The 57,671-nt window shown below is 32.5% G+C and carries 53 protein-coding genes and 1 tRNA gene (1 of these 54 cut by a window edge); 28 read left to right on the plus strand and 26 right to left on the minus strand.

The window, feature by feature from the left end; all coding sequences use genetic code 11:
* A protein-coding gene (locus GKZ88_RS19890) for a uracil phosphoribosyltransferase (protein WP_155104065.1) crosses the window boundary here: on the plus strand, positions 1-163 show its 3' portion. The gene continues 68 nt to the left of window position 1, outside the view; 163 of the gene's 231 nt are visible here — the last part of the coding sequence; its start codon lies beyond the left edge, outside the window; the stop codon is at positions 161-163.
* Between the two features lie 39 nt (positions 164-202).
* On the opposite strand, the gene purD is transcribed toward GKZ88_RS19890, so the two are convergent.
* Positions 203-1,477, minus strand: a complete 1,275-nt coding sequence (gene purD, locus GKZ88_RS19895; protein ID WP_155104066.1) for a phosphoribosylamine--glycine ligase — start codon at positions 1,475-1,477, stop codon at positions 203-205.
* A 131-nt stretch (positions 1,478-1,608) separates the two neighbouring features.
* On the opposite strand from purD, the gene GKZ88_RS19900 reads away from it, so the two are divergent.
* The 3 genes from GKZ88_RS19900 to GKZ88_RS19910 are packed head-to-tail and all read left to right on the plus strand — an operon-like array spanning position 1,609 to position 4,361.
* The gene (locus tag GKZ88_RS19900; RefSeq protein ID WP_155104067.1) at positions 1,609-2,478 is read left to right on the plus strand and encodes a hypothetical protein; all 870 of its coding nucleotides are present in this window, start codon (positions 1,609-1,611) and stop codon (positions 2,476-2,478) included.
* Positions 2,478-3,788, plus strand: coding sequence for a phenylacetate--CoA ligase family protein (locus tag GKZ88_RS19905; RefSeq protein WP_155104068.1), 1,311 nt, complete (start codon positions 2,478-2,480; stop codon positions 3,786-3,788). Before GKZ88_RS19900 ends, GKZ88_RS19905 begins: the two co-directional genes overlap by 1 nt.
* 42 nt (positions 3,789-3,830) lie before the next feature.
* On the plus strand, positions 3,831-4,361 hold the full coding sequence (locus GKZ88_RS19910) for an ORF6N domain-containing protein (RefSeq protein ID WP_155104069.1): 531 nt from the start codon (positions 3,831-3,833) through the stop codon (positions 4,359-4,361).
* 198 nt (positions 4,362-4,559) lie between these two features.
* On the opposite strand, the gene GKZ88_RS19915 is transcribed toward GKZ88_RS19910, so the two are convergent.
* Positions 4,560-5,327 carry a glycosyltransferase family 2 protein gene (locus tag GKZ88_RS19915; protein ID WP_155104070.1) on the minus strand — a complete coding sequence of 256 codons (768 nt, stop codon included), beginning with the start codon at positions 5,325-5,327 and terminating at the stop codon, positions 4,560-4,562.
* 34 nt (positions 5,328-5,361) lie between these two features.
* Positions 5,362-6,345 (minus strand): UDP-glucuronic acid decarboxylase family protein, encoded by a 984-nt coding sequence (locus GKZ88_RS19920; RefSeq protein WP_056196753.1) that lies wholly within the window; start codon positions 6,343-6,345, stop codon positions 5,362-5,364.
* 181 nt (positions 6,346-6,526) lie between these two features.
* Between GKZ88_RS19920 and GKZ88_RS19925 the strand changes: the two genes are divergently transcribed.
* Positions 6,527-7,603, plus strand: coding sequence for a glycosyltransferase (locus tag GKZ88_RS19925; protein ID WP_155104071.1), 1,077 nt, complete (start codon positions 6,527-6,529; stop codon positions 7,601-7,603).
* On the opposite strand, the gene GKZ88_RS19930 is transcribed toward GKZ88_RS19925, so the two are convergent.
* The 9 genes from GKZ88_RS19930 to GKZ88_RS19970 all read right to left on the minus strand — a co-directional run bounded on the left by GKZ88_RS19930 (position 7,572) and on the right by GKZ88_RS19970 (position 17,450).
* Positions 7,572-8,876 carry an O-antigen ligase family protein gene (locus GKZ88_RS19930; RefSeq protein ID WP_155104072.1) on the minus strand — a complete coding sequence of 435 codons (1,305 nt, stop codon included), beginning with the start codon at positions 8,874-8,876 and terminating at the stop codon, positions 7,572-7,574. The two genes, GKZ88_RS19925 and GKZ88_RS19930, sit on opposite strands and share 32 nt — an antisense overlap.
* Positions 8,848-9,912, minus strand: a complete 1,065-nt coding sequence (locus tag GKZ88_RS19935; protein WP_155104073.1) for a hypothetical protein — start codon at positions 9,910-9,912, stop codon at positions 8,848-8,850. Before GKZ88_RS19935 ends, GKZ88_RS19930 begins: the two co-directional genes overlap by 29 nt.
* 15 nt (positions 9,913-9,927) lie before the next feature.
* Positions 9,928-10,947 carry a glycosyltransferase family A protein gene (locus GKZ88_RS19940; RefSeq protein ID WP_155104074.1) on the minus strand — a complete coding sequence of 340 codons (1,020 nt, stop codon included), beginning with the start codon at positions 10,945-10,947 and terminating at the stop codon, positions 9,928-9,930.
* Positions 10,948-10,958: 11 nt separating this feature from the next.
* Positions 10,959-12,263: an oligosaccharide flippase family protein gene (locus GKZ88_RS19945; protein WP_155104075.1), complete on the minus strand. Its 1,305-nt coding sequence runs from the start codon at positions 12,261-12,263 to the stop codon at positions 10,959-10,961.
* Between the two features lie 5 nt (positions 12,264-12,268).
* Complete coding sequence (locus GKZ88_RS19950) at positions 12,269-13,246, minus strand: hypothetical protein (protein WP_155104076.1); 978 nt, start codon at positions 13,244-13,246, stop codon at positions 12,269-12,271.
* An 8-nt stretch (positions 13,247-13,254) separates the two neighbouring features.
* A complete protein-coding gene (locus tag GKZ88_RS19955; RefSeq protein WP_155104077.1) occupies positions 13,255-14,934 on the minus strand; it encodes a hypothetical protein in 1,680 nt (559 codons plus the stop codon).
* 120 nt (positions 14,935-15,054) lie between these two features.
* Positions 15,055-15,444 carry a hypothetical protein gene (locus GKZ88_RS19960; protein ID WP_155104078.1) on the minus strand — a complete coding sequence of 130 codons (390 nt, stop codon included), beginning with the start codon at positions 15,442-15,444 and terminating at the stop codon, positions 15,055-15,057.
* Positions 15,445-15,453: 9 nt separating this feature from the next.
* Positions 15,454-16,938, minus strand: coding sequence for a GH3 auxin-responsive promoter family protein (locus GKZ88_RS19965; protein ID WP_155104079.1), 1,485 nt, complete (start codon positions 16,936-16,938; stop codon positions 15,454-15,456).
* A gap of 11 nt (positions 16,939-16,949) precedes the next feature.
* Positions 16,950-17,450: a peptidase gene (locus GKZ88_RS19970; protein WP_155104080.1), complete on the minus strand. Its 501-nt coding sequence runs from the start codon at positions 17,448-17,450 to the stop codon at positions 16,950-16,952.
* A 210-nt stretch (positions 17,451-17,660) separates the two neighbouring features.
* Here GKZ88_RS19970 and GKZ88_RS19975 point away from each other — a divergent pair, with 210 nt between their 5' ends.
* Positions 17,661-17,837: a twin-arginine translocase TatA/TatE family subunit gene (locus GKZ88_RS19975; RefSeq protein WP_035646675.1), complete on the plus strand. Its 177-nt coding sequence runs from the start codon at positions 17,661-17,663 to the stop codon at positions 17,835-17,837.
* A 78-nt stretch (positions 17,838-17,915) separates the two neighbouring features.
* On the opposite strand, the gene GKZ88_RS19980 is transcribed toward GKZ88_RS19975, so the two are convergent.
* Complete coding sequence (locus GKZ88_RS19980; protein WP_155104081.1) at positions 17,916-20,039, minus strand: Tex family protein; 2,124 nt, start codon at positions 20,037-20,039, stop codon at positions 17,916-17,918.
* A gap of 116 nt (positions 20,040-20,155) precedes the next feature.
* On the opposite strand from GKZ88_RS19980, the gene GKZ88_RS19985 reads away from it, so the two are divergent.
* Complete coding sequence (locus tag GKZ88_RS19985) at positions 20,156-20,425, plus strand: DUF1294 domain-containing protein (protein WP_155104082.1); 270 nt, start codon at positions 20,156-20,158, stop codon at positions 20,423-20,425.
* Positions 20,426-20,571: 146 nt separating this feature from the next.
* Here GKZ88_RS19985 and rpiB read toward each other — a convergent pair whose 3' ends face one another.
* Positions 20,572-21,000 carry a ribose 5-phosphate isomerase B gene (gene rpiB / locus GKZ88_RS19990; protein WP_155104083.1) on the minus strand — a complete coding sequence of 143 codons (429 nt, stop codon included), beginning with the start codon at positions 20,998-21,000 and terminating at the stop codon, positions 20,572-20,574.
* Between the two features lie 778 nt (positions 21,001-21,778).
* On the minus strand, positions 21,779-22,012 hold the full coding sequence (locus tag GKZ88_RS19995; protein WP_155104084.1) for a DUF2007 domain-containing protein: 234 nt from the start codon (positions 22,010-22,012) through the stop codon (positions 21,779-21,781).
* A gap of 110 nt (positions 22,013-22,122) precedes the next feature.
* On the opposite strand from GKZ88_RS19995, the gene rnr reads away from it, so the two are divergent.
* From rnr to GKZ88_RS20010, 3 genes are read left to right on the plus strand one after another with little or no spacing between them, the layout of a single operon-like run.
* On the plus strand, positions 22,123-24,303 hold the full coding sequence (gene rnr / locus GKZ88_RS20000; protein ID WP_155104085.1) for a ribonuclease R: 2,181 nt from the start codon (positions 22,123-22,125) through the stop codon (positions 24,301-24,303).
* A 23-nt stretch (positions 24,304-24,326) separates the two neighbouring features.
* Entirely contained in the window at positions 24,327-24,995 is a 669-nt protein-coding gene (locus GKZ88_RS20005) for a head GIN domain-containing protein (protein WP_155104086.1), read from the plus strand.
* A 13-nt stretch (positions 24,996-25,008) separates the two neighbouring features.
* Positions 25,009-25,686, plus strand: coding sequence for a LysE family transporter (locus GKZ88_RS20010; RefSeq protein WP_155104087.1), 678 nt, complete (start codon positions 25,009-25,011; stop codon positions 25,684-25,686).
* A gap of 173 nt (positions 25,687-25,859) precedes the next feature.
* On the opposite strand, the gene GKZ88_RS20015 is transcribed toward GKZ88_RS20010, so the two are convergent.
* Positions 25,860-25,930: transfer RNA gene (locus tag GKZ88_RS20015), tRNA-Cys, on the minus strand.
* Positions 25,931-26,024: 94 nt separating this feature from the next.
* On the minus strand, positions 26,025-26,384 hold the full coding sequence (folB, locus tag GKZ88_RS20020) for a dihydroneopterin aldolase (protein ID WP_155104088.1): 360 nt from the start codon (positions 26,382-26,384) through the stop codon (positions 26,025-26,027).
* A 107-nt stretch (positions 26,385-26,491) separates the two neighbouring features.
* Here folB and GKZ88_RS20025 point away from each other — a divergent pair, with 107 nt between their 5' ends.
* From GKZ88_RS20025 to GKZ88_RS20045, 5 genes are all read left to right on the plus strand, one after another.
* Positions 26,492-28,609: a glutamine--tRNA ligase/YqeY domain fusion protein gene (locus GKZ88_RS20025; protein ID WP_155104089.1), complete on the plus strand. Its 2,118-nt coding sequence runs from the start codon at positions 26,492-26,494 to the stop codon at positions 28,607-28,609.
* Between the two features lie 1,162 nt (positions 28,610-29,771).
* On the plus strand, positions 29,772-30,251 hold the full coding sequence (locus GKZ88_RS20030) for a hypothetical protein (RefSeq protein WP_155104090.1): 480 nt from the start codon (positions 29,772-29,774) through the stop codon (positions 30,249-30,251).
* An 89-nt stretch (positions 30,252-30,340) separates the two neighbouring features.
* Complete coding sequence (locus GKZ88_RS20035) at positions 30,341-30,667, plus strand: YtxH domain-containing protein (protein WP_155104091.1); 327 nt, start codon at positions 30,341-30,343, stop codon at positions 30,665-30,667.
* A gap of 73 nt (positions 30,668-30,740) precedes the next feature.
* Entirely contained in the window at positions 30,741-31,091 is a 351-nt protein-coding gene (locus GKZ88_RS20040; protein ID WP_155104092.1) for a competence protein, read from the plus strand.
* Between the two features lie 5 nt (positions 31,092-31,096).
* Positions 31,097-31,351: a DUF6327 family protein gene (locus tag GKZ88_RS20045; RefSeq protein ID WP_155104093.1), complete on the plus strand. Its 255-nt coding sequence runs from the start codon at positions 31,097-31,099 to the stop codon at positions 31,349-31,351.
* Positions 31,352-31,380: 29 nt separating this feature from the next.
* Here the strand turns inward: GKZ88_RS20045 and GKZ88_RS20050 are convergent, their stop codons facing one another.
* Both GKZ88_RS20050 and gltX read right to left on the minus strand, forming a co-directional pair.
* Positions 31,381-32,364, minus strand: a complete 984-nt coding sequence (locus tag GKZ88_RS20050) for an SPFH domain-containing protein (protein ID WP_155104094.1) — start codon at positions 32,362-32,364, stop codon at positions 31,381-31,383.
* 135 nt (positions 32,365-32,499) lie between these two features.
* Positions 32,500-34,005 (minus strand): glutamate--tRNA ligase, encoded by a 1,506-nt coding sequence (gene gltX, locus GKZ88_RS20055; RefSeq protein WP_155104095.1) that lies wholly within the window; start codon positions 34,003-34,005, stop codon positions 32,500-32,502.
* 162 nt (positions 34,006-34,167) lie between these two features.
* Between gltX and GKZ88_RS20060 the strand changes: the two genes are divergently transcribed.
* From GKZ88_RS20060 to GKZ88_RS20095, 8 genes are all read left to right on the plus strand, one after another.
* On the plus strand, positions 34,168-37,560 hold the full coding sequence (locus GKZ88_RS20060; RefSeq protein WP_155104096.1) for a DUF4175 family protein: 3,393 nt from the start codon (positions 34,168-34,170) through the stop codon (positions 37,558-37,560).
* Positions 37,557-37,976, plus strand: a complete 420-nt coding sequence (ybeY, locus tag GKZ88_RS20065) for an rRNA maturation RNase YbeY (RefSeq protein ID WP_155104097.1) — start codon at positions 37,557-37,559, stop codon at positions 37,974-37,976. Before GKZ88_RS20060 ends, ybeY begins: the two co-directional genes overlap by 4 nt.
* Positions 37,977-38,425: 449 nt before the next feature.
* Positions 38,426-40,297, plus strand: coding sequence for a tRNA uridine-5-carboxymethylaminomethyl(34) synthesis enzyme MnmG (gene mnmG, locus GKZ88_RS20070; protein WP_155104098.1), 1,872 nt, complete (start codon positions 38,426-38,428; stop codon positions 40,295-40,297).
* A 173-nt stretch (positions 40,298-40,470) separates the two neighbouring features.
* On the plus strand, positions 40,471-40,935 hold the full coding sequence (locus tag GKZ88_RS20075) for a hypothetical protein (protein ID WP_155104099.1): 465 nt from the start codon (positions 40,471-40,473) through the stop codon (positions 40,933-40,935).
* A gap of 89 nt (positions 40,936-41,024) precedes the next feature.
* Positions 41,025-41,873, plus strand: a complete 849-nt coding sequence (locus GKZ88_RS20080; protein WP_155104100.1) for a class I SAM-dependent methyltransferase — start codon at positions 41,025-41,027, stop codon at positions 41,871-41,873.
* A 682-nt stretch (positions 41,874-42,555) separates the two neighbouring features.
* A complete protein-coding gene (locus GKZ88_RS20085) occupies positions 42,556-43,137 on the plus strand; it encodes an OmpH family outer membrane protein (RefSeq protein ID WP_155104101.1) in 582 nt (193 codons plus the stop codon).
* Positions 43,138-43,242: 105 nt separating this feature from the next.
* Complete coding sequence (locus GKZ88_RS20090; RefSeq protein WP_155104102.1) at positions 43,243-45,522, plus strand: helix-turn-helix domain-containing protein; 2,280 nt, start codon at positions 43,243-43,245, stop codon at positions 45,520-45,522.
* A 76-nt stretch (positions 45,523-45,598) separates the two neighbouring features.
* Positions 45,599-46,357 (plus strand): hypothetical protein, encoded by a 759-nt coding sequence (locus tag GKZ88_RS20095; RefSeq protein WP_155104103.1) that lies wholly within the window; start codon positions 45,599-45,601, stop codon positions 46,355-46,357.
* Between the two features lie 35 nt (positions 46,358-46,392).
* Here the strand turns inward: GKZ88_RS20095 and GKZ88_RS20100 are convergent, their stop codons facing one another.
* Positions 46,393-46,860 carry a hypothetical protein gene (locus GKZ88_RS20100; protein WP_155104104.1) on the minus strand — a complete coding sequence of 156 codons (468 nt, stop codon included), beginning with the start codon at positions 46,858-46,860 and terminating at the stop codon, positions 46,393-46,395.
* Between the two features lie 129 nt (positions 46,861-46,989).
* Entirely contained in the window at positions 46,990-47,955 is a 966-nt protein-coding gene (locus tag GKZ88_RS20105) for an SPOR domain-containing protein (protein WP_155104105.1), read from the minus strand.
* A gap of 238 nt (positions 47,956-48,193) precedes the next feature.
* Between GKZ88_RS20105 and dprA the strand changes: the two genes are divergently transcribed.
* Positions 48,194-49,294 (plus strand): DNA-processing protein DprA, encoded by a 1,101-nt coding sequence (gene dprA / locus GKZ88_RS20110; RefSeq protein WP_155104106.1) that lies wholly within the window; start codon positions 48,194-48,196, stop codon positions 49,292-49,294.
* 73 nt (positions 49,295-49,367) lie between these two features.
* Positions 49,368-50,225: a hypothetical protein gene (locus GKZ88_RS20115; protein ID WP_155104107.1), complete on the plus strand. Its 858-nt coding sequence runs from the start codon at positions 49,368-49,370 to the stop codon at positions 50,223-50,225.
* Between the two features lie 68 nt (positions 50,226-50,293).
* On the opposite strand, the gene trpS is transcribed toward GKZ88_RS20115, so the two are convergent.
* Positions 50,294-51,268, minus strand: coding sequence for a tryptophan--tRNA ligase (trpS, locus tag GKZ88_RS20120; protein WP_155104108.1), 975 nt, complete (start codon positions 51,266-51,268; stop codon positions 50,294-50,296).
* 217 nt (positions 51,269-51,485) lie between these two features.
* On the opposite strand from trpS, the gene GKZ88_RS20125 reads away from it, so the two are divergent.
* Both GKZ88_RS20125 and GKZ88_RS20130 read left to right on the plus strand, forming a co-directional pair.
* On the plus strand, positions 51,486-51,914 hold the full coding sequence (locus tag GKZ88_RS20125) for a GxxExxY protein (RefSeq protein ID WP_347343901.1): 429 nt from the start codon (positions 51,486-51,488) through the stop codon (positions 51,912-51,914).
* Positions 51,915-52,116: 202 nt separating this feature from the next.
* Complete coding sequence (locus GKZ88_RS20130; RefSeq protein WP_155104109.1) at positions 52,117-52,869, plus strand: lysophospholipid acyltransferase family protein; 753 nt, start codon at positions 52,117-52,119, stop codon at positions 52,867-52,869.
* 570 nt (positions 52,870-53,439) lie between these two features.
* On the opposite strand, the gene recA is transcribed toward GKZ88_RS20130, so the two are convergent.
* The 4 genes from recA to GKZ88_RS20150 form a co-directional block, all read right to left on the minus strand.
* Positions 53,440-54,447, minus strand: a complete 1,008-nt coding sequence (recA, locus tag GKZ88_RS20135; RefSeq protein ID WP_089053501.1) for a recombinase RecA — start codon at positions 54,445-54,447, stop codon at positions 53,440-53,442.
* A gap of 152 nt (positions 54,448-54,599) precedes the next feature.
* Positions 54,600-55,109, minus strand: a complete 510-nt coding sequence (locus GKZ88_RS20140) for an acyl-CoA thioesterase (protein WP_133523739.1) — start codon at positions 55,107-55,109, stop codon at positions 54,600-54,602.
* A gap of 122 nt (positions 55,110-55,231) precedes the next feature.
* Complete coding sequence (locus GKZ88_RS20145; RefSeq protein ID WP_155104110.1) at positions 55,232-55,615, minus strand: DoxX family protein; 384 nt, start codon at positions 55,613-55,615, stop codon at positions 55,232-55,234.
* A gap of 7 nt (positions 55,616-55,622) precedes the next feature.
* Positions 55,623-56,771: a DNA polymerase III subunit delta' gene (locus GKZ88_RS20150; RefSeq protein WP_155104111.1), complete on the minus strand. Its 1,149-nt coding sequence runs from the start codon at positions 56,769-56,771 to the stop codon at positions 55,623-55,625.
* A 434-nt stretch (positions 56,772-57,205) separates the two neighbouring features.
* Between GKZ88_RS20150 and GKZ88_RS20155 the strand changes: the two genes are divergently transcribed.
* Positions 57,206-57,658 carry a hypothetical protein gene (locus GKZ88_RS20155; RefSeq protein WP_132988283.1) on the plus strand — a complete coding sequence of 151 codons (453 nt, stop codon included), beginning with the start codon at positions 57,206-57,208 and terminating at the stop codon, positions 57,656-57,658.
* The last annotated feature ends 13 nt before the right edge of the window (positions 57,659-57,671 follow it).

Below are 57,671 nucleotides of genomic sequence, written 5' to 3' on the forward strand. Positions count from 1 at the left end.
ACGTCATTTAGAACCAATTACTTGGTTTGGTGCAAACACTATTAACTGGATTTTCATGATCATCTGTGCAAGTGCAATCGTTTATTGGATTAAACAATTACGCATTTTTGATGACGCCGGAACAGAAAACCAAGATACAACGGCTCACTCTTTTTTAAAATAAAAAGTTTCTAACCCTCCGAAAAGGGTTAGAGAATTCATTTTATATTAGATCGAATCCGATATCTTTTCTAAAATACATCTTATCAAAGCTTAGTTTATCTATGTTTTGGTAAGATTTTTTTATGGCCTGCTGGAAATCGTCTCCATATGATGTTACTGTCAAAACACGTCCTCCATTACTAACGACATTTTCGTTATCTAATTTTGTTCCCGCGTGAAAAACTATAGAATCTGTAATATTTTCTAAACCTGTAATTACTTTTCCTTTTTCGAAATCTTCAGGATAACCGCCAGAAACCACCATAATTGTAGTCGCACTTCTTGGATCAATTTCCAAAGTAAATTCGTCTAATTTTTGATTCGCAACCGAAAGGAATAATTCAACCAAATCAGATTTTAATCTCGGAACCACAACTTCAGTTTCCGGATCTCCCATTCTCACGTTGTATTCAATAACGATTGGTTCGTTTTTTACATTGATTAAACCAATAAAAACAAATCCTTTATATTCGATTCCGTCTTTTTGGAAACCTTCAATTGTTGGTTTTACGATACGCGTTTCGATTTTTTCCATCAAAACAGCATCAACATAAGGAACTGGAGAAACTGCTCCCATTCCGCCTGTGTTTAAACCTGTATCGCCTTCGCCAATTCTTTTGTAATCTTTTGCTGTTGGAAGAATTTTATAGCTTTTCCCGTCTGTTAAAACGAAACAGCTTAATTCGATTCCGTCCAAAAATTCTTCGATAACAACTTTTGAACTTGCTGCTCCAAATTTTGAATGAACCAGCATATTTCTTAATTCCGTTTTTGCTTCTTCAAGATCCTGAATAATCAAAACACCTTTTCCTGCTGCTAAACCATCTGCTTTTAAAACGTAAGGTGGCTGCAATGTTTCAAGGAAATCACATCCTTTTTCAACTGTTTCGGCAGTAAAACTGTCGTACGCAGCCGTTGGAATGTTATGTTTCATCAAGAATTCTTTTGCAAATTCTTTACTTCCTTCTAATTGAGCTCCCAATTTTGATGGTCCAATTACCGGAATATGTTTTAAACTTTCGTCGTTTTTAAAATAATCATAAATACCTTTTACCAACGGATCTTCTGGTCCTACTACTACTAAACTTATATTTTCTTTAAGTACTAATGCTTTTACGGCTTCAAAATCAGTTGGAGCTATTGCAACATTTTCAGCAATTGCCGCTGTTCCTGCATTTCCTGGTGCAACAAAAAGTTTTTCGCAAAGTGGACTCTGAGTCATTTTCCAAGCAAAAGCATGCTCTCTTCCGCCCGATCCCAATAATAAAATTGTCATGGTGTTGTTGTATTTAGTTGTGGTGCAAAAATACTTGCTTTTGTACGTAAAAAATAATTAAATCTTTAAAAAGTTGTTGGTTCTTTATTGTTAGTAGCTAGTAAATATTATTTTTGACGAAAATCTAATTCATGAAACATTATATAAAAACATATATTTTTAAAACTTTAAGCATTCTTCCTGATTCTTTAGGTTCTAGAATTTATCATCAACTACAAAATGTTTCTGAAAATAAAAATATTGAAGGAAAATTAAGAAGCACAGAAAATACGCTTAACATTTTAGGTTCAATTTTTTCGAGCCTAAAAATAGATTTACAAAACAAATCTGCAATTGAAATTGGTTCGGGATGGCTTCCAATATCACCTTACATTTTAATCCATAAATATAAATTAAAAGAGGTTCATACTTTTGATATTAATGAACATTATCAAACTAAAAACCTCCTAAATTTTAATTCTCTGTTTTCAAAAACATACAATTGTACTATAGCGGTAAATAATAATAACCAATATCCCTTACCAGAAAACGTTCATTATTTTCCATCTCAAAATATAATAGATGCTGAAATTCCTAAAGCTGATGTTGTTTTTTCGAGATTTGTATTAGAACATGTAACTCCAGAAGATATAATAAAAATCCATGAAAAATTTAAGAACTCTTTATCGAAAGGTTCTTATATAGTACATTTTATTTCGCCTAGTGATCATAGAGCACATTCAGACAAATCATTATCACTTCAGGATTTTTTAAAGTATGGCTCTAAAGAATGGGACAGCATACAAACAAGATTTGATTATCATAATAGATTAAGGCTTCCTCAATATTTAGATATTTTTAATTCATTAGATTTGGAAATTGCTTATATTTCTCATGATAATCCTAAACCAAATTCTCCGCAAGAGCAAAAATTTAGAAATCTAAAATTACATGAAGATTTCAAAAAATATTCTGAAAAAGAATTAACTGCTGGAAGTATAAATATTGTTTTAAAAATATAATGATTCGTCTTTTTGATATTTCACTCCAATTAAATGGTTTTCCGATAAAGAAAGCTAAAACCGAATTGGACAAAATTGTTCATTTTTCTGAAGAAGAATATGCTTCGTTTCTTGAAAATAAAAAGAAGGAAATTGTTGATTTTCATCTAAAAAACAATTCTTTCTATGCCGAATTAGCCGGAAATACAACTGCCGAAAATTGGGGAAATTTACCCATTTTAAACAAGCAAAATCTCCAAAAACCGCTCGAAGAAAGGCTTTCAAAAGGTTATTCTAAAAAAAATATTTACCTCAACAAAACTTCCGGATCAAGCGGAACTCCTTTTGTTTTTGCCAAAGATAAATATTCGCATGCTTTAACCTGGGCATCGAATATTATGCGTTTTGGTTGGTTTGGAATAGATTTTAATCATTCGTATCAGGCGCGTTTTTATGGCATTCCGATGGATTTTATTGGCTATCAAAAAGAACGTTTCAAAGATTTTCTGACACATCGTTTTCGTTTTCCTGTTTTTGATTTATCAGATGCTGTTTTAGAAAAATTTCTGAAAAAATTCAGAACAAAAAAATTCGATTACATCAACGGTTATACAAGTTCGATTGTACTTTTTGCTAAATTTTTGGAACAGAAAAATATCATTTTAAAAGAAATCTGTCCAACACTAAAAGCTTGTTTTGTTACTTCGGAAATGCTTTTTGAATCGGATAAAAAACTTTTAGAAAAACAATTCGGAATTCCGATTATTAGTGAATACGGCGCTTCAGAACTGGATTTAATTGCTTTTGAAAATCCACAAAGCGAATGGCAGGTAAATGCAGAAACGCTTTTTATCGAAATCTTAGACGAAAACAACAATCCTGTTCCACATGGAACAGAAGGGAAAATTGTCATTACTTCTTTGTTCAATAAAGCAAATCCTTTCATCAGATATGAGATTGGCGACATTGGAATTTTAGACGAAAAAAGCACTCCTCAAAAACCAATTCTAAAAAAATTAATTGGTCGAACCAATGACGTTGCAATTCTCCCAAGCGGAAAAAAATCGCCAGGTTTGACGTTCTATTACGTAACCAAAAGCATCATTGAAGATGATGGAAACGTAAAAGAATTTATCATCAAACAAACTAAAATTGATACTTTCGAAATTGAATATGTCGCTGAAAAAGAACTGGTTTCAGAACAAATTCAAAAAATAAAAGAAGCTATTGATTTATATTTAGAACCCAATTTAAATTTCACTTTTACTCGAAAAACAGTTTTAGAAAGAACCAATCGCGGGAAACTAAAACAGTTTAAATCGTATTTATAAATATAAATAAAATCTTACATTTGTTTTTTTAATTAAAAACTTATGGAAGATCACTCTTTACTTTCTGAAGAAACAATTTCTAATAAAATATATTTTATCCGTGGTCAAAAAATAATGCTAGATAGCGATTTGGCATTGCTTTATGACGTTGAAACTAAAAGGTTAAATGAACAAGTTAAAAGAAATCTGTCTAGATTTCCTGAAGATTTTATGTTTCAACTAACTGAAAATGAATATAATTCTTCAAGGTCGCAAATTGCGACCTTGAAGAATGGAAGAGGTTCAAACTTAAAATATCTTCCTTATGCCTTTACAGAACATGGGATTTTAATGCTCTCAAGTATTTTAAAAAGTGACAAAGCTATTCAGACAAACATTCAAATTATGAGGATTTTCACAAAAGTGAGACAAATGCTTTTGGATACAACAGAAATTAAAGTCGATATTCTACAGATTCAGAAGAAGTTAGAAAATCACGATAAAAATATTGAATTGGTATTTTCCTATTTGGATGAGTTGACTGAAAAGAAAGAAAATGAATCTGAAAGAGTAAAGATTGGCTATAAAAAATAATTCTTTAAGATCACAAATTGTGATCTTAAAAACTTGAGGTCACAAATTGTGACCTCAAGTTTGTGATTAATTATAACAAAACGACTTGAAAAAATTGGAGGTCGCAGATTGCGACCTCCAATTCTATACGAAATTCTTCAAGGTCACAAATTGTGACCTTGAAACTTGAAGTCGCAATTTGCGACTTCAAGTTGAAATTTAAATTTTCTTTATATATTTTGGTTTGATTATCAACTGAGTAAACAAAAACCTCATCATCAACAAAACAGAAAAAACAAGATTATAACCATGGAATTCTCTGTAAACACCAAAGTTGTGTTTAATCAATTTGAATTTTGATGAAGAAATAGAATCCTTCCTAATTCTGTAAAAAGCTAACGGTTCCGGAATAGCTTCTGCCGTTTTTATTTGTTTTAAAATCGTGAGCCACAATCGCCAGTCTTGTCTTTTTTGTGACGATTCTAATTTAATTTTTCCAAAAAATTCCGCGTCGTAAATGGCAGTTAGATTTCCAACGTAATTACAAAAAAAAAGCTGTTTATAAGTCAGTGGTACCGGAGTTTCAACTCTTCTTTTCAAATCATTTCCATCGTCATCGATACAATCGTAAAAACTAAACGTAAAAGGAAGATTCTTTGTTTTTAAAAACTGAACTTGTTTCTCCAATTTTTCAGGAAACCATAAATCATCGGCATCTAAATAAGCGATGTATTTTCCCGATGCTTTTTCTAAAGCTATATTTCGGGCAAAACCATTTCCTGAATTTTTTTCTAATCTGAATAATTTGATTCGGTTGTCATTTTGAGCAAATTCCTCAATTATAGCAACCGTCTGATCTGTTGACGCGTCATCAACTAAAATCATTTCCCAATTAGAATAACTTTGATTTTGAACCGATTGCAAAGTTGCTCTAATGAACTTTTCAGTATTATAGGTCGGAATTAAAATAGATACTAAATCGTTCATTAGATTTATGATGCTTTCAGAAATGTATTATTTCTTATTTTATGTAACTAGAAAAATCTTTGTGTTCTTCCTTAGAAAGTTCTTCTTTTGAAAGCGATCTGAAATAATCATACGTAATTTTCATTCCTTCAGAACGGCTTACTTTTGCTTCCCAGCCAAGCAATTCTTTCGCTTTCGTAGTATCTGGCTGACGCTGTAAAGGATCATTTATTGGCAAAGGATGATAAACCACTTTCTGATTTGTTCCTGTCAGCTTAATGATTTCTTCTGCAAAATCTTTAATTGTGATTTCATCTGGATTTCCAATATTTACCGGATATACATAATCGGAATGCAGTAATCTGAAAATACCTTCAACCTGATCATCCACATAACAGAATGAACGTGTTTGCATTCCATCTCCAAAAATTGTCAAATCTTCTCCGCGTAAAGCCTGTCCAATAAAAGCAGGAATTACACGTCCGTCATTCAGTCGCATTCTTGGACCATAAGTATTAAAAATACGTACGATTCTGGTTTCTACGCCGTGAAAAGTGTGGTACGCCATAGTGATTGATTCCTGAAAACGTTTGGCTTCATCATAAACACCGCGCGGGCCAATTGTATTTACGTTTCCGTAATATTCTTCTGTTTGCGGATGAACCAGCGGATCGCCATAAACTTCAGAAGTTGAAGCAATCAAAATTCTTGCTTTTTTTACTCTTGCCAAACCTAATAAATTATGTGTACCCAGAGATCCTACTTTTAAAGTCTGAATAGGGATTTTTAAATAATCGATTGGACTTGCAGGGGATGCAAAATGCAAAATATAATCTAAATCACCAGGAATGTGAACAAACTTGGTGATGTCGTGATGGTAAAATTCGAAATTTTCTAACTTAAATAAATGCTCAATATTTTTAAGATCGCCCGTAATCAGGTTATCCATTCCAATAACAAAATAGCCTTCTTTAATGAATCTGTCACATAAATGTGATCCTAAAAACCCTGCAGCACCGGTAATAAGTATTCTTTTCATAATTGATTTATTGAACATTTTTGAGCTTTATTCAATGTTAAAACTCAAGATAGACGCACAAATGTAATAAAATATCTTTCCTTTCAAATGGCACTTCAAAGCATATATTAAAAGAAGTTTACGGATTCAGATAATTATTAAACTCATTTCTCTATTTTTACCCACAAATAAAACCACTATTTTGAAAGTTGTACATATTATTGAGGCGCTCGGTGGCGGCGTTTATACCTATTTTAGAGATTTATCGACTTTCTTTGGAGATGACGAAATAAACAAAAATATAGAAACCACTATTATTTACAGTGGCAATCGAAAAGAAATTGATGCTCAAAAAATAAAATCTGAGTTTTCAGATGGCGTTAAACTGATCCAGGTCAATATGGTTCGGGAGCTTTCTCCTTTTCAAGATTTAAAATCGGCGTACAACTTAGCTAAGGAGATTAAAAAAATCAATCCTGATATTATTCATCTCCATTCTTCTAAGGCTGGAGTTTTGGGTCGTGTGGCTTATTTTTTCTTATTCAAAAAAAAGAAACTCTTTTATACGCCTCACGGTTATTCGTTTTTAAGAACTGATATTTCAAAAACGGCCAGAAACATTTACTGGGGAATCGAAAAGAATTTTCAGCGTTTTTTTGGAGGAACAATTGTTGCCTGCGGTGATACCGAACAAGAAATTGCAAAAAAAATTGGTCCTGCAAAATTAGTCCGAAACGGAATTGATATTGACAATGTTCAAGAGCATTATGCACCTCATCAAAACGAAAAATTAACGATTGGGATTATGGCCAGAATTACTGCTGCCAGAAATCCAGAAATGTTCAATCAAATCGCTTTAAAATTTCCCGATTTTAACTTTGTATGGATTGGCGACGGCGAATTAAAACATTTAATTACAGCTCCAAATATTAGAATTACGGGCTGGATTTTAGATCGAAAAACAGTTTTAAGAGAATTGAACAATGTTGATATTTATATGCAAGTCTCGCTTTGGGAAGGCTTGCCAATTGCCGTTCTTGAAGCAATGGCACTGCAAAAACCAATTATTGCCACTAATATTATTGGAAACAAAGATGCTGTTTTGCACGGAAAAACAGGTTTTCTTTTTACTGATATCGCCGAGTTAGATCAATTCTTCGAAACTTTAAAAGACGAAGAAACAAGATTACAATTTGGTCAAAATGCTTTGGATAGATGTCGCAATTTATTCGATAAAAATCAAAATTTTAAACAGCTTCTGGCGCTTTATCAAGAATAAATTTCTGCTGCAGCCAATAACTTCCAAAAATTGAAAACCATAATCCGCTGAAGGCAATTCCGTCAAAACGGAGTAAAAAATCATCTACTAGGTTTGAGGTGAAGAAAATCAGAAAAAATGAAACTATCATCGCATTTTTTAAATCATAACCTAAATAACCAATCGTAAAAATATAAAGTACTACGACGATAGGACCAAGAATTCCGAACTTCAATAAAAAATCTAAAAACTGATTGTGCGTTGGGAATTCATATTTCGCCAAAAACTGCTGATTTGTAGCTTTGTAATATTTATTTAACTCTGGTTTTCCATCAGAAGCGCCAACGCCAAAAGGAAGATGTTGCACAGCCAATTCCCAAGCCGATTTCCAGATTGAAACCCGCGTTACCAGCGAATTAAAAACCTTAATTTCTGGATGATCAATTTCGTCCAGTTTGCCAACTTTATCCATATAAGCAAAAGTTACCGACGAATATTTTTCTTTCATATAAGGGTTCTTCTGAACGAATAAAAACAAGATGCCACCCAATAAAATAACAATTACAGAACTTGTTAAAAGAATCTTTTTTAAATTGAATTTTGATTGGATTTCGTAGAAGAAAACAACTAAAAACCCAATTAAAGTGTTTATAAGCGCCATTCTGGTATTTACCAAAAGCACAAAGAAAAATGAGAACAAGAAAACAGCGACACTTGTTATTTTAAAACCGATTTTTTTCTGATTTCTAAAGCTTTCAAAAACAAAATACAGTGCACAAACCGTTACAAAAGCCAAATGCATATTTAATGCCGGCGCATGAATTCCTATACTGTCTGCAAACTGATAACCCATTTCCCATAAATCAATCCGATTTACATATTTTGCTACCAAATCTGGATAAACAATAATAAATCTGGTCAGGAAAAAAATCATAAAAACCGTTGTAGAAATCACATAGGTCTGAATGATTTTAAAAAATTTGACACGCTGATAATTTCCAATTATAAAGAGCGGAAAAATTACCAATGATGTACTTTTTTCAATCGCTTTTAATCCTCTTGCAAAAGAATCATTGTTCCAAAAAAGCAGCAATTCTAATAAAACTGGCGATGCAATGCAAGCCATTAAAAGCAGTTGTTTTTTGGAATATTTCAGTTTTTTGATGAAAATCAAATTGAACGCTGCAAACAAAATAATCAGCAATGAACACGGTTTTCTGAAAATCATCGTAACCGCAATCAGACATAAAAAGACATGAAATATTTTATTGAAATTCTTTTCGGAAATGCTCATAATACAGTGCAAAATAGATTAAAGGAAAAATTCCGATTTTATGCCGAGTTGCCGAACCTAAATCGGGTTCAAAAACGCCTTGAAGAATAAAAAACGAAAACAAAATAAACATGATCAACAGCTCATAACGGAATTTTTTTCTGTCTTTTAAACACTTCGAAAAACGAACTAATAGAATATAAAACAATAAAAGCTGCCAAATAACAAAAATGACAATTTGAGGCGAAAGAATATATTTTAGGCCATTTATTGGCAAATTGACGGTAAAAAAACCATAAAAGATTCCAACAATTTCTCCGTACCAAGTGTCTGTTTTTACAGGCGAAGTGATCATTGAATTGGCATCGCCGGAAGCCATTCGGGCGTTATTCACCACTTCCCTGCTTATTTCAGAAAAATACTTTCCCTTTAAAATGCCATAACTCAAAGAAAGAAAAACAGCAATCAACAATCCGTAGAAAATTGTACTTACCGTTTTGTTTTTAAAATTAATAAAACTTACCAAGTACATTCCGCCGCCTACAATCGGAATTAAAGCAAAATAAGGCCGATATAAGGCTCCAAAAACAATTAAAAGCAATGCGCTAATGAAAATGGTTTTTTGGAACGAAAACCGCTCATTTCGGCACAACAAAACAATTACGGCAATAAACAAATAGGTTATAAATTCTTTTGAAGGCATTGAAATGAAAATCGCAATCATAAAAAAGCCGAGATACACTAAAATATTCTTGATATTCAGTTTTTCGAAATTATTCGGAATTCCTATTTTGTACAAAATATAGATAAGAATCGGAAATTGAATTAATGCAATTATAGGAAAAGGCAAATACCTAAAACCTATAATTTTATAGAACAAAATGGTCAACGGATAACTTCCGAAATAGCCAATTTCATTGTATTTATCATAAATTATGATGGCGGAATCGTAGAAAAATTTTGGAGGCAAAACAAAAAAAGCCAAAAATGCCACAACTAAATTAGCTGCAGCAATCAGCAAAAATGCTGCGGTGCTTTTTTTGATCAATAATTGCATATTTCTATCTGTATTTTATTTTGAAGCTCTGCGTTTTTTGTTCATGCTTCTTTTTAATCGGTAACCATTCAAAAAGAAAATCAATGTTTTAAAGGACAAAAATTTATAGAATTTCATCACTTTGTCCACTTTTACATTGCGTCCTTTTTTAAGAAGATATTTCCAGGAAATTAAATCATGCCAAATCTGTTTTTTTGTTTCAGACGACAAAACATAAAAATCTTTTAGAATTACAACATAATTGCAGGCCCAATAATTCTCTATTGCTTTGTTTATTACTTCTGATTGCGTTTTCGGCGAATTCATTCCGTCTTTTACCATTTCATAAACATCTTCAATATGTTTTGTACTCACCGTGGTTGTAATAGAACCTTGGCGCGCCTGACGATAAACATAAAATGATTTCGAATAAATACTGAAAGTCTTGAAATAATACATCAATTTTCCGCACCATTCAACATCTTCGGATTTTCTTCCGACAGGGAAAAACAATTCATTTTCGATTAAAATTGTTCTTTTAATTACTTTATCCCAAGCCGAAGCAACATATAAATCGTGATAAACCAGATTTAAAATCTCCTCTTCAAATTTCCCGCTTTTATTTTTTATAAATCGCTGATTGTATTTGCAGTGTACATCATTTTCTGCAAAAAAACGGCTTTCTTCATGAATGATTATGTCTGGATTTGTCTTGGAAATTAAATGATTCAAATCTTTCAGAACCTGTTTTCCCTGCCAATAATCATCGCTGTCTGTGAAAATAATATACTCGCCTTTTGCCTCTTTTAAACCTGTATTTCGGGCATCAGACAAACCTCCATTTTTTTTATCAATCAAGATTATCTGAGGAAATTTTTGCTTGTATTGCTGACAGATTTCCAGCGAAGAATCTGTTGATCCATCATTGACTAAAATTAATTCGAAGTCAGAAAAACTTTGGCACAAAATACTGTCTAAACATTGCGGTAAATAATCCTCAACGTTGTAAACGGGAATAATAATGCTGAAAAGTAAAGTTTCTTTCTCGATGTTCATAGCACAATTTTTTAATGCAAAAACACTTTTATTTTATCCTTTCGATAAATAACAATAGCCGAAGCAAGATTCCAGAAAAAAGAACTTGCAACAAATGCAATTGCGCCGCCTGTCATTCCGTAAATCGGAATTAAAAATCGGTTCAAAATGAAATTAATCACAACCGCAATCATTAAAATGACCTGAAAAGTATGCTGTCTTCCCGTCATATTCAAATAAACCGAAGCCGTACCAAATGCCGAGCAAATGCCTTGACCAATAATCAAAATTAAAAATGCCTGCTGTGCCACAACATATTGATGTCCGAAAATTGACAAAATAGATTTTGAAAAATAACTGATCAATAAGATAACCGGCAATGTTATTCCGAAGATTAAGCGGGCACTATTTCTTGAAACTTCTATTAATTCTGCCATTTTATGGCTCGCAAAAAACTCTGCAATTTTAGCCGAAACGGTAATATTTATACTCACAATTATTATCGAAATAATCGTCATAATCTTAACGCCAACCGAATAAAAAGCAACGGTTTCATCGTTTCTGTATTTCTTCAGAAACATAATATCAAAACACATTAATAAAAACAATGCCATTGCGCTGATGGCAATTGGATATGATTTTAAAAATATTTCTTTATGCGAAAAATTTTCAGCCGTTTTTAAAACCGAATTTTTTCGAAAATAAACCAAAACAAAGATCGAACTCAGTACCGCAAGAAAAACAAATCCTAACAAAAAAACATCAACTAAATATTCTTCTTTATGCCAATAAAATAAAATAACCGAACCAATAATCAACGGAATATATTTAATGATATTTCGGAATAATTCGGCAACATATAATTTATCTAATGCTCTGAAAACTTCTGTATTTAAAATCGATAATCCCGAGAAAAACAATGCTAGAGTTCCTTTTAGTAAAATCGAATATACCGCATGATCTGAAAAATAATTGTTAATCGTTTCTTTACTGATGACTGCAATTAAAAGCAACACAATCAATGAAGTTCCCAAAAGCATCAGAACCATTTTTATGTATATATTTTTTAATTCGTCAAGTGCGTTTTGACTTGCCAATTTCCCTTTAAAATAGATAATCGACTGATCAAAACCGAGCAAACACATACTCCCGATAGACAACAAAAAGGAACGTACAAAATCATATTGGCCAACTAATTTTGGACTATAGCTTTTTGTCAAAAAAACGGTAAATCCAAACAAAAGCAACGCACCAAAAACACGTAGAGATAAAGTGCTGAAACTCTGCCTTAAAAATCGATTCCTTGAAAATCTTTCAAAAATAGAACTGGCTTTCAATGGGTTTAAAGTTGACTTGCTTTTGAAAGTGCAAGCTGTTTACGGTAAAATTTTCCAAACATGCTAATCAAAACAAAAACAAAAATAAAGAAAAGTGGGAACCAGATTTTAAGGTTTCCGTTCACGACTTTGTTTTCATTTATATTAAGTGTCGAATTAATTTCTTTAATCGTTTTGTCCGAACTCATTAATCTGATTTTATTTTTTCCTTGTTCCAAAATCAATTTTTGTTTGGTTTTTAAGATATCGTTCAGCTGCAGATTTTCATTGTAATAAACCACTTTATCACTTTTTGCCGTACTTGAAAGTCCTTTTAAAACTTGATCTATCTGCGAAACAATAGTATCGTTTTGCGCAATTTCGCGCTCTAGATTTTTGTATCCAATTTTTTGCGCAGCATCAAAGTATTCCGAATTATTCAAGAATTTTAGTAACGGTTCAACAATTTCTTTTTCGCTTATTTCTCCACTTGACGTAAAAGTAATGGTATGAAAAGTATAGTTTTTACTCGTTACATTATCTTCCAAAACCTTTTTTACATCGCCTACCTCAGCCATTAATTTGATGAGTTCAAGATTTTGTTCTTTGTCCTCGATAAATTTATAAACGTCAGCAACTGGTTTAATTTCAATTCTTTTGATGGCATTTGGACTTGAATTTCCAAAAACTTGATGCAAAAAATCAACATCTCCAGCAACAATTTTCGACTGAATCAAATCGATTTTGGCATACAAATAATCGACACTTTCAAAGTTTGGCGTTACAACAACCTGATTTTGAAATGACTTTTTATTTGAATCCAAATAAAATCCGAGCGCAATTCCGAGTACAGCCAAAATCAGAATCGCAATCCAGTTTCGGATAAAAAACTGAATCGCTCTAAAAATAGATCTATTAATACGGTCAAAAAAACCACCAATACTTTTTGAAAGCTGAAAAATATCTATTTCCTGATCTGTATTTTGGGGTACGTTTGTACTCATGTATTGCTTTATTTTACGTTGAAAATTTGTTCCAAAATTTTAATGGTAATCAAATAAGTTGGTTTTACGCCGGTTGTTCCAAGTCCGCCCGAAGCCAATGTGCTTCCAGTTTCCAATGGATTATCAGAAGCATAATACGCGTAACGAACTTTAATATCGTGCGGCACACTTTTTCTAATTTTAGATGCCGACTGAATCGCTTTTTGATAATACGAACCTTCCATTTCAAGGCCAATTACCCCCCAAGTCGATTCGTGAAAAAATTTCAATAAATCTCTGTTTTGTAATGAAGTTCCAAGAACGGTAACCATTGCGCCTTCACAAACAGCAATATCATTTCCTTCGAACATCGCACCGGTTAATTCATTTTCGAAGAAATAATTATCCGCCGTTCCTTCGTTGATATGCGCTGTCGGAATCATAATATCGCCTTTTCCGCCTTCCAGAATTCCGGCTTTTCCCATAATCGAAACCGATTTTACATTCAGTAAAGTTTCTTTTTTATAAGGTTTTAAAAGTTCGTCGATTGTTTCGTAAGCCTGTTCTCCAAATGCATAATCCATCACGATCAACACTGGTTTTTCTTCTCCAAAATTAGCATTTGTAAAGGCTGTTTTTGACAAATCAATTTTAGCTGTATCAAAAATCTGAACGTCAATGTTTGTTCCAGAAGTATCTAGCAAAGAAATCATTCCGTTTTTCAAAGCCAATTCTTCAACCTGACCTCTAATTTCTTTTGAACCAGAACTGCTTAATTCTTCATAAATATGGAAATCACTTTTCCCTTTATATTTTGACGTTAATAATGGCGTCGCAAAAATCGAGTTCATCACACTGTGCATGTTTGCACTGATCACATGAATTGGGCGTTTTAAAAGATCATTTGCTTTTAAAACTTCCTTGATGTTTGTTGCCCAGATTTCTCCGTGAATATGATGTCCTAGACGCTCGCGCAAAACGGGACTGAAAGTAATAGTTCGTTTATTGTTTTCGACAATTTCTTCGATTGCCAATTTTCCTAACCAATAAATGACGTGCAAGAAGCGATCTGGCGCATTTTCTGAACCGAAAGCGTCATAAATATCCAAAACTTCTTCAAAAGTTCTGGCTAATATATTCGCAACGTGCGAAATTGCTTTTTCTTTTTCAATCTGCGAAAGCTTTTTTGTCTGCGTAACGGCTTGTTCTAGTTTTAGCCAATCGCGCGAAACTTCTCCTCCATCGTCAATTAAAACCCTGTTTTTGATTTTATGTGATTCGATGAAAATGAAAGTCAAATGCGTCAGGATATCATAAATGTCTGAACGTCCGCGCGTGATTTCGACATTCATTTGTTCCTCGTCGATTCGGTAACAATTTCTTCTTCTTTTTGGAGGAACAATTGGCTGAAAATGTGATTTTGAATATCCTTCGTCTGAAGTTAAATTGATGAATCGGCATTGTTCAATTCCTATTGGAAGACGTTCTATAACGTATAAAAGTCCGTTTAGTTCTACTTTTTCCTCAGCAATATTTCCATAGATTTCAGGGCGTAATGCCAATAATGATTCTCTTAAACTATCGCCGGAAACTCCCATTGGTTTATAAAAACCACGGTTGAATAAATGGCGCATTGTAATGTACATTTTTTCAATAGCCGCAGATGATTCCTGCGCTCTTGATCTTGATATATGTTTGGTTTCTTTCATGCTATTTTATTTTAAAGATCTTGCTAATAGTGAAGATCATTCTACCTTTTCGATAAACGAAAGTAGGAAATATTAATATTATTTTAGTTGAAAACTAGAAATGTGATTTAATTATAACGTTTATTTCAAATTAGGATTCACAATTTGAATGATTTCACATTCTGCAGTTTTATATCGCCCTTCCATGAAAAAAGCTTTTAATCCAATTTTAATTCTTCCTTTATGAAGTTCTATAAGGGATTCACTTAATATCCACATTTTTGCCTTTCCTGAAGTCGGAACTTGTAATGATTTATCTAAAATGATATTACCTTCGTTATCTAAAAATTCAGGCCAAATCATCCACAATTGTTTTTTATTTTCATCGCCAGAATACATAAAATCAGAGCGATATCCCTGACTTGGGTTTCCAATTGGTCTTCCACCTTCTTCGGGAGAAAAAAAACGATACTGAACTATAAAATCACAGTCTCTATTTCTATTTTGTTCATAAGGTTTATGAAAATCCAAATTCTGTTTTTATTTCAAATTATCCGCAATCTTTCTGTCATTAGACAATCTCGGAATTTTATTCTGACCGCCCAATTTTCCCTGTGATTTCATGTATTCCTGAAACCCGTTTTTAGAAACTTTGCTTATAACTACTTTTTGCAAAACATTTCCGGTAATTAAATCGTCATAATAAATGTTTTGTTTTCGCATCGAATCGTCTATTGCTTCGGCGAAAGCCTGCATATTATCTGGCTCGTTTTCAAATTCAACAAACCATTCGTGATACGGTAATCCGCTTGACGGCGTAATTTGAGGCGCAACGGTAAATTCGTTTATTACGATATTAGTTCCGGCGGTTGCTTCTTTCATTGCATTTTCGACTTCATTGGCAATAACATGCTCGCCAAAAGCCGAAATATAATGTTTGATACGCCCTGAAACTATGACACGATACGGAGCCAAAGAAGTAAACTGAATAGTATCACCAATATTATAACCCCAAAGTCCGGCATTTGTAGAAACAATTAAAGCATAATTTACACCCAATTCTACTTCACCAATTGTATATCGTTTTGGATTTTCGGTAAAGAATTCATCAGCTTTTATGAATTCGTAGAAAATTCCAGAATTCAATAACAAAAGCATTCCTTTTTCTTTTTGAGAATCTTGATATGCAAAAAATCCTTCGGAAGCTGGAAACAATTCAATACTGTCTACTTTTTTGCCAATCATTTGTTCAAATTTGGCGCGATACGGTTCGTAATTAACGCCTCCATAAATAAACAAATTAAAGTTTTTGAATATTTCGCTGATCTTTTTTCCGCCGCTTTTTTGCTGTAAACGCTCAAAATACATTTGTACCCAAGATGGAATTCCTGAAATAACCGACATATCTTCTTTGATTGTTTCGTCGACAATAGCGTTTACTTTGGTTTCCCAATCATCAATACAGTTGGTTTCCCACGAAGGCATTCTGTTTTTCTGTAAATATTTCGGAACAAAATGCGCTACAATTCCAGAAAGTCTTCCAAAATTAATTCCGTGTTTTTCAGTTAAAATCGGGCTTCCCTGCAAAAAAATCATTTTTCCGTCAACAAAATCGGCATTTCCAGTTTCGTGAATATAATGCAGAATCGCATTACGCGCCGCTTCAACATGAAATGGCATTGATTCTTTGGTCAGCGGAATATATTTTGCGCCAGAAGTTGTTCCAGAAGTTTTGGCAAAATAGATCGGTTTTCCTTTCCAAAGAATATCTGCTTCGCCAATTTTTACTTTTTCAATATACAATTTCAAGTCTTCATAATCCCGAATTGGAACATTCTTTTGAAAATCTTCAATTGTTTTTATGCTTCCAAAATGATGATCTTTTCCAAATTCAGTTTCTTTGGCATTTTGAATCAAACTTTTAAAAACTTCAAACTGCGTTGCAACCGGTTTATTTGACCAAGCTTGAGTTTGATTGTATATTTTGCGGGCAAAAATTTTTGCTGCTATCGATTTAATTGACATTTGATATGGTATTATTTTTTGTCGCTTTTCTTTTTCTTGGTTTTGTTTTCGCCCGACTCTTTCTCTATTTTGGCAACATCTTCTCTAAGTTTAATTTCTTCTTCAGAAGCTTTCATATTCACTTCAGAAGGTTCATCAACTTCTGCCAAAATGGAGTCTTTATTGAATTTTGCATAATCCAGTTCGCCTCTCAAAACTTTCTGAACACCTTGCAAATAGGCTTCATTTTTCTTTAGCGCCGTTTCCAAAGAATCTGATTTTATTGCCAATCTAGTTGCATTTCGTTTCAATTCAGTTGAAGAATAGCCCGGAATAAACTCGCGCAATGGCGTAAACGCAATAATGAAAGTGGTTACTAAAATTAAAAATATTCCGCCTAAAGTAAACGTTACAAAAACATTCATTAAAGTCAGCCGAAATGAAAAAATCTCTTCAAATGTGTTTTCATTCAAAATTACCAGTCGGTTTTTGATGAATAATTTTTTTCTGAAATCAAATCTTTTTTTAGTCATTTTGGATGATTATTATGAGCAAATATAGCAATTAATAGTATTGATGATAGTGAAGAAAAAACGTCAAATAAAGTAATTTTATTATTTTATAAAATATTTAACGCGGTAAGAAACAAATATTTTAATCCAAAAACTCTTGTTGTTCGTATATTCTATATACCTTTGCGGTGAAAACGAAAATCAATTTGCTTCGGCATTAAATATACAATCATGGGAAGATTAGGTCTTACAGAAATCCTTGTTATAGTAGGTATTGTGATATTACTTTTTGGAGGTAAAAAAATTCCAGAATTAATGAAAGGTTTAGGAAGCGGTATTAAAGAATTTAAAAACGCTGCTAAAGACGATCAGCCTGCTGCTTCTAAAAAAGAAGAAGAGACAAAATAAGAAAGTCAAAACGAATTAAAAATCCCAGATTACAAATTGTAGTCTGGGATTTTCTTGTTTTATCTCCTATTAGAATTTTTACAATACCATCGTCAATTGAATTCTTTTTCTGTCTTCATCAACTTCAGTAACTTTTACATCAACATGCTGATGTAATTTCACCACTTCGTTTACATCACTTACAAAACCGGCTTTTAATTGCGAAATGTGAACCAATCCGCTTTCTTTGATTCCGATGTCAACAAAACAGCCAAAGTTGGTGATGTTATTAACAATTCCAGGCAGAATCATTCCCGTTTTTACATCTTTAATCGATTTTACATTCGCATCAAATTCAAAAACTTTAGCCGACTTTCTTGGGTCTAATCCAGGTTTTTCAAGCTCTTTTATGATATCTTTTAATGTAAGTAAACCAATTTCAGGTGTAATATAATTTTCGGCTTTAATAAGCGCTGTTTTCTCTTTGTTTGCAATTAAGTCGTTTACTGAAAGTTTCAAATCTTTTGCCATTTTCTCCACAACCGGATAAGCTTCTGGATGTACTGCCGAATTATCCAATGGATTTTTAGCATTTGTAATTCGAATAAACGCTGCGCCTTGCTGATAGGCTTTATCTCCTAAACGAGGCACTTTTTTCAACTGCTTTCGGTCTTCAAAAGGACCATTTTCAGAACGATATTGTACGATGTTTTCAGCAAGCTTCTCTCCTATTCCACTCACATAACTTAATAAATGTTTACTTGCTGTGTTGATATTAATTCCAACCGAGTTTACGCAGCGAATTACCGTACTGTCTAATTCTTCTTTTAATTTAGTCTGGTCAACATCATGTTGATATTGTCCTACTCCAATCGCTTTTGGGTCGATTTTTACCAATTCAGCCAACGGATCTGAAAGTCGGCGGCCGATAGAAACTGAACCACGAACGGTTACATCATAATTAGGGAATTCTTCTCTGGCGATTTTTGAAGCCGAATAAACCGAAGCTCCAGCCTCAGAAACAATAAAAACCTGCACCGGTTTGTCGAACGCGATTTTTTTGATGAAAAATTCGGTTTCGCGTGAAGCCGTTCCATTCCCAATTGAAATCGCATCTATTTGATACGCATTCACCATCGAACGGATTTTCTTGATCGCCATTGCTTCCTCATTTTGAGGTGCGTGCGGATAAATCGTTTCGTTGTATAATAAATCTCCTTTTTCGTCCAGACAAACTACTTTACAGCCGCTTCTAAATCCTGGATCGATTGCCAAAATTCGCTTTTCTCCTAAAGGCGGCGCTAATAATAACTGTCCTAAATTGTTAGCAAAAACCTGAATCGAATTGGCATCGGCTTTTGCTTTTGCTTCCTGCAGCGTTTCATTTCCAATCGCTGGATTCAGTAAACGTTTATAACTGTCTTCAATTGCTAACTGTAAATGAGCTGTTGTATTATTTTGTTTTTTAATGATGATTTCGTCGATAACATCGTAAGCATCATCAATATCAACATCAATTTTCATTTTAATAAAACCTTCATTTTCTGCACGGAGCATTGCCAATAATCGGTGCGCCGGTGCTTTTGTCAACGGTTCTTCCCAGTCAAAATATTGATTGAATTTTTGTGCGCCTTCTTCTTCAGCTTTCTTTTTTACAACTTTGGTTCCAATGGTTGCTTTCCGCTGATATAATCTACGAAGCTGTTTACGAACATAAATATTTTCGTTGATCCATTCGGCCACAATATCTCGTGCGCCTTGCATCGCAGCTTCTTCGTTAATAACATTTTCATTGATGTATTGTGTCGAAATAAAATCAACATCAACATCACTTTCTGACATAATAATTTTCGCCAAAGGTTCTAAACCAAATTCGCGTGCAACGTCGGCTTTTGTTTTTTTCTTCTTTTTATACGGAAGGTAAAAATCCTCAATTTCTTGCAAATCAAAGCTTTCTTCGATTTTCTTCTTCAAATCTGGCGTAAGCGCTTTTTGTTCTTCGATCGATTTTAAAACTGCTTCCTTACGTTTTACAAGAGTATCGTAGTCTTTTTGCAATTTTGCAATCTGCTCAATTACAACTTCGTCAAGATTTCCGGTTGTATCTTTTCGGTAGCGCGAAATAAACGGAATCGTACAGTCTTCCTCAAGTAATTTTACTGTGTTTTGAATGTTAATTGCTGCAGTTTGAACAGACTTGGCAATGAATTGAATATTAGTCATACTTTTAATGAAATAAATTCTTAATTATAAATCAGTATAATTTACTTGTTAAAATATACAAGGAAAATCACTAACCGTTTGGCTAAAATAATATCTTTGTTTTTAATATTATACCAATGGAAATTTTTTTACTCTGTTTTTTATTTATAAATATCATCGTTTTTATTCTTGCCGGATATGATAAATATCAAGCTCGAAAAAATAAACGAAGAATCCCCGAAAATACGCTATTCTTTCTGCAATTAATCGGAGGAACTCCAGGTTTATTAACGGCAATGCTTTTCTTTAGACATAAAACGAGTAAAACTTCATTTATTGTCAAATTCTCGCTTATTTTTTTGCTTCAGGGTATTTTAGTTTACCTCTATTTAACTGAAAAAATATAGATATTAACAATGTTAATAACTTGAAAAAACCATTTTAATCAGATGATTTTAAATACATTAAATAAAAAACCGGATGAATTATAAAAATCCGCCCGGTGTGTTTATCCTTTATTGGTGCGAAGCACCCGATTTTTTTTGACGTTTTACTAACAAGCAATTTTATTCACTCTATTTTGGTGTCTTCCGCCTTCAAAAGCGGTTTCCAAGAAAGTTTCAACAATTTCAACTGCTTGATGAATAGAAGTAAAGCGCGCCGGAATACTTACAATATTAGCGTCGTTATGCAAACGTGTCAAATAAGCAATTTCCTTAGTCCAGCATAAACCAGCTCTCACTTTCGGGTGTTTATTAACCGTCATTGCAATTCCGTTTCCGCTTCCGCAGATCACGATTCCAAAATCAGCTTTTCCTTCAGAAACATCATTTGCAACTGGATGTCCAAAATCTGGATAATCTACAGAAGCATCAGTGTCAGTTCCATAATTTGTTACTTCATGTCCTTTTGCTTTCAGCATTTCAACAATTGCTTTTTTATATTCTGGTCCAGCGTGGTCATTTCCTATTGAAATTTTCATTTTCTATACTATTTAGTTGTGTAGTACAAATTTACTCAATTAATAAATGTTTGCCACGAATTACACCAATTTTCACAAATTATTTTCTTTATGAATATAATCTAAACATTACAATATAAATTCGTGTACATTCGTGTAATTCGTTGCAAAAACCTTTATTTTACAACTATTTCACTGTCAAAACCTTATCACTTATTAACAATTTTAATAAGTATATAAGTCTCTCATAATCAATAAATAATAAACAGTGTTTTTGTTAAAATTTTGAAATGTTGATAGCGAATCGTAATTCGTTGATATTCAATTAACTTTAAGTTAACATTATTTGTTAATAAGTTCGAAAAGAAAATTAGAAGTTTTTTTTGGTTGTGTCAAAAAAAAACCTAATCCAAAACTGGAATTAAAAATCCTAATAAAGTTTCATTAATTTTTAGAAAAGTTATCAATATCAAAAATGCCATTTTCAACAAAAATCAACATCTGAACTTATCTACAAAATGAATTCATTTTTGGTTGTCAACCGTTGTTAATTAAAATTCAAAAAACCTTAAAAATTAAACTTTTAACTCCAAATAACTATGTTAATAACTGCCAATAACTAAGAGAAACTTCATTTCAATACTTTTAAAAATAAATTTATTCGACATATTAACACACTATAATAACCAACATTTTTTATAAAATTTTAAAAATCTTTTTTTGTTGTATTTAATATATGTTGAAAACTAAAAAAGTTGAAAAGGAAAAAAAATTTTTGAATTTGGAAAAAAGAACGTTTTTAAACGATTTTGAGAGGATTGTTTAAGTTGTCCAGAATTTGCTGTACTTCTTCGAAATCGTTGGGATGAACTTTGAGTCGGATACCGCCAAGTGCTGCCGAATACATTGGAGCGACAGAAAGCGTCATTTCGTTTTCAAAATAATATGGAATTTCTTCTTGTTCTAATAAGTGTTTCAGAACAACAGTTTCGTGCTGATAATTGAATACCGCAATGGTTTTAAAGCTTTCCATATTAGGTCTTTTTATAAATGTACGAAAAGTTATATTTTTAATAATTCTAATTGTTAAAATCTATTATCTGATATCTTATTTGTAATTTTAAACCTTATAAGAAAAGATATATGAGTAAGAAAATTAGAAAGCCGATAAAAAATGAGAAAGATTTCTCTAGTAAGATAGTAAAAATTTTATCGCAAAGCCCTAATAAAGCATTCAATTATAAACAAATAGCGGCAAAGCTTGAACTTGATGATACAAAAAGCAGAAATCAGATTATAAAAGATTTAAAAATTTTGGCTTCTTCAAAAAAGATAATTGAATCTGAACCTGGGAAATATTTAGTAAAAGCCGAAAGCCAGGATTATTACGAAGGAACAATTGATATGACAAGCAGAAAAACAGCTTATTTCATTTGTCCGGATTTTGCAGAAGATGTGTTTATTCCGACCAATAATTTGAATCGCGCACTGGATAAAGACAAAGTAAAAGTTTACGTTTATAACCGCAGAAAAGGTAAAAGACCTGAAGGTGAAGTAATTTCAGTTGTAGAAAGAAATAAAACAGAGTTTGTTGGAGTAATCGATATTCAGGCGAATTTTGCCTTTGTATCGACTGCAAATCCTAAAATGTATACGGATATTTTTATTCCGAAAGATAAAATTGGAGAAGCAGAAAACGGTGATGTTGTTTTAGTTACCATAGAAGATTGGCCAAAAAGAGCGGATAGTCCGTTTGGATCTGTAATTAGAGTTTTAGGAAAACCTGGAGAACACAATACAGAAATTCATGCGATTTTAGCTGAATACGGTTTACCGGCAGATTTTCCGGTAGAAGTAGAGGTTTATGCTCAAAAAATAGATACTTCGATTCAGGAATCTGAGATTGCAAAACGTCGTGATATGCGTGATACGCTTACGTTTACGATAGATCCAAAAGATGCAAAAGATTTTGATGATGCTTTGTCTTTCAAAAAGTTAGATAATGGAAATTTCGAAATCGGAATTCATATTGCTGATGTTTCGTATTATTTAGAAGAAGGTACAATTCTGGATGATGAAGCATATCAACGTGCAACTTCAGTTTATTTGGTTGATAGAGTAGTACCGATGCTTCCGGAAGTTTTATCTAATTTTGCGTGTTCACTTCGCCCAAATGAAGAAAAATATACGTTCTCTGCTATTTTTGAAGTTTCTCCAACTTCGCAAGTTATCAACCAATGGTTTGGAAGAACAGTAATTTATTCTGATCAGCGTTTTGCTTATGAAGAAGCGCAATATATCATTGAAACAAAAGACAATACGATTCCAGTTGATATTTCAATTACCGGAGAATCTTATGTAGTTTCTGATGAAATTGTTGAAGCGACTTTAAAATTAGATGAATTAGCGAAAATTTTAAGAAAGAAAAGAATGCAGAATGGTGCTATTTCTTTTGATAAAGTAGAAGTAAAATTCAATCTTGATGCTGAAGGTGAACCAGAAGGTGTTTATTTCAAAATTTCAAAAGATGCTAATCATCTTATTGAAGAATTCATGCTTTTAGCGAATAGAAAAGTAGCGGAATACATTGGAAAACAAAAGAAAACATTTGTATACCGAATTCACGACGAACCAAACGAAGACAAATTAATTGCGATGCAAACTGTAATTGCTAAATTTGGTTATAAAATTGATTTCCGTAACAAAGGTGATATTTCGAAATCATTGAACGCTTTGATGGAAGAAGTAAACGGTAAAAAAGAGCAAAATCTTATTGATACGCTGGCGATCAGAAGTATGAGCAAAGCCAAATATTCGACTGATAATATTGGTCATTATGGTTTGGCCTTTGATTATTACAGCCATTTTACTTCGCCAATTCGTCGTTATCCAGACGTTATGGTACACAGATTGCTGCAGTATTATTTAGATGGAGGCGCTTCTGTAGATGAAGAAGTTTATGAAACCAAATGTCTGCATTGTTCAAATATGGAAAGTTTAGCGACTAATGCTGAGCGAGACAGTATCAAATACATGCAGGTTAAATACATGCAGGATCATCAGGATGAAGAATTCTTGGGCGTTATTTCTGGTGTTACTGAATGGGGAATTTATGTTGAAATCGTTTCAAACAAATGCGAGGGAATGGTAAGAATCAGAGAAATTAAAGATGATTACTATACTTTCGATGAAAAACAATATGCATTGGTTGGAGCTACTTCAAACAGCATTTTGCAATTAGGAGACGAAATTTATGTTAAAGTAAAAAATGCCGATCTAGTTAAAAAACAACTTGATTTTCATTTTTTGCGACGAGCTGAATAAGTATTAATTAAAAAAATAAAAGTATGAAAAAGCTAATTATTGGAGCAGTAATTTTATTTGCTCAAATGTCGTTTGCTCAGGTTACTAAAGAGTTAGGTGATTTTGATACTGTAAAAGTATTTGATAAGTTATGTGTAAAATTAGTTCCGTCATCTGAAAATAAAATTGTTATAAAAGGTGCCAGAGAAGCTGAAGTTGAAGCTGTAAATAAAAATGGGACATTAAAATTAAGAATGCCTTTTCCTAAGCTTTTATCTGGAAATGATTTAGATATTACGCTATATTACAAACATATAGAATTGATAGATGTTAATGAAGGAGCAGAGGTAAAAAGCAGTGAAGCGATTAAAGCTACGTCTTTTAAAGTAAGTGCACAGGAAGGCGGTATCATTAATGTTGAGCTAGATGTTGATAAACTAAAAGTAAGCTGTGTTTCAGGTGGTAAAATTACATTAACAGGTAAAGCCTCAAATCAAGATGCAAGTCTAGGAGCTGGAGGTTATTTGCTGGGAAGTAAATTAAGTACGTCTCAAACTACTGTAAGCGTTTCTGCGGGCGGAAAAGCTGATGTGAATGCGTCAACCCTTGTCGATGCAAAAGTAAGCGCAGGAGGCTCTATTTACATTTATGGAAAACCAAAACAAATAAACCAAAAAACAGTCTTTGGAGGTAAAATCGAAGAAGTAAAATAACAACAGTATTTTGATGATAAATGATATTCTGGCTGGACTGCCATGGGGACTTGTTCTGAGCTTTATGGTAGGTCCGGTATTTTTTGTTCTATTAGAAACCAGTATTACAAAAGGTTTCAGATCCGCAATTGTCTTTGATTTTGGAGTAGTATTAGGCGATATTTTTTTTATTGCTATAGCCTATTTAGGAAGTTACAGACTGATTTCGAGTTTAAAAGATAAACCAGCGCTTTTTATTTTTGGAGGTATAATCATGCTTTCGTATGGTATTATTTCTTTTGTGAAACTAAAGAAAGAAGAAAAAATTAATGATGAAGAAATTGACCGTGATATCTTAAAAAGAAACTATGGAAGTTTGTTTGTAAAAGGTTTTTTACTGAACGTTATCAACATTGGAGTCCTTGGTTTTTGGCTTGCCGTTATTATTTCTGTCGGACCAAAATTAGAAATGCAAAACTCAAGAATGATTACATTTTTTACTGCAGTAATTTTAACTTATTTATTTGTTGACTGTCTTAAAATACTATTAGCTAAACAATTAAAATCTAAAATGACACCAACTAATATATTAAAAATCAAAAAAGGAATTAGTATAGTTTTAATGGTTTTTGGATTTGTTTTGATGATTCAAGGATGGTTTCCAAAAGAAAAGGAAATGGTTAAAAATGCTTTTGAAAAGATTGATAAGTAGTTTGTTAATAACTCAAAAATATACAATTAAACCTCTGAATTTCAGAGGTTTTTTTTATGTTTATAATGTACGAATAAACTTTATCAAAGTTCAAAACTTTGACAAAGTTGAATACTAAGTTTTCGAAAGAAAAAGACATAAAAAAAACCTTCAAATTGCTTTGAAGGTTTTAGAGGCATCGTCCGGATTCGAACCGGAGTAGGAGCTTTTGCAGAGCCCAGCCTAGCCGCTCGGCCACGACGCCATTGCTTGAACGGATGGCAAAAGTAACTAAAATCTTTAAAATTCAAAAGTTTCGTATGAACTATTTTGAAAAAATACGATTTTAATTAAAATAATTACTTTCTGATTTCCGTCATTTTTATGGTAACTGTTTCAACATCACCACCAATAGGAGGGTTTATTTTAGATACCCAAACTGTTGTTTTTTCTACTGTTAAAATTTCAGCCAGTACACGAATATTGATTCTTTTGGCGACATGTTCTAATAAATGTGAACGAATTGCCATTTCTTCTTCAACAATTTTATTCAAATGAACATAATCAACAGTGTCTAAAAGATGATCTGTTTCTGCTGATTTCTCTAAATTTGTTTTAATTTTTAGATCAACAGTGTAGTCAGATCCAATTTTTCCTTCTTCAATTAAACATCCGTGGTACGAAAAAGTACGAATGTTTTTTAGTTTTATAACTCCCATTTTTATATTGTTTCACGTTTAAAGTTTCAGGTTATGCGCCACTTAAATAACTTTAAACCTGAAACCTGAAACCTTTTTTTTATCTTTGCTAAAATTACTATAAAATAATGGCATCAGAAGAGAAATCACTCAATTTTATTGAACAAATCATAGAGGAAGATTTAAAATCAGGTCTTTCACAAAACAAACTTCATTTTCGTTTTCCACCAGAACCAAACGGTTATTTACACATTGGCCACGCAAGTGCTATTGCTTTAAATTTTGGTTTAGGACTTGATTATCAGTCACCTGTAAATTTACGTTTTGACGATACAAACCCTGAAAAAGAAGAACAGGAATTTGTTGACGCCATTAAAAAAGACGTAGAATGGCTGGGTTATACCTGGGCAGAAGAACGTTATGCTTCTGATTATTTCCAACAATTATACGATTGGGCTGTTTTATTAATTAAAAAAGATAAAGCTTATATTGACAGTCAATCTTCTGAAGATATGGCGATTCAAAAAGGAACTCCGTCTACAGTTGGAACTGATAGTCCATTCAGAAATCGTTCTGTTGAAGAAAATTTAGATTTATTCGAAAGAATGAAAAACGGTGAATTTGAGGCTGGTACACATATTCTTCGTGCAAAAATAGACATGAAATCAACCAATATGTTGATGCGTGATCCTATCATGTACAGGATTTTACACAAACATCACCATAGAACGGGAGATACCTGGAAAATATATCCAATGTACGATTGGGCACACGGACAAAGTGATTATTTAGAAGAAATCTCACACTCATTTTGTACACTGGAATTTTTGCCTCACCGTGAATTATACGATTGGTTTTTAGATCAGATTTTAGACGAAAATAAACTGCGTCCAAAGCAAAGAGAATTTGCAAGACGTAACTTATCACATACGGTTGTTAGTAAAAGAAAATTACAGCAACTTGTTAAAGAAAAGCATGTTAATTCTTGGGATGATCCAAGAATGTCAACCATTTCTGGGTTAAGAAGAAGAGGTTATACGGCAACATCTTTACGTAATTTTGCCAATACAATCGGAATTGCAAAACGTGATAATTTGATTAATATCTCAGTTTTAGAATTTTGTATTCGTGAAGATTTAAACAAAATTGCACCTCGTGTAATGGCCGTTTTAGATCCGGTAAAAGTGGTAATTACCAATTATCCGGAAGGAAAAGAAGAGTGGTTAGAAGCTGAAAATAACCAGGAAGATGAAAATGCAGGTTTCAGAAAAGTACCTTTTTCGCGTGAATTATATATCGAAAGAGAAGACTTTTTAGAAGAAGCTCCAGCTAAATTTTTCCGTTTGACTTTAGGAAAAGAAGTACGTCTTAAAAATGCGTATATCATTAAAGGAGAAAGTGTTATAAAAGATGCTGAAGGAAATATTAAAGAAATTCATGTTACTTATGACACCGATTCTTTAAGCGGAAGCGGTACCGAAGCAAGCCAAAGAAAAGTATCTGGAACATTACATTGGGTTTCAATTCAGCATGCCATTGAAGCAGAAGTTCGTTTGTACGATCGTTTGTTTACAGATGAAGCTCCGGACAGTTATAAAGACAAAAATTTCTTAGATTTTGTGAATCCAAATTCATTAGAAATTGTAAAAGGATTTGTTGAACCAAGTTTGGCAACAGTTCAAAATGAAGATAAATTTCAGTTTCAGCGTTTGGGTTATTTTACTGTTGATAAAGACTCAACTGATTCAAAATTAGTGTTTAACAAGACGGTTGGATTGAAAGATGCTTGGGAAGAAAAAGGCAAAAAAGAAGAAAACAGCATCAATAATTCTTTAAAAGAAATCAACAAATATTTTAAAGTTGAAACGAAACCAGAACGTATTGCAATTGAAAGTGCAATAGGGGAGAGCATCAAAAATGTTTCTAGTTTTTCACTTTTGCAGAATTCTTTAAAGAAAAACATCAACAATAATAAAGCTTCATTGTTGTTTTCTCAGTTTATTTTGAAATATTCAAACTGGAAATCCACTGATTTTGAAGAAGATGATATTAAAAAATTATATTCAATGTCTTTAAAAAGTGAATCAACCTATGTTCGATCAAAAGCACTTTTAAATTTAAGAGATCTTGAAAATGAAAGTTTCAGAAATCAATTTGATGACGAAATTTTGAAATTATATTCAAATCCTCCTAAAAATGCATCGGAGAGAGAAATTGAAATTCTTTCCGAGATGGTAAAGAAATAAAATAATTAGAATCTATGGAAAAGCGCTTTTTAAAAGCGCTTTTTTATTATATATAAAATTTATTAAAATGTAATTTTTTATAATTTTTATAAATTAAAAACAGCTTTCATAAATTAATTTTAAAGCGTTTTTAAAATTCTTCCACCACATTAATCTTATTTTTAAATATCGTTTAACAGACGCTTTTATTTTAAGTTTTTACTTTTTTCACTCTGATTTTAGAATTTTGAGCTAGATTTTCCTCTTCAAAAATTTTAAATGAAATCTTCGGTAGTTTTTTCTGTTGTAAATTTTTTAATATAGTTAAGTATTATTTTATTTTTTACTTTAATAGTTTATATATATTATTTATAAAAACGATTATAATTTTAAAAATGATAAATTTTATTAATTAAAACTGACTTTCATAAATTAGTTTTAAGACAATTTTTAAAATCTTCCATCTCTATAATCCTATTTTTTAAAATTTTTTAAAATTGACGCTTATTTTAAGTTTTGATTTTTTGGAGTCAAATTTTCTATTTTCAGAAGCGTATTTTTTATTTTTAAGTTTAGGTTGGATTTATTTTCATTTTTTAATCAAGAAAATTATAGTTTTTATTTTATAAAGTATTTTGATTATATTTTAATATTTATAAATTTTATTAATAATTATTAAAATTGATTTAAAATTTATTTTTGATAGTTTTTATGTATTAAAAATGAATGCAATAAATGTATTTTAAAGCATGTTTTTTAATTAGTTGATAGATAACTCATTTTTTGAATTATTCTTTAAATAGAGTCTTTATTTTAGTTTTGGCTGTTATTTTTGTCAGTTTAACGGGTTGTTAACATACAATTGTTTATAAAGTTGCTATTTTTATCAAAGGGTCAAATGAGAAATTAAAATTTCTTAAAGACACTTAAAGAATAGGATCTGAGTTGATCTAAAATTTGAAATTTGAAAATTTTTGCTTTTAGCTAAATTCTAAGTCTGTTTCTAAAAATTGATTTTATGGTCAATTCGAATTGTAAAATTGTTTTGCTAATACTTGTAGCGTAAAGGTATTTTTGGAAAGCATTTTATAATTTTTAAATTTCATGAAATTGGTTTAACGGGTTATTTGAAATTTTGTCTTGTTTTGGCAGCCAAACATTTTAATCCTTAAATTTTATTATCATGAAAATTTTATATTTTACGCTAGCGATGTTATTTGCAAATATTGCAATTTCACAAACACATCAAATTACAAAACATAATGGTGAACAACTAGATGTTAATTTCATTAAAAACGAGAATGGTTTAATTTATTATTCAGTTAACGGAAGTTCAGAAGAAGTAAAAATTAGCAAATATGCAGTTTCATCTATTACCAATAAACAGACAAAGCAAACACAAAAGGTTACAGATAAGATAGTTGTAGATTCAAAAGAGGATTACAAAATGGTAACAGTTTTGCCTCAGGAAAAGACAATAGGGCTGAAGCAGGCAACTAGTTTTACTGGAGTTTCGACAAGGACAAAAGGTGAACCGCCCATTGCAAATGAGAACCAGACTGCTATGAGAATTAAAACGAAATCGGCTTCAAGCGGTTATCCATTTGTAAGTATTATTCAAAAGGCAGATGGTAAATATGAAGCTGTAGCTTACATGTATTAATTTTAGTGTTAAAATTTGTAAATAACATTTATTCAGTAATTTATATTTTAAAAAAGTTTACCTTTATTACTCATTTAAATTTTAATATTATGTCTAAGAACTTAAATACTGCAGCCGCAATTTTAGCTGCTGCTGCTGCTGGTGCAGCTATCGGAATTTTATTTGCTCCAGACAAAGGATCAAAAACTCGTGCAAAATTGAAAGAAGGTATAGATGATGCTGCACATAATTTAAAGGATTCACTTTCGGCAAGTTCTGAAGTGCTTCGTGAAAAATTTACTCATGCAAAAAAGAATCTTGATGGAACTTATGACGAATTGCTTTCGAATATGAGTTACAAGACTGAAGAGGTAATCAGTTTTTTAGAATCTAAATTGGCTGATTTAAAAGCACAAAACGCGAAACTTCAAAAATAATATCATTCTTATAAACACATTACTTGGCTATTTTTAAGATAAGTAATGTGTTTTTTTATTTAAAAACATCATTATGGCTTTTGAAGAATTAAAAGAAAATACTGAAAATATTCAAGATCAGGCTAAAGAATATATTGAAAGTCATTTAGCATATTATAAACTTTGGGGTTTTAAAGTGGCAATGAAATCGACTACTTTAATTTTTAAGTTTACTTTGATTTTATTGTGTTTTAGTATGGTTTTGCTTTTTGGATCTTTTGCAGCAGCGTATGCTTTTGGCAGTTTATTTGAAAGTAACGCGCTCGGATTTTTGACAGTAGGAGGGATCTATTTGTTTTTTACAATCTTACTTTTCTTTGTAAAAGACAAGTTTGTTGAAGGACCAATTCTAGAGAAATTTTCAGAAATCTTTTTTAATGATTAAGAATTATGGAAAAGAAAAAATACTCATCGTATGCAGAACTTGATAGAGATCTGGAAATTTTAAAATTAGAAAAGGAGATTAATTATCAGAAATTAGTTTTAAGTTTTCAGAAAACGAAAGAGAGCATAACACCGCAAAAAATTGTAAATGGTTTTGTTTCCTCTTATACAGATTACTTTAAAAAATCATATCCGAAAATTTTAGAATCTATTATACCTTTTGTTATCAATTGGTTTATAAATAAAAAAAGAGGCCATTAAGCCTCTTTTTTATTTTTGTATTACTTTTATTAAGCCGTTTCTGTTGGCTCTGAAGTATCTGATGGATTATAGTTTATATCAGAATTGTTTGTTTTTTTAACTTTTCTAGGTTGTCTTTTCATCTCTTCTCCAATTATATTTGAAGCTGAAAAACTAGTTACCATACTATTTAACATATCACTTGCCGCTTGAGGAGAGTTTGGTAATAATATCAAATTAGAGTTGGTATCAGCTCCAATAGCTTGCAGTGTATCATAATGTTGTGTAATTACGATCAATGCAGAGGCTTCCTGTGAATTGATTCCAACATTGTTTAAAACTTCAACACTTTCTACTAATCCACGTGCAATTTCTCTACGTTGATCAGCAATACCTTGACCTTGAAGTTTTTTACTTTCAGCTTCAGCTTTTGCTTTTGCTACAATTCTAATTCTTTGTGCTTCAGATTCAAACATTGCTGCTGTTTTTTCTCTTTCCGCCGCATTGATTCTGTTCATTGCATTTTTTACCTGAATATCTGGATCAATATCTGTTACAAGTGTATTGATGATGTCATAACCATAAGTTGTCATAGCTTCGTTCAATTCTCTTTTTACTGCAATTGCAATATCATCTTTACGAACAAACACATCATCCAAAATTAATTTAGGAACTTCGGCACGTACAACGTCAAAAACATAAGCAGTGATTTGATCATGTGGATATTCTAGTTTGTAAAAAGCTTCATATACATGTTCCTGTATTACTTTAAACTGAACCGAAACTTTCATTTTAATAAAGACATTGTCTTTAGTTTGTGTTTCAATAAGAACATCTAATTGTTGAATTTTTAGATTTACGCGACCTGCAATTCTATCAATTACTGGAATTTTTAATTGTAAACCCGAATTTCTAACGCTTGTAAATTTTCCAAAGCGTTCTACGATAACACTTGTTTGTTGCTTTACTGTAAAAAAAGAAGACATAAAAATAAAGAATGCCAGAACTAGTAAGATAATAAATGCTGTACTCATGGTGATAATTAATTTAGATTTTTGATCTTGGTAAATTACGAAAATTCTTCTAAAAGAAAATTTTAAAACATTAAAAAAACGCTAAGAACATTTGTTAGATGTTTCTTAGCGTTTATATTTTGAACTGTATTTTGATTACAAAGTTGCTATCGCTTTCTGAATTCTCGAAATAGTTTCTTCTTTTCCAATGATTTCAACAATGTCAAATAGGTGAGGACCTTTCAAAGCTCCAACCAAACTCAAACGGAAAGGTTGCATCACTTTACCCATTCCGATTTCGTTTTTTGTTAACCAATCTTTTACGATTGCTTCGATATTTGCAGAATCAAAACCATCAATATATTCTAGAGTTGAAATCAATTCCTGCATTAAAGCCGGAGTTTCTTCTTTCCAGTTTTTACTTGCTTTTTCATCATATGATGTTGGAGCCTGAAAAAAGAAATCGGTCAAATCCCAAAATTCTGAAACGAAATTTGCTCTTTCTTTAATGAGTGAAACGATACGAGTTGTCACTTCGAGCGGAGTCGAGAAGCCTTTTTCAACTAAAATAGGAGCGAAGCTCTTCGCTAAATCGGCATCATTTTGTTTGATTAAATATTGATGATTGAACCATTTGTTTTTCTCTGGATCAAATTTTGCTCCTGCTTTATGAACGCGGTTCAAGTCAAAAGCTTCTACTAATTCTTCTAAAGAATATAATTCTTTTTCCGTTCCGTCATTCCATCCAAGTAAAGCTAAGAAGTTTACAACAGCTTCCGGGAAAAATCCTTTCTCTCTGTAACCAGATGAAATGCCTTCTTCGGTTTTCCATTCTAATGGAAACACAGGAAATCCTAATTTGTCACCATCTCTTTTAGATAATTTTCCGTTTCCAATTGGTTTCAAAATCAAAGGTAAATGTGCAAATTCCGGAGCATCCCAACCAAAAGCTCTGTATAATAAAACGTGAAGAGGCATCGATGGCAACCATTCTTCACCACGAATTACATGTGAAGTTTCCATCAAATGATCATCAACAATATTGGCTAAATGGTACGTTGGCATTCCGTCACTTTTGAAAAGAACTTTATCATCAAGAAGATTAGTTTCAAACTTAACATCACCTCGAATGATATCTTTTAAATGCAAAGTTTCATCAACCGGAGTTTTAAAACGGATTACATAATGTTCTCCATTTGCAATTCTTTTAGCAACTTCTTCTGCAGAAATTACTAAAGATGTATCTAGTTTTTCACGATTGTGATGGTTGTAAATAAATGTTTTTCCTTCAGCTTCGTGTTGTTTTCTGTGCGCATCTAAAGCTTCCGGAGTATCAAAAGCATAATAAGCCCAACCCGAATTGATCAATTGATCTGCATAAGATTGATATAATTCCTTACGATCACTTTGTCTGTACGGACCAAATTTTTCATTTTTTCCAACGGTTTCTTCAGGAGCAATTCCTAACCATTCCAGCGCTTCCATAATATATTCTTCTGCACCTGGAACAAAACGAGTCTGATCTGTATCTTCAATTCTCAGATAAAAAACACCGTTATGTTTTTTTGCAAATAAATAATTAAATAGGGCAGTACGAACGCCGCCAATATGTAATGGTCCAGTCGGACTTGGTGCAAAACGCACACGAACTTGCTTTGACATTTGTTTAAATTTTGATGCAAAGATACAACTTTAGATAAATTCCAATTTTTTAAAATTCCAAATTCCAATGTGTATTTCAGATTGGAATTTGGAATTTATTTTTTAGAATTTGAATTGCTATAATTAGTACTTTTATGGGTTATAATTAAAAGAGATTTTATTTTGAAAACATCATCTGCAATATATCAGAAATTAGAAGGATTTATAAAGAAATATTATATGAACGAATTGATAAAAGGAGGACTTCTTTTTATTGGTTTCGGACTTTTGTATTTCCTGTTTACACTTTTTATTGAGTATTTTCTTTGGCTGAAACCAGCTGGAAGAACGCTTTTGTTTTGGATATTTATAGGAGTAGAAGTTTTTCTGTTGTTTCGATTTATCTTGTTTCCAATTTTTAAGTTGTTCAAACTTCAAAAGGGAATTGATTATAATCAGGCTTCGGCCATTATTGGAAATCATTTTACAGAAGTAAGTGATAAATTGACGAACTTTTTACAGCTTTCATCTAATGAAAATTCAGCAGAAAGTTCAGAATTAATGTTGGCTTCGATCGAACAAAAAGCAAATTCGTTGCAGCCAATTCCGTTTGGAAATGCTATTAATTTTAAATCAAATAAAAAGTATTTGCCGTTGGCTTTGATTCCGGTTTTGTTGTTTGCAGTGTTTTTTGTTTCCGGAAATAGTAATATCATTTCTCAAAGTTTTAATAGAGTAGTACATTTTAATGCTTCGTTTTTACCGCCGGCTCCTTTCAAATTTGTGGTTTTAAATGACAATCTTCAAACTGAACAAAATAAAGATTTTATTGTAAAAGTTGAAACTGAAGGAAAAATTGTTCCAGAAAACGTGATGATTCATATTGGTGATGAAAGCTATTTTATGGAATCTTCTCAAACCGGAAAGTTCGAATTCAAGATTGAAAAACCAACTTCAGATGTTCAGTTTTCTTTTGAAGGAAATACAGTTTCATCAAATGAATATGAATTGAAAGTGATCACAGTTCCATCAATTGCTAATTTCGAAATGGTTTTGAATTTTCCGTCTTATCTAAAAAAGAAATCAGAAACGATTCAGGGAACCGGAAATGCTATCGTACCAGAAGGAACAATCGTGACCTGGAAAATGAAAACACAGTCCACTCAGGAAGTGGTTTGGAAGGATGAGAACGCAATTTTAAAGTTTAATAAGGCTGAAAATGAATTTAAATTGGCTAAAAATATTAATCAAAATACAGAATATCAAATTCTTACTTCGAATAATAAGGTTAAAAATTACGAGAAATTAGACTATCAGTTGTCAGTTATCAAAGATCAGCATCCAACAATCACAGTTTCTCCAGCTCCGGATAGTTTAGAATTAGATAAGAATTATGTTTTGGGAAGATTAGGAGATGACTACGGTTTATCAAAATTGCAGATTGTGTATTATGAACATGGCAAACCGCAAACTGCAAAACGAGGAACCATTCCGGTAAAGCAAGCAGTATTCGATCAGTTCGTTTTTAACTTCCCGAGTAATCTTGCAGTTGAAGAAGGAGTATCGTATGAATACTATTTTGAGGTTTTTGATAATGATGCATTGCACGGATTTAAGAGTACAAAATCTTCTACATTTTCAGATCGCGTTGCTACAACAGATGAAGTTCATGATGCAGAATTACAACAGCAAAATGCTAACATTAATAGTTTATCTAAATCATTAAAGAATCAGGAAAAGCAATTTTCTGAAATGGATAAACTGAAAAATACCGGAAAAGAAAAAGATAATTTGGAGTTCAAAGATCAGCAGAAAGTAAATGATTTTATCAAACGTCAAAAACAACAAGACGAAATGATGAAGCAGTTTGCTGAAAAAATGAATAAGAATTTAAATAAATACAATACAGATAAGAAAGACAAAACTGCTGAAGATTTACAAAAGCGTTTAGATAATGCTGAAAAAGATTTAGAGAAAAATCAAAAATTGATGGATGAACTAAAGAACCTAAATGATAAATTAAACAGCGAAGAGTTGTTTGATAAGATGGAAAAGTTCAAACAAATCAGTAAAAACCAATCTCGTAATTTAGAACAATTAGTTGAATTAACGAAGCGTTTTTATGTAGAAAAGAAAGCAGAACAAGTTGCAGAGAAGCTAAACAAGTTGGCAGAAAAGCAAGAAGAACTTTCTAATAAAGATGCTGAAAACACAAAAGAGAAGCAAGACGATATTAATAAATCATTTGATAAAATTCAGGAAGATCTTAAAGATTTGAAAGAAGAGAATAATACTTTGAAATCTCCTTTGGATATTCCGAAAGATGCTTCAAAAGAAAAAGATGTAGAGAATGATCTGAACAAAGCTTCGGAAGAATTAAATAAAAAGAATACTTCTTCGGCTAAGCCAAAACAAAAAAGTGCTTCGAAGAAAATGAAGTCAATGGCAGAACAAATGAGTTCAAGTATGGAAGGCGGAGAACAAGAACAATTAGAAGAAGATGTTGCTATGCTTCGTCAGATTTTGGATAATCTTTTAGCTTTTTCATTATCTCAGGAAGATGTCATGAAACAATTTAAATCGATGAAATTGGGTTCTTCGGCTTATAAAAAGAACATAAAAATTCAACAAAATTTAAAACAACAGTTCAAACATGTTGATGATAGTTTGTTTGCAATGTCTCTTAGAAATCCAAAAATTGCAGAAGATGTAACTAAGGAAATAGGGAACGTACAATATAATATGGATAAAGCGATTGAAGTTTTAACCGATGTTCAAATTCCAAAAGGAGTTTCGCACCAACAATACGCAGTGTCATCTGCAAACAAATTGGCCGATTTTTTAAGTGATCTTTTGAATAGTATGCAGATGTCGATGGCTAATCCTGGAGCTGGAAAACCAAAACCGGGAGACGGACAAGGAATGCAATTACCAGATATTATTCAAAAACAAAAAAGTCTGGCTGACAAAATGAAAGAAGGTATGAAGCAAGGTGATAAATCAGGAAGTGGTCAGCAAGGAAAAACCAGTGAAGGAAAACCAAGTCAAGATGGTCAGCAAGGGAAAGAAGGAAACGGAAAAGATGGGAAGAATGGTCAAGGCAAAAACGGACAAGGAAGTAAAGAAGGAGGAAAAGGAAAGGATGGAAATGAAGGTCAAGATGGAGAAGGAGATGCTGAAAAAATCATGGAAATTTACAAAGAGCAAGTTAAACTTCGTGAGGCTTTACAAAATGAGTTAACCAAAAAAGGTTTAGATGCGCAAGGAAGAGCTGCAATTGAACAGATGAAAGCTTCAGAAAAACAGATTTTGAACAAGGGATTTAAGAATGAGAATCTGCAGAGAATTTTAAATATTCAGCAAGAACTTTTAAAATTAAACAATGCAGTTCAGGAACAAGGCCAAGATACGAAGCGTCAATCTGAAACAAATAAGGCTGAATTTTCTAATCGTGCAAATGCTTTACCAAGGTCATTAACTGATTATTTAAATAGTGTAGAAATTTTAAATAGACAATCGCTACCTTTGCGCTCGAATTTTAATCAAAAGGTTCAAGAATATTTTAATACAAAATGATAAACTTTAATTACGAAACCGAGTTTTCTTTAGACAACGAACAAGCTTTTACAGATTGGTTGAGCGCTGTTATTGTTTCTGAAAAGAAGAATGAGGGAGAAATAAATTATATTTTTTGTGATGATGAATATCTGCATAAAATAAATGTAGAGTATTTAAACCACGATACACTGACAGATATTATCAGTTTTGATTATACAGTTGGGAACGAATTAAACGGAGATATTTTTGTTTCTGTTGAAAGAGTAGAAGATAATGCAAAAGATTTTAATGTTTCTTTTGAAGAAGAATTGAAACGCGTTCTTGCTCACGGTATATTACATTACTGTGGATACAAAGATAAAAGTGATGCAGATGCAGAACTTATGCGTTCAAAAGAAGATGAGAAGATTGCGATGTTTCACGTGGAACAGTAATTGAACATCTAAAAAGAAACAAAGAAAACGTGTTCCACGTGGAACACGTTTATAAAGAAAAGTATTTTATATTCCACGTGAAACGTTTTTAAATTTTAGAATTTAGAATTTTTGTTCCACGTGAAACACAAGTAAGAGGTTTAAGCTTTATAAAATGTTTCACGTGGAACACGTGAAATCTACTCTTTAAAAGTAAGGAAATTGTAATGTTTCACGTGGAACTTTTAGATTTAGTTTTTGAATCTGAGGTTTGGTTTAGAAAATGTTTCACGTGAAACGTTGAAGATTTGGGTTTGAATTTTGAGTTTAAAAGAATAGATGTTTCACGTGGAACATCTGGTTTAGGTTTGAAACTTCAAACAAAAAAAACCGTTCCACGTGGAACAAAAGAAGAATAAAGTTAATTCTGAGAACTGCCTTAAACGGTTTCCAGAGAATAATAAAACAAAATGTTTTTAGAAGAATACGATGTTATTGTAGTTGGTGCTGGTCATGCAGGATCTGAAGCCGCAGCAGCGGCCGCAAATTTAGGATCCAAAACTTTATTGGTTACAATGAGTTTGCAGAACATAGCCCAGATGTCTTGCAATCCTGCAATGGGAGGAATTGCGAAAGGACAAATTGTTCGCGAGATCGATGCGCTTGGAGGATACTCCGGAATTGTTTCAGACCGAACTGCAATTCAGTTTAAGATGTTGAACAAATCGAAAGGACCTGCAATGTGGTCGCCGAGAGTTCAAAGTGATCGAATGCGTTTTGCAGAAGAATGGAGACTGATGTTGGAGGGAACTCCAAATCTAGATTTTTACCAAGAAATGGTAAAAGGTCTGATTATCGAGAACGGAAAGATAAAAGGAATTAGAACTTCACTTGGAGTAGAGATTCGATCTAAATCTGTTGTGTTGACAAACGGAACTTTTTTGAACGGATTAATTCATATTGGAGAAAAACAATTCGGTGGAGGAAGAGCAGGCGAAAGTGCGGCAACTGGAATTACCGAAGATTTAGTGAATGCCGGTTTCGAAGCTGGAAGAATGAAAACAGGAACACCGCCACGAGTTGATGGACGCTCTTTGGATTATTCAAAAATGAACGAAGAAAAAGGAGATGCAAAACCGGATAAGTTTTCTTATTCGGATTTAACGGTTCCGTTGACGCATCAAAGATCTTGTCATATGACATACACCTCGCTTGATGTTCATGATATTTTGAGATCTGGTTTTGATCGTTCGCCAATGTTCAATGGAAGAATAAAAAGTTTAGGTCCGAGATATTGTCCTTCAATTGAAGACAAGATAAATCGTTTTGCCGATAAAGAACGTCATCAACTTTTTGTTGAACCAGAAGGATGGAAAACTTGCGAAGTATATGTAAACGGATTTTCAACTTCTCTTCCAGAGGATATTCAGTTTAAAGCTTTGCGTACAGTTGTAGGTTTTGAAAATGTAAAATTTCTTCGTCCAGGTTATGCGATCGAATATGATTATTTTCCACCGACACAATTGAAACATACTTTGGAAACCAAGTTGGTTGAAGGATTATATTTTGCCGGACAAATTAATGGAACGACTGGATATGAAGAAGCAGCTTCGCAAGGTTTGATGGCCGGAATAAATGCGCATTTGAAAGTACATGAAAAAGCGCCGTTAATTTTAAAACGTGATGAAGCTTATATTGGAGTTTTGATCGACGACTTAATTACGAAAGGAACGGAAGAACCTTATCGTATGTTTACATCAAGAGCAGAATACAGAACATTGTTGCGACAAGATAATGCCGATTTTAGATTGACGCCAATGTCGCACGAAATTGGTCTTGCTTCTGAAGCTCGTTTGAGAAGAATGGAAAAGAAATTAAACGAGTCTGAAAAGATGGTTGCCTTCTTCAAAGAAACAAGTGTTTCGGTTGCCGAAACAAATCCAATTTTAGAAGCGAAAGAAACGGCTCCAATTACGCAAGGTGATAAAATGTTTAAAGTATTCTCTCGTCCGCAAATTGATCTGGAGGATATGATGAAATTTGAGAAAGTGAAAGCTTATATCGAAGAGAATAATTTAGATCAGGAAATTTTAGAGCAAGCCGAGATCCAAGTTAAATATTCTGGCTACATCGAAAAGGAAAGAAATAACGCCGACAAACTAACTCGTTTAGAAGAAGTGAAAATTCCAGAAAATTTCGATTACAATAAAATCAAATCCATGTCGATTGAAGCGAAACAAAAATTGAGTAAAATTCGTCCTGTGACAATTTCTCAAGCTTCAAGAATTAGTGGCGTATCACCAAGTGATATTTCCGTGCTTTTGATTTATATGGGAAGATAGAAAAGTTTGTTTCAAGTTTCAGGTTTCACGTTTTATTGGAACTTGAAACTTTGTTTTTGTTTCACGTGAAACTTAAAACTTAAAACGTGAAACTTGAAACAAAAGAAAACCTGAAACAAAAAAATAAGTTTGTTCCACGTGAAACAAAAGAGTTAAAAATTAAAATTCTATTTATGAGAATTGTCGAGAGAGAAATTTTATCCGAAGAAGAAAAAGAAGTTTTACGTGAACTTTGGAACGAAGAATATCCGGCAAGATTAAATTGTAAAAACATGCAGGATTTTGAATTGTACTTAAACGGTCTTTCAAATACGAAACATTATTTGCTTTTTGATGCTTTAGATAAAATTAAGGGTTGGGCATTTACTTTTTTACGAGAAGATGAAAATTGGTTTGCTATAATTTTAAATCATCAAATCCAGGGAAAAGGAAATGGCATGCTTTTGATGAATGAATTAAAAAATAATAATATAAGTTTGAATGGTTGGGTTGTTGATCATCAAAATGAAATAAAACAAAACGCAACACATTATAAATCTCCAATGCCATTTTATATTAAAAATGGTTTTACAATTTTGACAGAAATCAGAATTGAAAACGAAAAAATGTCGGGAGTAAAAATTAATTGGAAAAGATAAATAAAAGATAAAAAGAGGAAGCCCTAAAAGTGAAAATTTTACTTTTAGGGTTTGCTATGAAATTAAACCAAAATACCTATAATTAAAAAATGGACGTTTTAAATAAAAAACATTTTCTCACAGTAAAAGACCATTCTGTTTCAAAAGAAATTTTCGATTTGTATCATGATGAAAATTTGGATATGCTGATCACTTCGCCGCAGCCAGATTTAGAAAATTTAGGAAGATATTACGAAAGCGAAGATTATATTTCGCATACAGACAACAAACGTTCTGTTTTTGAAAAAGCATATCATTTTGTAAAAAGTATCGCTTTAAAAAATAAATTGAATTTAATTAATTCGGAACAATCTCAAAAAGGAAAGATTTTAGACATCGGTGCCGGAACTGGTGATTTTTTATTGACAGCAAAAAATGACGGCTGGAATGTAATTGGAGTTGAGCCAAGCGATCGAGCAAAAAATATTGCCAAGCAAAAAGGAATTTCATTTGTTGAAGAAATCAGCGAACTCGAAAATAATTCTTTTGACGTAATTACAATGTGGCACGTTTTAGAACACGTTCCAAATTTAGAATTTCAAATTCAAGAATTGAAGCGATTGCTTAAGCCAACTGGAACATTAATTATTGCGGTTCCAAATTTTAAATCATACGACGCAAAATATTACGGAGAGTTTTGGGCGGCTTTTGATGTGCCAATTCACTTTTGGCATTTTTCGAAAAAAGCGATAAAATCACTTTTTGAAAAAGTCGACATGAAATTAGAAAAAGTGCTTCCAATGAAATTTGATTCATTTTATGTGAGTCTTCTTTCTGAAAAATACAAAACCGGAAAAATGAATTATATCAATGCATTTTTTGTCGGTTTGCGATCCAATTTAAAAGCGTCATCAACAAAAGAGTATTCATCGCACATTTATGTCCTAAAAAACAGCTAAAACGGCAAATAAGCGCGTTTAAAGCGTTTTCTTGTTGTTAACGAGGGTTTGTGTTGTCTTTTTTAAGATAATCGCTTAGAAAAAAGCTATGAAAGTCACTTTTAATAGTGATATTTTATAGCTTTTTTTTGATCCATAAAGAAAACTAATACCTTAAAATTGCTGCTATTTTTGGGATTTTTTCTTGTTTTTTTCGATTTTTAATTTTGGACTTTTTCAAAAAAAAATTTCGCGATTTTTGTTTTTTTAAGCTTGTGGTTTTTTGTTTTTCAAAAATTGAAAATTTATAAAATGTTTCAAGAAAAAATGCTTCAATTTTTCAAAACAGCTAAATTTTAAAAAAGAACATTTTTTTGACTTCTTTTTTCATCAAATTTTAAAAAGGAAGAATCTAAAAAGTTTTAGACACACACTTATTGACAAAAAAGGGATCAAAACTTGAAATAAGCGTATTTAAGGCGTTTTCTTGGTTAAATTGAGGACTTGTATTGTCTTTTTTGAGAAATTATCGGAGACAAAAGCTATGAAAGCCACTTTTAATAATGATATTTTATCGAATACTTTTATGCCATAAAAAAAACTAATATCATAAAATTTTAGCATTTTTTAAACTTTATGTTGGTGCTATTTATTTTTTTATATTTTTGTCTTTCATACCAATAAAAAAAATAGAAATTTAGAAATGAAAAAAGCATTAGTAATTATCGGACTTTCAATTTTGGCTGTTTCTTGTAATCAAACAGCAGAAGTTAAGGAAGTAAAAACAGCTTACGTAGATACTTCAGTTTTAATGAAAGAATACACTGAAGCAAAAGACCTGGAAGCAAAATACAAAGCTCAGGCGGAGGAAAAAGGGAGACAACTACAAGCTGAAATTACTCGTTTTAAACAAGACGCTGCTAATTTTCAAAGCCAGGCGCAGGCAAATGGCCAGCAATGGGCACAACAAAGAGGAGCTGAATTGCAAAAAAGAGAGCAGCAATTGGGTTATGCTCAACAAGCTTTATCACAGCAATTACAGCAGGAAAGCGGTGTAGAAATGGATTCGTTAATCAGCGGTGTTAAAAAATTCATCAAAGATTACGGTAAAAAGAACGGTTACGCATACATTTATGGTACAGGTGATGCTGCATCAATTTTATATGCTGAAGATAAATTTGATATCACAAAAGATATCATTAAAGAATTGAATGACAAGTATAAAGCAGCTCCAAAAACCGATGGAAAACCTGCTGCAAAAGAAGGTGAAGAGGCTAAAAAATAAACTACCAAACTAACTAAATTAAATGGAGAAACCTAAATCAGCAATTGATTTAGGTTTTTTTCTTTTATAAAAATGCGATACTTTTGACGTTTAATACTTGCCAGAATGCAAAACGTTTCAGAAGCTGCTGCTTACACCTTACAATTCATAAATCAGACGCAAAAATCCATCTTTCTTACCGGTAAAGCAGGTACAGGAAAGACGACGCTTTTGCGTGAAATTATTGCGACTACGCATAAAAACACTGTAGTTGTAGCTCCTACAGGTATTGCAGCGTTAAATGCTGGTGGTGTTACGATTCATTCTATGTTTCAGCTGCCTTTTTCGGCTTTTATTCCTTCTTACGAAGAGAGTTCACAGTTTACTGAAACAGTGAAATTTGAAAATAAAGAATCGCTGCGAAGACATTTCAAAATGAATAATGTCAAGCGAAATGTGATTCGAAACATGGAATTGCTGATTATTGATGAAGTCAGTATGCTTCGCGCTGATTTACTGGATGCGATTGATTTTATGATGCAGACAGTTCGAAGAAATACGCGAGCTTTTGGTGGTGTTCAAGTACTTTTTATTGGCGATTTATTACAGCTTCCGCCGGTAATTCGCGATGAAGAATGGCGAACTTTGCGTAATTATTACAAAGGAAAATTCTTTTTTCACTCGCATGTCATTCAGCAAAACCCACCTTTGTACATTGAATTATCTAAGATTTATCGTCAGAGCGATGATGTCTTTATTTCTGTTTTGAACAATCTCCGAAATAATCAAATCACAAAAGAGGATATTCAGGTTTTAAATCAATATGTAAAACCCGATTTTGATCTGAAAATGAATCCTGGTTTTATCACGTTAACGACTCACAATGCAAAAGCCGATGCGATTAATGAACAGGCAATTAATGATTTGCCAGGAATTGAATTTTCCTATCAGCCGTTTGTAGTTCACGACTTTCCAGAGAAAATTTTTCCTGTTGAAGAAAATCTGAAGCTTAAAGTTGGCGCTCAGGTTATGTTTGTCAAAAATGATTTGTCTTTTGATAAACGTTATTTCAACGGAAAAATGGGAATAATAAAATCGCTTTCTGCAGAAGAAATTTTTGTTCATTTTCCGGAAGAAAATAAGACTATTGAGGTAGAGAAATACGAGTGGAAGAACATTCGCTACAAAGTAAACGAACTTACAAAAGAAATCGAAGAAGAGGTTTTGGGCACTTTTGCGCATTATCCGCTAAAACTGGCTTGGGCAATTACGGTTCATAAAAGTCAGGGTTTGACTTTTGAGAAAGCAGCGCTGGATGTATCGCAAGTTTTTTTGCCTGGACAGGCATATGTTGCACTTTCACGTTTAACGTCCTTAAACGGGCTTATTTTGCTTTCTTCGATACAAATGAATGGTCTTTCGAATGATCAAGACGTGATGGATTATGCTTTGAACAAAGCTTCGGAAGACGATCTGAAAAATTCGCTTCATTTTGAAACTAAAAATTTTATACATAACTATCTGATTAACAGTTTTAATTGGACAGATCTAGCGCAGGAATGGCGCAATCATCGTTTCAGTTATAACGAAAATGCAACAGGATCAGAAAAAGCAAAACATTCCGTTTGGGCGTATAAACGCCTGGATTCTATTGAAGCGCTTGTAAATCCTTCGCAGAAATTTATCAATCAGCTTAATAAAATTTTCAGCAGCGAAACTGTCGATTTGGTTTTTGTGAAAGAAAGAGTAGAGGCGGCTTATGAGTACTTTTTTAAGCCAATGGATAAGCTGGTTACAGATCTTTTAAGTAAAATAGCTGAAATTCAGAAATTTAAAAAAGTTAAGGAATACTACGAAGAATTATCAGTGCTGGACGATTTACAAACAAAAGCCGTTTTGCGTTTAATGAAAGCTAAACTGCTGGTTGAAATTGTGGTTTCCCGTGAAACAATCAGCAAAGAAAGTCTGACTTCTCCTGCAATTAAAAATTATAAAACGGATAAAATTTCAAAAATCAGAGAAGATTTTAAAATGACGAATACGGATATGTTTCAGGTTGATGAACCTGTTACGCGTTATTCTTATAAAAAAGCTGAAAAAGAGGCTGAAAAAGCTGTAAAAAAGACAACTGTAGAAGAAACGTACGATCTCTGGGTTGAGAAAAATTCTGTTGAAGATATTGCACGGATCAGAAAATTGACGGTTCAAACGGTAGAAACGCATTTGATAAAACTGATTCAAGCCAAAAAAGTTGATATTGTTGACGTTCTTTCAGATGATAAAATTCTGGCACTTCGTGATGCTTTTGAGTTTTATCAAGAAGAATCTTTGAGTCCGTTGAAGGAAAAATACGGTGATGAATTTACTTGGGATGAACTGAAGATGTTCAAGGCCAGCATAAATTGATTCTAGATTTTGTAACTTGTGTTTAGAATTCTAAATTTTAGAAGTATTGCAAAAAACATTATGTAAAATAGAAATCATGAAAAAACTAGTATATCTCTCAATTGCAATATTTTGGATGAGCAATGTAATTGGCCAAGATCTGAAACCAGAATATCAAAAATTTATTAAAAGTTTTATTGCCGATGTAAAAAAAGGAGATAAAGAAGCAGTTGCGGGATTTATTTCTTTTCCACTCAGCAGAGAATATCCAATTCCGAGCATCACCAACAAAGCCGATTTTATAAAAAAATATGATCAGATTTTTGATGCAAAATTGACAAGTGAAATTATTAAATCGAATCTTGCAAAAGATTGGTCAGAAATGGGCTGGCGTGGTATTATGCTGAACAGCGGCACTTTATGGATGGATACTGACGGTAAAATAATAGGAATTAATTATCAGTCGCAGTTTGAAAAAGATTTAAAAGCAAAACTGATTGCTTCTGAAAAAACGAAGCTTCATCCTTCAATTGCAAATTTTAAGGCACCGGAGTACATTCTTGAAACTTCAAAATTCAGAATCAGGATTGATGATTTAGGGAATGAAAATTATCGCTATGCTTCTTGGTCAATCAAGCAAAAAATGAGTGAAAAGCCTGATTTGATAATCACTAACGGAAAATGGGTTCAGCAAGGATCTGGAGGAAATCATTATATCGAATTCAAAAAAGGAAATTATATTTATACTTGTGATATTATAGTTTTAGGTACAAGTGAGTCGCCGCCAGCGCGATTAGTTATTACACAAAACGGAAAAGAAATTTTAAATCAAAACGCGACAATTGTTCCACGATAAACAAAAAGCCTCTTCAATTTGAAGGGGCTTTTTGTTTATATCGCAGACATTGCCTTTTCAAGCTCTTTTTCCTGCGTTATTTGCGTTAATTTTAATTTTTGAATACTTAGCTCGTTTTCTTTCGTTTTTAGCCTTTGTTTCGCTAGTTCTTCTTCTGATATTGAAGTTGTGGTAATTTTATTTTCTATTTTTTGGTTTTCAAGCTCAAGTTTGCTGATTTTGTCTTTTGTAGACTTCAGATTATTTTCAGATTTGCTGAGATTTTTCTTTTTAGATTCTGCTTCTTTTTTCTGCTTTTCCAGCTCCTTTTGCTGTTTGCTTAATTCCAAAATTTGATCATCAAGTCTTCTGTGATTTTCTGCCAGCGTTCTTTGAATTTCTTTTTCAGCTTTTTGAAATTCTATTTCCTGCTGTGTTTTATCTTTATTAATTTGTTGAGCAATAAAGTATTGCGAGTTTAGCAACAACACTGAAAGAGCAAACGTTTTGAATATCTTTTTCATCCTTATTTTAAGTTTTAATAAAAAACGAAATTAGGAGTGGATGAAATTTAAAAGTGAAATTTTAAGTTTTATAAATAGTAGAATAAGGCAAAAAAAAATCCGATTCAACTGAATCGGATTTTTTGAAATTTATAAGTTTTCGACTAAGATCCAGGCATCTGGATTTTCGCCTTTTTGTATTTCTTTTTGAGCTTGTGCAGCTTCAGCCATCGTGGCATAACTTCCGTATAAAACCGGGAATAAGCCATGTTTGTTTTCGCCAAGCATTCGAGCCTGATAACCATCTTTGATCAATTGATTATATGCTTTTCTAGCATTTTCTTCACTCCTGAAAGCACCAGCCATAATGTGGTAAGGCATTAGTTTTGCTTCAGGCGATTCCACTTTTGCAGAATCTACAGAAAGTGTTACTGCAGGCAAAGGATTTTGGATGAAGAAAGTAGCTTCCTGAATCTTGTTTTCTACTTTTTTCTGAACTGCGCTTTCCACCACTAATGTCTGCGAAGCAATTTGATTTTGATATAATGGATATCCGATGCTTCCAGTAATTCCAAGTCCTAAAACAAAAATAGCGGCATATTTCAAGAATGGATTTGATGATCGAGTTTCCTCATCATCGTAAAGAGCCACAGTTTCTTTCGTCGAAACTTCTTCTAAGTTGCGCTCAAGAACCTCTTTTTTGATAGCAGGAGAAATAAACGGACTTAATCCAAACGAAGTTGCTAAATAGTTCGTTTGATCATTTGGTGTGAAAATGATGTTTTTTTCAGAATTCAAGCGAATTTCGCCAATATTTTTTAAGCTTATTGTGCCATCTTCTTCAAGTGTTTTTTTCCAGCTTAAAACTTCAAAAGCAATAGCGCTTACAGCAAAACCATATGATGTTTTTTCAGCATATGCAATATGATTGGCAAGCAAACCGTCATTGTTTTTTAAATGACTGTTGAACGTGATCATTTTTTTTGGAGGAAAAAACGAATTCGTGTTTTCATTCAGCTGCGCTGACTGAATTTCCGTCAAAAAAGCACCAAAGCCTGGTACCGTTACACACTGATAACGATACAATAACTGTCCTATGTAAGTTTCGATTTTCATAGTAACAAAGTTAGGGAACGAATATAGTTATCAAAATTTTATTCACAATTTTTATTAACAATTGAGATTATTTTATAGACAATTAGTTTTCAAATATTTATATCATAAGTTATTCAGGTCGTAGGGGCGAAGATGTCATAAAAACTATTTTTTATTAAGAAATTACTTTAATTTAACCATATTTGCAGCTTAATTTTGTTTTAGTTTTTAATTCTATTTTACATAATATTTTTAAACAATGTCAGACCAGGAATTATTTTACTTGTTAGCCTTACTCAAAGTCGATGGAGTAGGAGATATTATGGCGAAAAAATTATTGGCACATTGCGGAAACGCTGAAGCCGTTTTTAAAGCAAAATCAGTTCAAATTGCTGGGATAGATGGAATTGGTTCGGTTTTACTCAAAAATTTAAAAGACAAAACTGTTTTTGAAAAAGCCAATCAGGAACTTGAATTTATAAAATCAGATGGAATAAATGTTTCCTATTTTCAAGATATAAATTACCCGGATCGCTTAAAACACTGTATCGATTCGCCGGTTTTGATCTTTACTTCTGGGAATATAGATTTAAAAAACAAAAAGCTGATCAGCATTGTGGGAACTCGGCAAGTAACATCGTATGGAATTGATTTTTGCAAAAAATTGATTGAAGATCTTGTACCGCTTGATCCTGTAATCGTTAGTGGATTTGCGTACGGTGTTGATATTGTGGCGCATCAATTAGCGATGGAAAATGGCTTGCAGACTATTGGTGTTTTGGCGCATGGTTTAAATCAGATTTATCCAAAAACACACAAAAAATATATTGCAAAAATGGAAGAAAACGGCGGATTTATTACAGAGTTTTGGAGTTCCTCAAATCCTGATAAAGAGAAATTTGTTCGCCGTAACCGAATTGTAGCCGGTATGACCGAGGCTACAATTGTAATCGAATCTGCAGATAAAGGAGGATCATTAATTACGGCCAATTTAGCTAATGATTATAACCGCGAAGTTTTTGCTGTTCCTGGCCGCGTAACAGACCGATACAGCCAAGGATGTAATGATCTGATTAAAACGCAAAAAGCAAATGTCCTGACAGGTGCTGCCGATTTGATTTATGTCTTGAACTGGGATCTTGAAAAGAAGCCGAAAACGATCCAAAAACAGCTTTTTATTGATCTTGAACCAGATGAGCAGAAGATTTATGATTTTCTGCAAAAAAACGGAAAAGAGCTTTTAGATAGTATTGCCTTAGAGTGCAATTTCCCAATTTTTAAAATATCTGGAATGCTTTTAAATATGGAACTTAAAGGTGTGATCAGGCCTTTGCCTGGTAAAATGTTTGAAGCAATTTAAGTGTTTTTTTAACACAGAAACTTGGATTAAATGATATAAAGAATATATTTGTTTAACCAAAAATCATACTTTAATGAATATAATTGAACTATTTGAAAATGCTGGAATTTACAAAGAGAACATAAGGGATTTCAGCGCCGAAGACATTGAAAAAGCAAGAAGACAGTTTGAAATTGAACGCTCAGGAAACTCAAATGTGCAGCATGATCTAGGCGATAATTTAATTTTAGCGATGCAAAATTTTGCTGGACAGCTTTTATTTATTTCTAATAATCGAATCTTATATAATTTTTTTTCAAAAAAGAATTATTCCCGAAACAGATTTAATTCGGACTATAAAGTTTCTTCTAGTAAAGAAGATGTTCAGGCATTTATTGACAAATTTTTATCTAAAGATTTAGACGCTATTTTAAATCAATTAATCGAACAAAATAGATTTGATAATATTGATGATTTCTTGGCAGTAAAGGAATATCTTCCTGAAAATTCTATGGAAAATCTTAGCAAAAAAGTATCTGAAAAACTCGATTTTGCGATAGATTCAATAAACGGAAACTTGCAATTAAGTGATATAAACAGAACGGTTGAGTTCCTTAAATACCGCAGTTTTTATGTTTTAGTTTCTCATTTTAGATCGACTGAAAAAGATGAGAAGATTAAAACAGTGTACAACAAAGTTTATAATTTGCACAGTAATTCGGCGGTTCGACATGAATTAATGAACCCAATGATTTCATCTTTAGTGAATTATAATGCGGTTAATTATGATTTGAATGCTTTGTTCCGAAAAAATAAAGACGCTCTGGATGCAGCAAACGAAAGAGTAAGTGATTCTGGAAGTTCTTCTGGTTTTTCTGGCTGGTCGATCGTTGTTGTTATAATTATTGTAATACGAGTGATTTTGCTTTTAGCACGTCTAGGTAGAGCATAAAAACGCCATTTAAAAGATATAAAAAAAGCCTGATAGAAATTGTTTTATCAGGCTTTTTATTTGGGTTTCTATTTTTCAAATCCAAGTACCGCGCGAACTTTTGCTAGCACTCCGTCAGCAACAACTGAAGCTTTTGCCGCGCCTTTTTTCAATAGCGCATCAACTTCTTCAAGGTTGTTTATGTAGTAATTGTATTTTTCTCTTTCAGTTTTAAATTTTTCTGTAATCAATTCAAACAAAGCTTGTTTGGCATGACCGTAACCGTAATTTCCGCCTAAATAATTGGCTCTCATTTCGGCAATTTGAGTTTCATTTGCTAATAAAGAATAAATTGCAAAAGCGTTGCAGGTATCCGGATTTTTAGGTGCTTCAAGCGGTGTGCTGTCCGTTTCAATACTCATAACCTGTTTGCGTAAAGTCTTATCGTCAAGAAAAATATTGATAATATTATTGGCAGATTTACTCATTTTTCCTCCGTTTGTTCCCGGAATCAACATAGTGTCTTCCTGAATTTTAGCTTCTGGAATTACAAAAGTTTCTCCCATTTGATGATTAAATCTTGTAGCAACATCACGCGTGATTTCTAAATGCTGCGACTGATCTTTTCCAACTGGAACAAACTCAGCATCATATAATAAAATATCTGCGGCCATTAACATCGGATAGGTGAAAAGTCCCGCATTTACATCGTCTAAACGATCGGCTTTATCTTTAAAAGAGGTTGCCAAACTTAAACGTTGAAACGGAAAAAAACAGCTTAAATACCAAGTCAATTCGGCAGTTTGAGTAACGTCAGACTGTCTGTAAAAAGTAACTTTATCAGGATTTAAACCACATGCCAGCCAAGCCGCAGCCGTGCTGTACGTATTTTCTCTTAATGTTTTACCGTCTTTAATTTGCGTTACCGAATGTAAATCAGCAATAAACAAATAAGATTCATTTGCCGGATCGCTCGATAATTCAATTGCAGGAATAATTGCTCCCAATAAATTGCCTAAATGCGGTGTTCCTGTACTTTGAACACCAGTAAGTATTTTTGCCATTCTCGATTTTTTCTGAATTGCAAATGTCGTGATGTTTTTTTTAACCGCAAAGTCTGTAAAGGTTTTACGCAGAGATTTGGAAGTTATTGGATGTTTTTTAACGCAAAGGGCGCAAAGGTTTTTCGCAAAGTGAAGAAGATGAAATAATCTTAAAGGTTTGCTTTGCAATAAGATCTCAAAGTTATATCCTTAAAATATCGCTTCTTTAGGTTAAATAATGGATTTAAAAAATAAGAATTTATTTATTAAATTTGATATTTTTATAATTATGACAGAAAACGAAATATCAAATATTATTATTGGAATTGCTATTGAAATTCATAAAAAACTTGGGCCAGGTTTGTTGGAAAATGTCTATAAAGAATGCTTGTTTTATAAAATTAAGAAGCGAGGACTTCTTGTAGAAAAAGAAAAAGCAATGCCATTAGTTTTTGAAGAGGTTCAACTTGATTGCGGATTTCGTATTGATTTGCTGGTTGAAAACAAATTCCTTATCGAAATTAAAAGTGTAGAATCTCTTAGTTTAAATCATTTGGCGCAAACATTAACATATTTAAAACTAGGAAACTACAAACTCGGTTTACTTATAAATTTCAATGAAACGCTGCTAAAAAATGGAATTAGAAGAGTCATAAACAACCTATAGATAAAGCTCTGAGACCTTATTGCAAAGCAAACCTCAAAGAAATATAACTTCATTTCTTTGCGAAAAACCTTTGTGAACTTTGCGTTAAAAACCTAGAAAGAAACTTCAAAGTTTTATGAAAACCCCCTCTGACTCTTTAAAATAAAAATTTGCAATAAAAAAACGCTGTAAAATTCATTAAGGTTTTATTACATTTGAAACTATGAAAGGAATAAAGATTATTTTTTGGGTTTTATGGCGCATTTGGTTTTATGTTTTAATGGCCATTCCGATATTGATTATGTTGCCGTTTTTATTGATTTCTATTATATCAGAAAGCGGATACCCCTATTTTTTTAAAATGGCCCGCATTTGGTCTAAATTCATCCTTTACGGGATGGGTTTTTATTACAAAGTAAAGCGCGAGCAGAAGCTTGTTAAAAATACAAGCTATATGATCGTCGCAAATCATACTTCGATGACGGATATTATGCTGATGCTGGCTATCATTAAAAATCCTTTTGTTTTTGTTGGAAAAAAAGAATTGGTGAAGATTCCGCTTTTTGGATTTTTCTATAAAAGAACTTGTATTTTGGTAGACAGGAATTCTTCAAAAAGCAAAAATGAAGTTTTCAAAAGAGCACAAAACAGGCTTAATCAAGGACTTAGTATTTGTATTTTTCCAGAAGGAGGCGTTCCAGATGATGAAAGTGTTTTGCTGGATGAGTTTAAAGACGGTGCCTTTCGCTTGGCGATAGATCATCATATTCCGATTGTCCCAATTGTTTTTCCAGATAACAAAGAACGTTTTTCATATACTTTCTTAAGCGGAAGCCCTGGAAAAATGCGAGCAAAGATCCTTCCATTTGTTGAAACAAGCGGATTAACAGGTGAAAATCGAAAACAACTTCGTGATCAAGTAAGACAAATAATTTATAACGGATTACTCGAATTCAAGCAAAAAGATTTGAAATAGTAGATAAAAAACAGAACCCGGCATTCCTTAAGCATCAGGAATGCCGGGCTTTTTTTTGAACTAAAATAACCCCTTATTTATATTCAAAATCTTATCTGTGAATGATTTTTTCTGAAATAAATCGCAATACTTTTTTAAATTTCAATTTGGTTTTTCTTCGGTTTTTACTGTACAACACTTCTATTTTCTCTTTCATGGTTAAAAATATTAAGGATTGATAATAAAGAGTTTATCTAAAACTCAAGCTAACATCACATTACTATAGAGAGCAAAAAATGAAAAAGGTTGCGTGAGATATGAAATTTTTTTTATCAAAAGAGAATAAAAACCCGTCAGCACCAAATAAACCAACGGATTTTTATTAAAAAACAAATCAACCAAATTCATTCTAAAAATTTTCAAAAAGGCACTTATGGCGATGCCAATTAAAATTTAATTATTAGTTACTAGATGAGATTTTTTTAAAATGGTTGCGTCAATTTTTAATTTTTTTTCAAAATAAAAAACCCGACAAGATTTAATCTTGTCAGGTTTTAAAAAAAAGTCTGCAATTTGCAGACTTTTAAAGTTTTATGCGTTAGCTAATTCTTTGATGTGAGCTTTAATTTTAACTTCTAATTCATCAGCTAATTCTGGATTATCTTTAATTAAAGCTTTAACGGCATCACGCCCTTGGCCTAATTTGGTATCTCCGTAGCTGAACCAAGATCCTGCTTTTTTAACGATTTCAAATTCAACCGCTAAATCAAGAATTTCTCCAGTTTTAGAAACACCTTCTCCGTACATAATGTCGAATTCAGCAGTTTTAAAAGGCGGAGCCACTTTGTTTTTAACAATTTTAACTTTAGTTCTGTTTCCAATTACGTTTTCTCCATCTTTAATTTGAGAAGAACGGCGAATATCTAGACGTACTGAAGCGTAGAATTTTAATGCATTACCACCCGTTGTAGTTTCAGGATTTCCAAACATTACACCAATTTTCTCTCTCAGCTGGTTGATAAAGAAAACAGTACAGTTTGTTTTACTGATTGTTCCAGTTAATTTTCTCAAAGCTTGAGACATCAAACGTGCGTGAAGACCCATTTTTGAATCTCCCATTTCGCCTTCGATTTCACTTTTTGGAGTCAAAGCCGCAACCGAGTCAATTACCACGATGTCTATAGCTCCAGAACGAATAAGGTTTTCAGCAATTTCTAAAGCCTGTTCTCCGTTGTCTGGCTGAGAAATAATCAGGTTTTCGATATCTACGCCTAATTTTTCAGCATAATTTCTATCAAAAGCATGCTCAGCATCTATAAAAGCTGCAATTCCGCCCGCTTTTTGAGCTTCAGCAATTGCATGTAATGTTAAAGTAGTCTTACCAGACGATTCTGGCCCGTATATTTCAATAATTCTTCCTTTTGGATATCCATTAACTCCAAGAGCTAAATCAACACCAAGTGAGCCAGAAGAAATCGTTTCTACCTCCACAATGGCTTTGTCGCCCATTTTCATTACGGTTCCTTTTCCGTAGGTTTTGTCAAGTTTGTCAAGTGTTAGCTGTAACGCTTTTAATTTGGCTTCTTTGTCTGAACTCATCTTTTCTTAAATTATCTAAATGGTTATTTTTAGCCGTCAAAAAAATATAGAAGAAAGTTTTCCTGCTTTTTGAACGACTTATAATTTTGTAAAATTACTTCTTTTTTTGAAGTTTGATTATGTCAAATTGTTACAAATTGCAACAATTTACACTATAAAAACAGTGCCTTTAATTCTGTTGCTTCAGACGGCTTCATCTTACCTGCAAGCACTAAACTCAACTGTTTACGACGCAAAGCAGCATCAAAACGTTGGATTTCAAGTTCGGTTTCTGGAATAATTGCCGGAACTTCAACAGGTCTTCCAGTGTCATCAACAGCAACAAAAGTGTAAATGGCTTCGTTCGCTTTGGTTCTGCTTCCAGATTCGCGGTCTTCAACCCAAACGTCAATAAAAACTTCCATCGAACTTTTAAAAGATCTTGAAACTTTTGCTTCGACTGTAACTACACTTCCAAGCGAAATTGCTCTGTTAAAAGCAACGTGATTTACAGAAGCTGTTACTACAATTCGGCGTGAATGTCTGCGGGCAGCAATACTTGCAGCGCGATCCATTCGGGCTAATAATTCACCGCCAAAAAGATTGTTTAAAGGATTTGTTTCGCTCGGTAAAACTAAATCTGTTAAAATAGTTATGGATTCTGAAGGGTGTTTTGGATTCATTTTTTTTATAATAAAATTCATTTTTTGCCACTGATTTCACTGATTAAGATGATTGAAAAATGTAAGAATCTGTGAATCCCGATAGCTATCGGGAGTGGCTTATATTTTTATATTTTAGCTGATTAATTCAGCCAGTAAACCGCCATTACTGCGGGGATAAAATAGATCACAATGGTTCTCGCGCCATCGTAATCTTTTGCCAATCTTTGTCCGAAAAGCATCATCAACAAACTGATACTAGAAAAAATCGCACCGTAAAAGCCAAATTCTCTGCCGCTGTTTAATAACAGCTGAATTGCGCCTACAACAGATAAAATCCCAGAAATAAGTTCTAAAATTAAAAGATGCAATAATGCAAGCGGCACTTGATTTTTTAGTGGCGTGTTCGCAAAATGACCTTTCAGCCATTCAACATTATCTTTCCAATAAAATATTTTTTCGTATCCTGACTGTAAGAACGTTAAGGCCAAAAAAGCCAGAATTAAGATAGAGGCAACATTACTCATATGAAAGCTATTTTTTATGAATTAAACGTGTAAGTTTGATTGATAAATCGGTTAAAATTATTTTAGCATTTCCGTTTCTTTCAATGTGATACATCGCATCTGAAAGTTCTTTGAAAATTTCATGAATATTGTTTCCGTTTACAAAAGGTGCAAAATTTTCGAGTTTGAATTTGTCAACTTTCGGCTCGATATAAACCAAGCTTGGTGCTTGATAATTGAGCATCAAAGCCTGACGGAACATTTCGATACAAAACTGAATAAATTTTTTCTGGCTTTCGCGTCCGAGTCCGGCGATTTCTTCACTCCAGGAAATTAAATCCTGAATTGCCGCAGCGTTTCCTTTTGCCCTAAAAGCGGCACGAACCCAATTGACAAACCATTGCTCAAAAGGATATTCTGAATCATCTTCTTTTAACAAATGAAGCGCTTTATTGAAATTTCCCTGTGCCTGATGTGCTATTTTTTTAGCGAAATTCTGATCGATATTTTCTCGGGAAACCAAAGCGTCGGCGATAACTTTTTCCGGCAGTCCGTTAAAGTGAATTACCTGACAGCGAGAACGAATGGTTTGAATAATATCTTCTTCATTTTCAGAAATCAGAATAAAAATGGTTTTATCTGACGGCTCTTCCAGAAGTTTCAAAAGTTTATTTGAAGCGGCAATATTCATTTTATCGGCCATCCAAATAATCATGATTTTATAACCTCCTTCGTAGGATTTCAGGGCAAGTGATTTTAAAACTTCCTGCGCATCTTCGACCCTGATTTCTCCCTGTTTGTTTTGAACGCCCAATATTTTGTACCAATCAAACAAGCCGCCGTAAGGCATTTCCTGAATAAATGTTCGCCAATCCTGAATAAAGTCTAAGCTTTTTGGTTTGGTTTTAACATCTTCTGTCGTGACTGTGGGATAAATAAAATGCAAATCGGGATGCGAGATATTTTGGAACTTTAGATTGCAGGAATCGTTTCCGTTTTCATTTTCGTCTCCAGTATTGCTGCACAAAATGTACTGCGCATAAGCTATAGCGGTTGATAATGTGCCGCTTCCTTCTGGCCCAATAAATAATTGTGCATGCGGAATTCGTCCTGAAGATGCACTTTTTATCAAGTGACTTTTGATATAATCCTGACCTAAAATTTGAGAAAATTGCATGAGACAAAGATAGAAGAAAATGATGTAGTCAAAAATTTTAGATTAAAAGATTGTGAGATGTATTTAATTTGAAAAAACCAGAATGTCTTTTTTTATAAAATTTTGCTTTATGTCAACTTTATTTTGTTAATAAATTACTTCACGCGAGTAGATATGAAGACTTTTTTGTTAATATTTTTTTGTCTAAAATGATAAACGTAAGGTTTTTTTAGCTATTTATAGATAGAAATGCGCCTTTTTTTATAGTTAATATCTTACAGTTTTTGAATTAACAATTTTAACAAAAACCTCGTTAAAACGCATATTTTCTCGACATACAACTGCTTTTTAAGTTTTTTTTAAGGATTTTTTTTGAAAAAAGAATTCAATAAAGTTGCAATTTAAGTTAAATTATATATTTTTGTTTGCATCAACTACCACTAAAAATAGAATCTATGAAAGGGAAAATTATTTTATTAAGTACACTTTTTTTCTTGACAACTGCTGCTGTTTCAGCACAGGCAAAAAATGCTCCAAGAAGTATCATTAGTACAACAGCTCTTATCAGAAAATACCATGATCAAAAAGAATTGAGTGGTATGCAAAAAGGAGAACTTTTGGAATTGTACATTGAGCGTATTAAAGTTTTAGTTAAAACTCTCCCTTACATTGCTTTGGTTACTAAACCAGGGGTTACTATGGCCGACTTAGGTATTCCAGACGATTCTGAACACAAAAAAGTTTTAGATGCTCAGGCTGTTGGTACAACAACATTCTTAGATACTACAGTAGATTTTCAGAGAAAAATGATGCCTTACTCAGACAAAGGAAATTTGATCGCTGCAATTTTATTTTACGAAAGCACATTGAAATCATTACACGAGTTCAACGATTTGAACGAAATGTAATAAACAAAAATAT

It is taken from the genome of Flavobacterium sp. LC2016-01 (genome assembly GCF_009711135.1).
Lineage (GTDB): Bacteria > Bacteroidota > Bacteroidia > Flavobacteriales > Flavobacteriaceae > Flavobacterium.

What these genes read in the sequence shown, in the direction of transcription:
- purD (WP_155104066.1), bottom strand. Translation starts at nt 1,477, where the DNA reads ATGACAATTTTATTATTGGGATCGGGCGGAAGAGAGCATGCTTTTGCT.
- GKZ88_RS19900 (WP_155104067.1), top strand. Translation starts at nt 1,609, where the DNA reads ATGAAACATTATATAAAAACATATATTTTTAAAACTTTAAGCATTCTT.
- GKZ88_RS19905 (WP_155104068.1), top strand. Translation starts at nt 2,478, where the DNA reads ATGATTCGTCTTTTTGATATTTCACTCCAATTAAATGGTTTTCCGATA.
- GKZ88_RS19910 (WP_155104069.1), top strand. Translation starts at nt 3,831, where the DNA reads ATGGAAGATCACTCTTTACTTTCTGAAGAAACAATTTCTAATAAAATA.
- GKZ88_RS19915 (WP_155104070.1), bottom strand. Translation starts at nt 5,327, where the DNA reads ATGAACGATTTAGTATCTATTTTAATTCCGACCTATAATACTGAAAAG.
- GKZ88_RS19920 (WP_056196753.1), bottom strand. Translation starts at nt 6,345, where the DNA reads ATGAAAAGAATACTTATTACCGGTGCTGCAGGGTTTTTAGGATCACAT.
- GKZ88_RS19930 (WP_155104072.1), bottom strand. Translation starts at nt 8,876, where the DNA reads ATGAGCATTTCCGAAAAGAATTTCAATAAAATATTTCATGTCTTTTTA.
- GKZ88_RS19935 (WP_155104073.1), bottom strand. Translation starts at nt 9,912, where the DNA reads ATGCAATTATTGATCAAAAAAAGCACCGCAGCATTTTTGCTGATTGCT.
- GKZ88_RS19940 (WP_155104074.1), bottom strand. Translation starts at nt 10,947, where the DNA reads ATGAACATCGAGAAAGAAACTTTACTTTTCAGCATTATTATTCCCGTT.
- GKZ88_RS19950 (WP_155104076.1), bottom strand. Translation starts at nt 13,246, where the DNA reads ATGAGTACAAACGTACCCCAAAATACAGATCAGGAAATAGATATTTTT.
- GKZ88_RS19955 (WP_155104077.1), bottom strand. Translation starts at nt 14,934, where the DNA reads ATGAAAGAAACCAAACATATATCAAGATCAAGAGCGCAGGAATCATCT.
- GKZ88_RS19965 (WP_155104079.1), bottom strand. Translation starts at nt 16,938, where the DNA reads ATGTCAATTAAATCGATAGCAGCAAAAATTTTTGCCCGCAAAATATAC.
- GKZ88_RS19970 (WP_155104080.1), bottom strand. Translation starts at nt 17,450, where the DNA reads ATGACTAAAAAAAGATTTGATTTCAGAAAAAAATTATTCATCAAAAAC.
- GKZ88_RS19975 (WP_035646675.1), top strand. Translation starts at nt 17,661, where the DNA reads ATGGGAAGATTAGGTCTTACAGAAATCCTTGTTATAGTAGGTATTGTG.
- GKZ88_RS19980 (WP_155104081.1), bottom strand. Translation starts at nt 20,039, where the DNA reads ATGACTAATATTCAATTCATTGCCAAGTCTGTTCAAACTGCAGCAATT.
- GKZ88_RS19985 (WP_155104082.1), top strand. Translation starts at nt 20,156, where the DNA reads ATGGAAATTTTTTTACTCTGTTTTTTATTTATAAATATCATCGTTTTT.
- rpiB (WP_155104083.1), bottom strand. Translation starts at nt 21,000, where the DNA reads ATGAAAATTTCAATAGGAAATGACCACGCTGGACCAGAATATAAAAAA.
- GKZ88_RS19995 (WP_155104084.1), bottom strand. Translation starts at nt 22,012, where the DNA reads ATGGAAAGCTTTAAAACCATTGCGGTATTCAATTATCAGCACGAAACT.
- rnr (WP_155104085.1), top strand. Translation starts at nt 22,123, where the DNA reads ATGAGTAAGAAAATTAGAAAGCCGATAAAAAATGAGAAAGATTTCTCT.
- GKZ88_RS20005 (WP_155104086.1), top strand. Translation starts at nt 24,327, where the DNA reads ATGAAAAAGCTAATTATTGGAGCAGTAATTTTATTTGCTCAAATGTCG.
- GKZ88_RS20010 (WP_155104087.1), top strand. Translation starts at nt 25,009, where the DNA reads ATGATAAATGATATTCTGGCTGGACTGCCATGGGGACTTGTTCTGAGC.
- folB (WP_155104088.1), bottom strand. Translation starts at nt 26,384, where the DNA reads ATGGGAGTTATAAAACTAAAAAACATTCGTACTTTTTCGTACCACGGA.
- GKZ88_RS20025 (WP_155104089.1), top strand. Translation starts at nt 26,492, where the DNA reads ATGGCATCAGAAGAGAAATCACTCAATTTTATTGAACAAATCATAGAG.
- GKZ88_RS20030 (WP_155104090.1), top strand. Translation starts at nt 29,772, where the DNA reads ATGAAAATTTTATATTTTACGCTAGCGATGTTATTTGCAAATATTGCA.
- GKZ88_RS20035 (WP_155104091.1), top strand. Translation starts at nt 30,341, where the DNA reads ATGTCTAAGAACTTAAATACTGCAGCCGCAATTTTAGCTGCTGCTGCT.
- GKZ88_RS20040 (WP_155104092.1), top strand. Translation starts at nt 30,741, where the DNA reads ATGGCTTTTGAAGAATTAAAAGAAAATACTGAAAATATTCAAGATCAG.
- GKZ88_RS20045 (WP_155104093.1), top strand. Translation starts at nt 31,097, where the DNA reads ATGGAAAAGAAAAAATACTCATCGTATGCAGAACTTGATAGAGATCTG.
- GKZ88_RS20050 (WP_155104094.1), bottom strand. Translation starts at nt 32,364, where the DNA reads ATGAGTACAGCATTTATTATCTTACTAGTTCTGGCATTCTTTATTTTT.
- gltX (WP_155104095.1), bottom strand. Translation starts at nt 34,005, where the DNA reads ATGTCAAAGCAAGTTCGTGTGCGTTTTGCACCAAGTCCGACTGGACCA.
- ybeY (WP_155104097.1), top strand. Translation starts at nt 37,557, where the DNA reads ATGATAAACTTTAATTACGAAACCGAGTTTTCTTTAGACAACGAACAA.
- mnmG (WP_155104098.1), top strand. Translation starts at nt 38,426, where the DNA reads ATGTTTTTAGAAGAATACGATGTTATTGTAGTTGGTGCTGGTCATGCA.
- GKZ88_RS20075 (WP_155104099.1), top strand. Translation starts at nt 40,471, where the DNA reads ATGAGAATTGTCGAGAGAGAAATTTTATCCGAAGAAGAAAAAGAAGTT.
- GKZ88_RS20080 (WP_155104100.1), top strand. Translation starts at nt 41,025, where the DNA reads ATGGACGTTTTAAATAAAAAACATTTTCTCACAGTAAAAGACCATTCT.
- GKZ88_RS20085 (WP_155104101.1), top strand. Translation starts at nt 42,556, where the DNA reads ATGAAAAAAGCATTAGTAATTATCGGACTTTCAATTTTGGCTGTTTCT.
- GKZ88_RS20090 (WP_155104102.1), top strand. Translation starts at nt 43,243, where the DNA reads ATGCAAAACGTTTCAGAAGCTGCTGCTTACACCTTACAATTCATAAAT.
- GKZ88_RS20095 (WP_155104103.1), top strand. Translation starts at nt 45,599, where the DNA reads ATGAAAAAACTAGTATATCTCTCAATTGCAATATTTTGGATGAGCAAT.
- GKZ88_RS20100 (WP_155104104.1), bottom strand. Translation starts at nt 46,860, where the DNA reads ATGAAAAAGATATTCAAAACGTTTGCTCTTTCAGTGTTGTTGCTAAAC.
- GKZ88_RS20105 (WP_155104105.1), bottom strand. Translation starts at nt 47,955, where the DNA reads ATGAAAATCGAAACTTACATAGGACAGTTATTGTATCGTTATCAGTGT.
- dprA (WP_155104106.1), top strand. Translation starts at nt 48,194, where the DNA reads ATGTCAGACCAGGAATTATTTTACTTGTTAGCCTTACTCAAAGTCGAT.
- GKZ88_RS20115 (WP_155104107.1), top strand. Translation starts at nt 49,368, where the DNA reads ATGAATATAATTGAACTATTTGAAAATGCTGGAATTTACAAAGAGAAC.
- trpS (WP_155104108.1), bottom strand. Translation starts at nt 51,268, where the DNA reads ATGGCAAAAATACTTACTGGTGTTCAAAGTACAGGAACACCGCATTTA.
- GKZ88_RS20125 (WP_347343901.1), top strand. Translation starts at nt 51,486, where the DNA reads ATGGATTTAAAAAATAAGAATTTATTTATTAAATTTGATATTTTTATA.
- GKZ88_RS20130 (WP_155104109.1), top strand. Translation starts at nt 52,117, where the DNA reads ATGAAAGGAATAAAGATTATTTTTTGGGTTTTATGGCGCATTTGGTTT.
- recA (WP_089053501.1), bottom strand. Translation starts at nt 54,447, where the DNA reads ATGAGTTCAGACAAAGAAGCCAAATTAAAAGCGTTACAGCTAACACTT.
- GKZ88_RS20140 (WP_133523739.1), bottom strand. Translation starts at nt 55,109, where the DNA reads ATGAATCCAAAACACCCTTCAGAATCCATAACTATTTTAACAGATTTA.
- GKZ88_RS20145 (WP_155104110.1), bottom strand. Translation starts at nt 55,615, where the DNA reads ATGAGTAATGTTGCCTCTATCTTAATTCTGGCTTTTTTGGCCTTAACG.
- GKZ88_RS20150 (WP_155104111.1), bottom strand. Translation starts at nt 56,771, where the DNA reads ATGCAATTTTCTCAAATTTTAGGTCAGGATTATATCAAAAGTCACTTG.
- GKZ88_RS20155 (WP_132988283.1), top strand. Translation starts at nt 57,206, where the DNA reads ATGAAAGGGAAAATTATTTTATTAAGTACACTTTTTTTCTTGACAACT.